This window comes from Collimonas sp. OK607, assembly GCF_900111995.1.
GTDB lineage: Bacteria > Pseudomonadota > Gammaproteobacteria > Burkholderiales > Burkholderiaceae_D > Collimonas.
This window is the reverse complement of sequence record NZ_FOKF01000018.1, coordinates 1-57,671: the sequence shown is the minus strand read 5'-3', so window position 1 is coordinate 57,671 and position 57,671 is coordinate 1. Positions and strand designations below refer to the sequence as shown.

Sequence of the window (57,671 nt, the reverse complement as noted above, 5' to 3'; positions counted from 1 at the left end):
CGGCAACGGCGCCGCCGCCACCAATTCGATGTATTCGCCACGAACCGGCGAGTACACGCCATAGTGAGGATGAATGCGCCCGCCTTCACCTAACGCAGCAATCTCAACGCCCTTCTTGCGCCATTCGTGCGCACCGATCAGCCCCAGCAATTCGCGCAGCGACGCCACGAACGGTTCGGTCGGCGCGCCGTAGGCTTCGTTGCAAGCCACATGCACATCGGGCGCGCGCCGCAGGGGGATGCTGTAGTCGGCGTTAAACGGCAGCAGCAGCATGCCCAGAGTGCGGGCGCGTTGCGATTGCGCCTGACGATGCAGATTGAAGGCGTCGGTCGGTGAAGTTGGTTGCTTGCGTGGCTTGCCGCGCTTTTCCGCCTTCGGTTCGGCGCGGCGCGCGAGCGCCTGCAACAACTGGCGCGCATTCTGGAAATCTCCGCGCCACAGCATGCCGGTACCTTCACAGGCCAGGCGATAGGCCGTATCGGCAGTCATCCGGTCGTCGGCAATCACCACCCGCTTGGGCGCGGCATTGCCGTTTTCCGAGCGCCAGCGCGCCGAGCGCGGCTGATCTTCTTCGATCCAATGGATCATCGGCTGTTCGCCTGCCGTCGTAGTCATAGGGCGCCCGCAGGACGTTCGGCCGAAGGCAATCCGACAGTGGGGGAATTCAAACGCATCAAACGCATGGAAGGGTCTCGATCAGTGTGGGTAGGTAGGAAGCAGGTCATGACGCATTACCAATGCATCATCTGCGCTGCCCGTTTGCCATCGCAGCAAACGGGCGTCTTCGATAGATCCGAAGTATACCTCTTGACCACCGCAGTGAGCCGTTTCTTTGTTTCTTGCCAGCAGGACAACTCAGGCCGTCCTGCGTTAAAACGTTTCCCAGTCATCGGCGTTAGACGCTGCCAATTTGGCCGCAGGCGCTTTCCACGGCGCCTGCGGCCCCTTGGCGGCGGCTGCCTTACCGACGTTAGCGGCGGCGCGCACCTTGTTTGTGCCGACCGTTTTCAGAACCGGGGGTGAGGCGCGCTTTGCAGGCGACGCAGGCGCTCGCCTGGCGGCGAACGATGGCTCGGTGCGCCGGGCCGCTGCCGGCGCATTGTTGTTACTACTGCTACTACTGCTGCTACCGCTATGCTGCGACTCCGCCACCTGGAACACCGATACCGCGTCGTGCAAACGTTGCGCCTGCCCTTCCAGCGAATTGGCGGCAGCCGCCACCTGCTCCACCAGCGCAGCATTCTGTTGCGTGACCTTGTCCATCTGCATGACGGCTTGATTGACCTGCTCGATGCCGCTGCTTTGCTCTTCCGAGGCGACGGTTACTTCCGCCATGATGTCGGTCACACGCTTGACCGCCTGCACGATTTCATCCATGGTCTGGCCGGCACGGGCCACCAGTTCGGAGCCGCCATCAACCTTGTCGACCGAATCCCCTATCAATTCCTTGATTTCCTTGGCTGCCTGGGCGCTGCGCTGCGCCAGATTACGCACTTCAGCTGCCACCACCGCGAAACCACGGCCTTGCTCGCCGGCCCGGGCCGCCTCCACTGCCGCATTCAACGCCAGGATATTAGTCTGGAAGGCGATGCCGTCGATGACGCCGATAATGTCGGCAATGCGTTTAGAGCTATCGGTAATGCCCTGCATGGTGTGTACCACCTGTCCGACCACCTCGCCGCCCTTGGCCGCGATGCTGGAAGCGCTCTGCGCCAGTTGGCCGGCCTGCCTGGCGTTATCGGCATTTTGCCGCACCGTGGCAGTCAGTTGCTCCATGCTGGCGGCGGTTTCCTGCAGCGAAGCCGCCTGCTGCTCGGTACGTGCCGACAAATCGCTGTTACCGGCGGAAATCTCTTTGATCGAATCGCCGATATTGTGCGAACCTTCGCGAATCTCGGTGATGGCTGCCGCCAGTTGCTGCTGCATCTGCCGCATCGCATGCAGCAAGCTGGTTTTATCCCGGGCATCGACCAGCACCGTCAAATCCAGCTCGCCGGCGGCGATTCTGGTGGCGATAGCCGCTGCGTAGCCGGGCTCTCCTCCGAGGCTGCGTGTCACACTGCGGATGATCAGCAACATGGTCGCCGATACTGTCACGCCGATGATGACCATGATCAACAGCAGCTTGAGCAGATTGTCATAAAACGCCGCTTGCACATCGTTCACAAACACGCCCGATACCAGGTACCAGTCCCAAGGCGCAAAATAATTTACCTGGCTGATTTTCTCGGCGCGGGTATCGGCGGTGCCGGGCAGGCGCCCCATGTAATGCACGATGCCTTGCTGTTGCTGCTTGCCCAGCTTGACCATCTCCACGTAATACAACTTGCCGTCGGTATCCTTGCGGTCGCTGACGTTCTTGTTGACGATGTCCTTGCTGGTCGGGTGCATCAATACCACCGGCTGCGAATCGAAGATGAACACGTAGTTACCGTCCGCATAGCGCATGCTGCTGACGCGCCGCAAAGCCTGGCTTTGCGCATCCGCCAGGCTGAGCTTGTTGGCGGCAACGTCATCGGCATAGCCTTTGACAATGCCGGCCGCCGTTTCCACCACGCTCTTCAGCCCTGCCTCGCGCTCGCGCATCATCGTGTCGCTGGTATTTAAAGCGGACCAGCCGGCCAGCAACAACAAACCCAGCCACATGACCGCCAGCACCAGCCACAACTTCAATTTCAGACTCAGATTTTTCATGCCTGCACACTTTCTTGTAAAAATTAATCTAGGCAGCCATACGCCGCGCTGTCGCCCTTGCGGACAATTGCACAGGCCGCGGCGTGACATCCATTGCGCGCCGGGCCGGCTCGCCATGGCTAGCCGGGCTGCTATCGGTTTTGAACACGCCGACCATCTGCGCCAGATGGATGGCCTGCTCTTGCAATGACGCCGCGGCGGCGGCAGCTTGTTCCACCAGGGCGGCATTTTGCTGGGTCACTTCATCCATTTGCGTGATCGCGTGATTGACCTGTTCGATACCCGCGCTTTGCTCCTGGCTGGCGGTGGCGATTTCGCCGATGATGTCGGTTACGCGTTTAACGCTGGTCACCACTTCACCCATGGTCACGCCAGCTTGCTCCACCAGTTTGCTGCCACTGCCGACCTGGCTGACGGATTCATCGATCAGCACTTTGATTTCCTTGGCTGCCGCGGCCGAACGTTGCGCCAGACTGCGCACCTCCGAGGCCACCACGGCAAAGCCGCGGCCCTGCTCGCCGGCACGCGCCGCTTCTACCGCAGCATTCAAAGCGAGAATATTGGTCTGGAAGGCGATACCGTCAATCACGCCGATGATGTCGACGATTTTCTTCGATGAACTGCGGATATTGCCCATGGTATCGACCACCTGCGACACCACCGCGCTGCTGTCGCTTGCCACTTGCGAAGCGCTGACCGCCAACTGATTGGCTTGTCGCGCGTTGTCGGCATTTTGCTTGACGGTCGAGGTGAGCTGCTCCATTGCCGAAGCGGTTTCTTCCAGCGATCCGGCTTGTTGTTCCGTGCGGCTGGACAAATCCAGGTTGCCGCCGGCGATCTGGCTGGAGGCGGTGGCAATCGTGTCAGCGGAATTTTTGATATTGGAAATCGTATGCAGCAGCGATGTGCGCATGCATTTCATTGCATACACCAGGCTGCGTGTATCGCCCGGACGGGTCGCTATATCCAGGCTGAGGTCGCCGTCGGCAATACGGTTGGCGATGTCGGCCGCATTGCCAGGATCGCCGCCTATCGCATTCAGCATGCTGCGGTTCGAATAGCCGATCAGTGCACCTAGCGCCAGCGCCACTACCAGCAATATGGCGCCGCCCTGGTAAAGTGAGTGCATGAAGGCCAGATTCAGATCATCCACATAAATGCCGGTAGTGGTGATCCAGTCCCATGGCTGGTAGCCGAGTGCGAACGATATCTTCGGCACTGCCTCGGCAGCGCCGACTTTCGGCCAGACATACTCGATGAAACCGCCGCCAGGCTGGCTGCCGGCCTTGGAGATCAAGGCAAATACCAGATTGCCCTCGAGATCCTTGAAATCGCTCATCTTGCGCCCCTCCATCTCGGGCTTCATCGGATGCATGATCATTACTTCATTCGATGAAATAATCGAAACATAGCCATCTTTGCCGAAGCGCATTACCTTCAACCGCGCCAGCGCCTGCTGTTGTGCCTCGCTCTTGCTGAGCGCGCCGCTGGCGGCCATGGCGCCGTATTCCTTGATTATGCTCATGGCGATGTCAGAGACATTCATCAAATCATTTTTACGCTCCTCCAGCCGGATCTGCCGCGCTTGATAAGCGTTGAATACGGAGATCGAAAATAGTGCGACCAGGCTGACCAGCAGCGGTAGCCAGAGTTTTTGCGTAAAAGACAATTTATTCATTAATGGGTCCCCGATTTGCCTAAGCAATTATTAGTAGCGTGCAGCGATCATGCGTCGGCACGGAAAGCGATCGTCTTCCAAGCTTTCCTTTGCATTAACGGCGGCGTTGTTGTTTAGCTGAAGGGGGAGGAACAAAAATTTTGCGCAATCGCGCCGAAGCCGACTCAGCTTAGCCAAAAATTCGTGCGCATTAGATCTGACTGGTTTATTGTGTCCACTTAGAAATTAGTTGATGATTAGCCGATGACGGCGCAGTTATCAATTCACCAATTGAATCGCATTTCAAGCCGCGGACCAAAAAGAACGCAGCGATCATCGATTTCCGACAGGAGAAATAACACGTGAAGCAATGGACTATTCGGCAAAGAATGCTGGTGAGTTTTGGTGTCATTCTGGCGCTGATGGGATTCATGGCTGGCATCACCTACCTGAAGCTGGCAGCGATCGAACATGAAACCGTCAGTTTCCAGACCGACTCCATACCCGGTCTAGAGTTGAGCACCGGCATCCGCTCGAACTGGTCTCAGAGTTATCTGCTGGCGTTGCAGGTGATAGCCTTGGATAACCCGGAGCAACGAAAAAAAGATCTGACGGCAATGCACGCCTACTCGGAAACAATGGATAAGCTGGTAGCGGACTACGAAAAGACCATTTTCGAGAATGAGGACAGAGCCAATTTCATCGCCTTCAAAGCTACGCGGGTGCAATACGACCGGATTATGTCCGAGGTGTTGAAACTGGATGAGTTGCAAAAGAATGCGCAAGCTCGCAGCCTGCTGATGGAACAACTGGAACCGGCCTGGCAGCAAGGACGCAGAGTCGCCACGCAATTGCGCGACTTTAACCAGCAATCCGAAGTCCGCTCGGTAGATAAAATCGAGGCTGCGGTGCTGGTCGCCAAGAGCACTTTGCTGGCAGCGCTGGTGATTGCCCTGGCGGCAGCGCTGATTTGCGGCGTCTTCCTGCTGCGTGCTATCACGCGCCCGATGGCAAACCTGATTGCTGCCCTGGAAGTGATTCGTTCCGGCGACCTGTCGCAACGTCTCAACCTCAATCGCCATGATGAATTTCAAGCATTGGAAACTGGTCTGAACCGCATGTCCGACGAACTGACCGGCCTGGTCGGGCAAGCGCAGAAATCGGCAATTCAGGTCACCACCTCGGTAGTGGAGATTGCCGCTACCGCCAAGCAGCAGCAAGCCACAGCCAACGAAACCGCCGCCACTACCACCGAAATCGGCGCCACTTCCCGTGAAATCTATTCCACATCGCGCGAACTGGTGAACACCATGAATGAAGTTTCATCTGGCGCCGAGGAAGCTGCCAGACTGGTCGGCACCGGCCAGACTGGCCTGACGCAAATGGAAGACACCATGCATCACGTGATGAATGCGGCCGGTTCGGTCAACGCCAAGCTGGCCATCCTCAACGAAAAAGCCAGCAATATCAATCAAGTCGTGACGACCATCACCAAGGTCGCCGGGCAAACCAACCTGCTCTCGCTGAACGCCGCCATCGAGGCCGAAAAAGCTGGCGAATACGGTCGCGGATTTTCCGTGGTGGCGACCGAAATTCGCCGCCTGGCCGACCAGACCGCAGTTGCCACTTACGACATCGAACAGATGGTGAAAGAGATTCAGTCTGCCGTATCGGCCGGTGTGATGGGAATGGATAAATTTTCCGAAGAAGTACGGCGCGGCATCGCCGATGTGCAGAATGTCGGCGTCCAGCTATCGCAGATCATCCAGCAGGTGCAGGCGTTGACGCCGCGTTTTCAATCTGTCAACGAAGGGGTGCAGGCACAAGCCATTGGCGCCGAACAGATTAGCCAGGCGTTGGGGCAATTAAGCGAAGCCGCACATCAAAGCGTAGAATCGCTGCGCCAGTCAAGCCAGGCGATTGACGAGTTGACGCTCACTGCAAACGGCTTGCGCAACGGCGTCTCGCGCTTCAAGTTGAAGCTCGGCTGAGGCTGATGCGGAAATGTGCAGATAAAATAAACCATGCTTTTTTTATTGTTCCAGATCGACAAAGATTATTACGCACTTGATACCCGTCAGGTGGCAGTAGTGCTGTCGTTGGTCAACCTGAAACAAATGCCGGCGACAGCGCCTTGGGTCGCCGGCGTATTCACCTATCGCGGCCAGTCAGTGCCGGTGATCGATCTCAGCCTGCTGGCGCTGGGGCGCCCGGCTCTGCGCCGCCTCAGCACTCGCATGGTACTGGTGCATTACCCTGTGCCTGGCGGGGGTAACCGCCTGCTCGGACTGGTATTGGAAAAAGCCAGCGAAATCATGCGCCGTGAACCCTCCGAATTTCGCGATAGCGGCCTCGATCACGGTAATGCGCCTTATCTGGGCCCGGTTACCGACGATGCGCGCGGCCTGATTCAAGCGGTCCGGATACAAGACTTGCTGCCGCCCGACGTGCGTGCACAACTGTTTCCGGCCGAGGCGCCATGATGCCGCTGGAAAAATTTGAAATCCTGCTGAAACGCACCATGGGCCTGGATATCCAATCCATAGGCCGGCCCATGCTGGAGCGCGCGTTACAGGAAAGATGCGGCAGTTGCGGTATCGATGATCTGGATGCCTACTGGCTGTTGCTACAGGTCTCGGAACGGGAACAGTTGCAATTGATCGAGTCGGTAATCGTACCGGAAACCTGGTTTTTCCGGCATCGCGAAGCCTTTATCGAAATGACGCAGCTGCTACCGCAACGGCCGCTCAGCGCCGGCCAGCCCTTGCGTATCCTGAGCCTGCCCTGCTCCACCGGTGAAGAACCGTATTCGGTTGCGATGGCGCTGCTGGACGCCGGCCTGCCGCCGCAGCACTTCCGTATCGACGCCATCGACATCAGTCCGCAATCGCTTGATATCGCCCGCCAGGCTGTATATGGCAAGAATTCGTTTCGCGGTGACTTCTTGACGTTTCGAGATACATATTTTGCGCTCAGTGACCAAGGCTATGCACTGTCGGAAACGGTCCGGCAACAAGTGCGTTTTATGCAAAGCAATCTGTTTGCTGCCGATCTGCTGGCCGGGCAAGTCCCCTACGACATTATCTTTTGCCGCAATCTGTTGATCTATTTCGATCGCGCCACCCAGCATCATGCCGTCACCATCCTGCTCCAGCGGTTGGCGCCTGAAGGTCTGCTATTTGTCGGTCCTGCGGAAAGCGCTCTGATGATGCAACACGCGCTGACACAGATCAAGGCGCCAATGGCCTTCGCTTTCCGGCAAGGTGCTCCTGCACACGAATTAGCAAAACCGGCGGCGCTGCCGGCTACCGCCGTCTTCACTCGTCAACCGCCAATGTCACTATTGCGACCGAGGTCGAGGCCCGCTGCAGAGCGCACCATTCAGGAAAAACAGGAAAAAATCAAAGCAAGCGCAGATACGGCGCCGGCATTATTACCGCAAACAACCCTGGCAACGGCGCAACTACTGGCGGATCAAGGCAAACTGAGCGAAGCCGCCAACCTGTGCGAACAACTGATACAGCGTCATGGTGCATCAGCCGCGCTCTACTATCTGATGGGTGTGGTCCATGATGCGGCCGACCGTAAACAGGCCGCCACCGACTGCTATCGAAAAGTCCTGTATCTGGAACCCGCCCATGCTGAAGCCATGACACATCTGGCGGCATTGCTGCAAGTGCAAGGAGATTTCGCCGGCGCCAGATTATTGCAGCAACGCGTACGGCGTTCGACAGAATCATGAGTACATCCCTTCATTATCAAGCCGACACCGCCATGACGCAGATCGACGATTGCTGGAACCGGATCGGCGTACGCGGCGATGCTTCGTGCGAGCAGTTGATACTGCATATCGATTGTCGCAACTGCCCGGTGCATGCGCGCGCCGCGGCCGAGCTGCTGGACCGCTTGCAAATAGATGAGATTGGCGACAACCTCTCTGAGAAGGCCGAAGAACAAGCAGAAAAACAGCCGCAAAGCGCCGCAAACCTGCGCTCCTTGCTGCTGTTTCGCATCGGCGAAGAATGGTTGGCGCTGCCGACTTCGCTGCTGGAAGAAATCACCGAACAGCGCGCCATACATCGCCTGCCTCACCGACAAAACGCCATCGTGTTGGGCATTACCAATATTCGCGGCGCGCTGGTGACTTGCGTTTCTCTGGCGGCGATGCTCGGCATCGGCAACGGCGATGAACACAACGAGCGCAACGAACGCCAGGAACTATTGCGGCGCATGCTGATAGTTCGGCACAACGGCCAGACTACCGCCTTTACAGCGGATGAAGTGCACGGCACTCTGCGCGTCGCCGATTCCGCCCGGCAAGCGGTGCCCACCACGCTGACGCGCGCAGCCGGCCATTTCACTCATGCAATCATCCACTGGAATGGGCATAGCGTAGGTTTGCTGGAGCAGGAACTGCTGTTTAACACGCTAGATCGGAGCCTGGCATGAACGTCGACGACATACGCGACGCTTCCATGCTTGATCTGTTTCGCCTGGAGGTAGAAACCCAGGCTCAGGTCATGAGCAGCGGCCTGTTAGCCATCGAACGCTCGGCTTCACCGGAACAATTGGAAGCCTGCATGCGGGCGGCCCATTCGATCAAGGGCGCGGCGCGGATTATCGGCATCCAGGCGGGCGTCGATGTCACCCATGTAATGGAAGACTGCTTCGTTTCTGCACAGCAGGGAAAAGTGCAACTGGGGCCACGCCGCATCGACCAGCTATTGCAGGGCGTCGATCTGCTGCAAAGGATAGCCATCAGCGCCGAGGACGTCGAATTATGGCAGGCAGGTAGCGGCCGCAAGGAAATCGAGACGTTCCTGCGAGGCCTTGAAGACAGTTTGCGGCCGGCTGACGATCATTCCCGTGAACCGGAAACAACTGTAGCTGCGGCAGTAGATCTGGACGATGCCGGCGATATCCCGCAAAGTGGCAATCAGGGCAAGAACAAAGAACAGTCAGACCGCATGTTACGTGTCACCGCTGCGCATTTGAACCAGCTGGTCAGCCTGTCCGGTGAATCGTTGGTGGAATCGCGCTGGCTGCAGGCATTCAACGGATCGTTGCTGCGCCTTAAACGATTGCAGCAGAGTACCGCGCAATCGCTGGAAATCTTGCATGACACGCTGCGCGAGAACAATCTTGTTGGCGCGCAACTCAAGGCATTGCAAGATGTCCGCCAGAATGTCGAGGCCAACCAGAAAATGCTGGCAGAACGCCTGACCGAACTGGAGCTGTTCGAGCGGCGCAACAGCAGTCGCGCCCAGCGTTTGTACGATCAGGCGCTGGCTTGCCGCATGCGGCCGTTTGCCGATCGGGTGGTGGGCTACGATCGCATAGTGCGCGATCTCGGACGCACTTTAGGTAAACAGGCAAGGTTGGAGATCCACGGCGAAACCACGCAGGTCGATCGCGACATCCTGGAGCAACTGGACGCACCGCTGGTGCATCTGTTGCGCAATGCGCTGGACCATGGCATCGAACAGCCACAGCAGCGACGCGCCGCGGGCAAGAACGATGAAGGCCTGATTACATTGACTGCGCGCCACCATGCCGGTCTGTTGCAAATCACGATCAGCGACGACGGTAACGGCATGAACCTGGAGCAATTGCGCACTTCCCTGGTGCGGCGCGGCCTGGTCGACAGCGCAACTGCAAGCCGCCTGAGTGACGCTGAACTGCTGCACTTCCTGTTATTGCCAGGCTTCAGCATGCGCGACACCGTCACGGAAATTTCCGGGCGCGGCGTCGGCCTGGACGTGGTCCACAACATGCTCAAACGCATGCGCGGCACGATCCAGATTTTCAGCGATGCAGGCCAAGGCATGCGTTTTCAATTGCAACTGCCTTTGACGTTGTCGCTGGTGCGCAGCTTGCTGGTCAACATCGGCGGCGAGGCCTACGCCTTCCCTCTGGCTTACGTCAACCGCACCATGATATTGGAGAAGGATCAGATCGAATCGCTGGAAGGCCGTCAACACTTTACGTTTGAAAAGCGCCAGATCGGCCTGATCGCCGCCAGCCAGATTTTACAGAGCGGGGATGCCGCGACCGATGACAGGATTGACGACAGGATTGCGCTGGTGGTAATCGGCGATCAGACACAGACCTATGGCCTGCAAGTCGACCGTTTGCTGGGCGAGCACATGCTGGTGGTGCAACCGCTGGATACACGCCTAGGCAAGATCAAGGATGTGGCGGCAGCTGCGTTGATGGAAGACGGCGCGCCGGTATTGATACTGGACGTTGCCGACATGCTGAATTCAGCCGAAAAGCTGATTGCGCATGGCCAGCTCGACAAAATTCAGAACAACGCCAGCCAGCAGCAGGCCAGGGCCAGCAAACGGGTGCTGGTGGTCGACGATTCGCTTACCGTGCGCGAGCTGGAACGCAAGCTGCTAAGTAGCCGCGGCTATACGGTGCGGGTTGCGGTGGACGGAATGGACGGCTGGAACGTATTGCGCAGCGAGCCATTCGACCTGGTAGTGACCGATATCGACATGCCACGCATGGATGGCATTGAACTGGTCACTCTGATCAAGAAAAACCTGCAGCTGAGAGCTATTCCGGTGATGATCGTATCTTACAAGGACAGGCAGGAAGACCGTCAGCGCGGCCTCGAAGCCGGCGCCGATTATTATCTGGCCAAAGCCAGTTTCCACGACGAGACCTTGCTGCAAGCGGTGGCAGACCTGATCGGAGAGCCCCATTCATGAAAATAGGTATCGTCAACGATGCGCCGATTGCAGTAGAAGCGCTACGCCGCACTCTGCTGCAGCGCCCTGGCCATGAGATCATCTGGATTGCAGAGGAAGGCAAGCGCGCCATCGAATTGTGTGCATGGCAGACGCCAGACCTGATATTGATGGATTTGATCATGCCGGTGCTCGACGGTGTCAGCGCCACTCGCCATATCATGGCGCATACGCCGTGCGCGATCCTGATCGTCACCGGCGATGTCGGCGCCAATGTTTCAGCGGTATATGACGCAATGGCCCACGGCGCGATCGATGCGATCGATACCCCGAGCACCTTGAGCGGTTATCCACGCAACGATGTCAACTCTTTGCTGTCCAAGATCGACTCTATCGAAAAGCTGCTCAGTCAGCGGCAGTCAACGCCTGAGCATAGCGTGCCGGCGCCGGCGGCAGAATCGGCCGTGGCTACGAACACTGCCGCCACCCCCGTCTACAGTAAAAATCCGGTTTTGTCCCCGCCAGATTCAAAATACCTGATTGCCATCGGCGCATCTGCCGGCGGCCCGGCGGCGCTGGCAGTCCTGCTTTCGCAGCTGCCGACGGATTTTCCGGCGGCTTTGGTGGTGGTGCAACACGTGGACGCACAATTCGCCTCCGGCATGGCGGACTGGCTCGGCAGCCAGTCCGCCATGCCGGTACGGCTGGCAAAGGCGGGCGATAGTCCGACGCCAGGTTGCGTACTGCTGGCCGGAACCGACGATCATCTGCGCTTGACCCGGCCGTTCCAGCTGGGATATACCGAGCAGCCCAGCGGCTATCCCTACCGACCGTCGATCGATGTGTTCTTCCAGAGTGTCGTCGAATTATGGGCCGGCAAAGCGGTGGGCATCCTGCTTACGGGTATGGGACGAGACGGCGCCATAGGGTTGAAAGCCATGCGCGACAAAGGCTATTACACCATCGCCCAGGATCAGAAATCCAGCGCGGTTTACGGTATGCCGAAAGCGGCAGCATCGCTAAACGCCGCCGACGCCATCCTGCCAGTCAATCAAATTGCCGGCAAGCTGGTCAGTATTATAAATAAACGATAGCCATAATCAGTACAGATACGGAGTGAGTCATGCCTAAAGAATTAAATCTCGACATCAATCAGTCACCGGACGATTATCCGGTCATGGTGCTGCTGGTGGATGACCAGGCCATGGTGGGTGAAGCCGTCAGGCGCGCACTGGCGAATCAGGTTAACATCGATTTCCACTACTGCGCCCATCCAGACGAGGCGATCGAAGCCGCCCAGAGAACCCGCCCCACAGTCATCTTGCAGGACCTGGTGATGCCAGGCATTGACGGTTTGACCCTGGTGAGCAAGTACCGCGCCAACCCGGCCACCCGCAACGTCCCTATCATCGTGCTGTCCACCCGCGAAGATCCGACGGTCAAAAGCGCCGCGTTTACCGCCGGCGCCAACGACTATCTGGTCAAGCTGCCCGACACGATAGAGCTGGTGGCGCGGATTCGCTATCACTCACGCTCTTATGTGAACCTGTTGCAACGTGATGAGGCCTATCGCGCGCTGCGGCAAAGCCAGCAGCAGCTGCTGGAAACCAATCTGGAACTGCAGCGCCTGACCAATTCGGATGGTTTGACCGGTCTCGCCAACCGGCGTTATTTCGACGAATACTTCAGCGCCGAATGGCGGCGTGCGGAACGCGAGCAAAGTACATTATCGTTGCTTATGATCGACGTCGATGATTTCAAGCTGTATAACGACACCTACGGCCACCTGGCCGGTGATACCGCGCTCAAGCAAGTGGCAGAAGGTATCGGCCATTTTGCACGGCGCCCGACCGATCTCGCGGCACGCATAGGCGGTGAGGAATTTATATTGGTGCTGCCGTCCATGTCACGTGAAAATATGGAAATTCAGGCCGACAACCTGCGCGCGGCGGTGCACGCGCTGAACGTCCCCCATAAATCTTCCAACAACGATGCCAGGGTCACCATCAGCGTTGGCGGTGCCAGCATGGTGCCGCAACGCGGCAGTTCCCAGGAAAAACTGGTCGAATTGGCCGATCAGGCGCTGTATCGCGCCAAACGCACTGGCAAGAATCGGGTCGAGATTGCCTAGGGTGGACACCTGTACCCGCGCGTGAATTCACGCCATGTATATGCCTATTTCGATGCTGCGCGGTCCCGTATTCCGGTTATCGCGGTGCTACGTGGACGCTGCATGCCCACCCTGCGTGCCTGGCGCGCCGCCAGCAAGCGCGCGCGTCGTTTGCGAGCCCAGATGATCACGCCGGTAACACTCAGCAACGCCACCGCAACGCCCATCAGTGAAATCAGGATGCGCCCGGTCAAACCGAGGATGCGGCCCGAATGCAAGGGAAACTGCGCCTGCATGAAGATATCGCCAGCGCTGCCGGTACCGGGGATTTTTGCGCCGGCAGCATGGCCGTCGCCAGCGTCGTAATACAGCCAGCTGTTGCCCAGGCCGACATCGCCATGGTCATTGCCGGCTTCGAAAAACCCGACGCCGTACAAACCGAAGGCGGAAGAATAGAACACGCCGCCGACCGGCACCGTCCAGCCGCGGCGCTGACCGTCCTCGCGGGCCAGTTGCGCCACCTGCTCACGGCTGACGCCGGGTTCGGCCTTGGCGGCGAGCGCCGGCGCGATCGGCTTACGGCTGTCAAACGGATCCGGCGTCAGCGTCGAAAAGGTTTGCACAATTGGCCGCATGACCGGGTTGTAGAGATTCATGGAAACCGAGGTTACCGCCAGGATCAGCAGCAGTATCCAAAGCCAGACGCCGCCTGAGCGATGCAAATCGAAATTCAATTTATGACCACCCTGGCGCCACCGGAACGCGAACGATTTGCGCCAGCTGCGCCAGTTCGGAAAAGACAGCCATAAGGCGATGAAACAGTCGAGCGCCCAGACGATGCCAATGATGCCCATCAGCCAGGTGCCAAGTTCAATCCCGCCGACCTCGGGCAGATGCATGGTGTAGTGCAGCTTGTACAAGAATGGCAGGAGGTTCTCGCGGCTTAGGGAGATGGCGCCCCACATACGCTTGCCTTGTATTTCAGCGCTGACCGGATCGACCGCTATCTGGTTGAAGCCAAGATCGTAAGGTTGTTTGGTGGCAGGATCGATACGCCCTTCCACCATCATGGTGCTGGTATGTCCCGGCTCGCTTGCCGTCATCACATAGGTTACCCGCATGCGTGGGTCCTGCGCCTCCGCCCGGTTTGCCAGTTCCAGGCCTGGCAGGGTCTTGCCCGCGGCCGGCTGGTCGGCGCTGCGGGCATGGAACAGCTGCGGGTTGAGCCAGGCATCGAGTTCGTGATCCCAGGAAATGACGGCGCCGGTGGCGCCAGCGATAAACAGGAACACCGCTGCCGCAAGTCCGAACCAGCGGTGCAGGATCACCATGAAAGGACGTATCGTCATGATCGGTTTCAGTATTTCCAGTTAATCGCAACGCTGCCGTTAACGGGCGCGCCGTAATAGCCTTGCGAGAAGTAAAGGCTGGAGATGTATTTCTTGTTGGTGACGTTGTTGAGATTGGCAATCACGCTGACCTGCTTGCTGATGTCGTAACGCGCCATCAGGTTGAGCAGCGCATAGCCATGCTGCACCGTGGTGACCGTTTGCGTCCCTGTGAGCGCATCGGTGCGGCTGGTATTGCCCTGCCAGTTGAGGCTGGCGCCGACTTTCAGCTTTTCCAACTGTGGCACCTGGTAGCTCGCCGCCGCCCGCAAGGTTTGTTTCGGGACGTAATTCTTGACCGAATTACCGTCCTGGTCCTTGATAGTCATCACGGTGTAGCCGAGGCTGCCCTGCAAGCCCTTGGCCAGTTCGCCGGACAGCTCCAGCTCCAGTCCTTCCGAATGTGCCTCAATACCGCGGTAATACGCCTTGGCGCCAACGTAGCCAGCCTGTTCCGCCGAATTGCTTTGCTCTACCCTGAACACGGCTGCCGATGCATTCAGCTTGCGATTGAAAAACTCGCTCTTCAAGCCCAGCTCATAGCTCTTGCCTTCGACCGGCTTGAGCGTTGCACCGGTAATGTCGGTCTGTTACTGCGGGTTGAAAATCTCGGTGTAGCTGGCGTAGGCCGATACATTCCGGTTTAAATCGTAGACCAGGCCGGCATACGGCGTGGTGGAGCTGGCGCGGGTCTGGTGGTTGACGCCGTAGGCGATACCGGTGGTGCTGGCGTCGGTATAGTTGGCGCCGAGCAGCAGCTTGAGATTGTCGGCCAGGTTGAGACGGGTGGCGCCGTACAAGGTTTTGCGCTTGTCGGTATAGGCGCTGCCGTCGATCGAGGCATCGAAACTCGGCTCCGGGTAACCGCCGTCGAATGCGCCTGTGGCTGTCAGCGGAGTTCCTATTCCCTGTCCGTAATGCGAGATGTCGTCCAGCGTCGAACGCGACCAGCTGGCGCCGATAGTCACGTCATGCTGGCGTCCGCCCAGCGAATATTTGCCGTTGACATAGCTGTCGATGACGGTTTGCTTGTTGTCTGAACTGTAGAGCGACGGATAGCTGAACAAGCCGTCGCCGGTGACCCGGTCGGGGGTACCGTAGACATAGAACAGCTTGCCGTCGGTACTCAATTTGTTGTAACTCAGGGTGGTTTTCCATTGCCAGTCGTTGCTGAAACGATGATTCAGTTCGGCGAAAGCGCGCTGCTCTTCCGAGTTCCAGGACGACCAGTTGGCCGAGGTGCTGGTGCCGACGCCATAATGGGTCGGTGAACCGTCAGTGTAGTACAGCGGCAAGGCGCCCCATATCGCGCCTTTACCGTCATTTTTTTGATAGCTGTAGCCCACGGTCAGCAACGTGTCGTTGCTCAGGTTGGCTTCGATCACGCCATAGAATATATTCTTGCCGGGTTGGTAGCGGTCCAGGTAGGAATCACCGTCTTCGTGCGCCACCACTACGCGCGCCGCTACGGTCTTGGCGTCGTTGAGCGCACCGGAAACATCGGCATCGATGCGACGCGTGTTCCATGAACCGTAGCTGATGCCGGTGGAAGCCTGGAAATCATAAGTCGGACGCTTGCGTACGAAATTCACGGTGGCCGACGGATTGCCGGTGGAGGAAGTCAGGCCGTTGGCGCCGCGCACCACTTCGACGCGGTCGTACAGGGCGGTATCCAGATCGCCATTCTGCAGGCCGAAGGTAAGCGGAACGCCGACGCCATCGAACTGGAAATTGGTAATGTCGAAGCCGCGCGCCGTGTAATAGGTGCGATTGGTTTCGACTTTTTCGACAGTGACGCCAGTGGTGCCGGCCAGTACCTGATCGACATTGTCGAGCTGGAAATCATCCATTTTGGCGCGCGTGATCACCGATACCGACTGCGGCGTTTCGCGCAGCGACATGTCCATCTTGGTTGCGGCATTGCTCTTGCGCACGGTGTAGCTGACGGTTTTTTCGGTCGGCGTTTGCTGATCGCTGCCCCCGGTGACAACCACTTCCGGCAACGCCGCTTCATTGCTGGCGGCCGCCAACTGCGGCGCAGCGGCCGATAACGCCATAGCCACCGCCATGCTCATCACCCGTAATGACGGTTGAACAAGTGAAGTACGTGAAACCGGATCTGCCGCTGGGCGTATCGCAGCGCTAGGAGTTGTCATCTGTTATCCCTGAGTCGATTGATTGATTGTTTTTATGGTTTGAATGGCGTTTAAAGCAGGCGGTATTTCTCTAAAACATTAATAATAATGAGAATGATTCCGATTATCAATTAAATATTTTGAAATTTTATGAGCGCGCGATTGCAATCTCATTCAAGATTTGAATCAATACGAGGGGGAAACTGAGGGATTGGGAGGTGGATAGCCGAGCGGTATCCTAGGTTGAAAACAGATGCGGTATCCGGAGCGGTATCCGGAACACGCAAGCCATGCATCCGGACAGGTCTTCAGGTCGATGCAGCCTCAGGCATGCACGTGATGCTCTTCCGGCGCGCTGTAGTTGCAGCCATCCGCCGTGTGGGCGCAAGGGTGTATCTCAAACTGCAGCGTGGTGTGATACACCGCGAATTGCGACGCCAGGATCTCTTTCAGCGCCGGCAGCAATTGCTCTGTCGAATAAGCCGGGTCGTACACCACATGCGCGGTAAGGCTGGCCTTACCGCTGGTGACCGCCCATAAATGGAAGTCATGCACGCTCAGGATTCCCGGCACTGCGCGCAGCGCGGCTTGTACCTTTTCAATATCCATGCCTTCCGGCACCCCTTCCAGCAGGATATTGATGCTCTCCTTCAGTAATATCCAGGTGCGCGGCAACACCCAGAATCCGATCAATACGGCGATCACCGAATCGACCCATGTCCAGCCGGTATAGCGGATCACCAACGCACCGATAATCACGCCGACCGAACCCAGCATGTCGCTCCAGACTTCCAGATACGCGCCCTTGACGTTCAGGCTGGCATCCTTGCCGCCGCTGAGCAGGCGCATGCTGATCAGGTTCACGATCAGGCCGAAGACGGCAATGACAAGCATCCCTGTCGACTGGATTTCAGCGGGACTGCGGAAGCGCTGGTAAGCCTCGTACAAAATATACATCGCCACCATGAACAGCAATACTGCGTTGAACGCGGCAGCCAGGATTTCAAAACGATGATAGCCGAAGGTGCGTTTGGCGTCGGGCGCTTTCCTGGCGATGCGGATCGCCACCAGTGCGATTGCCAGGGCCATGGTATCGGTCAGCATGTGCGCCGCATCCGAGATCAGCGCCAGGCTGCCGGTGATCAGGCCGCCGATGACTTCGACTATCAGGAAGAGCGTGGTAAGTCCTAATGCGATCCAGATATATTTCTCGTTCTGGCTGGTCGGTAAGGCGTGCGAATGGCCTGCGCTCATGCTTGTCCTTGGAGTGTGGCGTGTAGATAATGTACCGCTTTTTTACGATTGCATGCTCTCATTAAAAACCCTGTAGCTACTATAAGGTCAAGCAAATACATAAAAATTTCCTCAAGGATGAAAGCGGACTACACTAATGTTTGCTTTCGCCCCCCCGATAACCAGAACAAAGGAAAACAAATGACTACCCTGCTAAAAAACATAAGGCCATCGTTGTTCGCTTCTGTTGCACTGGCTTTGCTGCTTGGAGCATGCTCGACGATGTCGATGAATTCGGGCCACACCAGCAAGGTTACCCTCGACGGAGGCCATGAAGTACCGCCGACCGGCTCGGCGGCAACCGGCAGCGGCACTATCGTGATTACAGCCGACAAATCGGTTAGCGGCAGCGTCACTACCACTGGCATAGAAGGAAAAATGGCGCACATCCATGAAGCCGCAATGGGTAAGAACGGTCCGGTATTGGTACCTTTGACCAAGACTGGCGACAATACCTGGTCGGTACCGGCCGGCGCCAAGTTAACCGACGCCCAATATGCCAGCTACATGGCCGGCAACCTGTATATCAACGTCCACAGCGCTGCCAATCCTGGCGGTGAAATTCGCGGCCAGCTGCTGCCCTGACCTGCACTTGCGAAGCCGCCATGCGCCCCTCCCCTTGCCTCTGGCAAGCCAGCCATGGCGGCCGATTGACGGTATTACCCCTTGAATAAACCTATGCATCCTGCAATCCGGATTTTTGGCGCGTTTTTCCTGGCCATCGCGCTTGCCAGCGGCGTTCTGTATGCTATCGACCATTCACTCAATACCGGCAGCAGCAAGAATCCTGAGCGCCAGGCAAAAACCGCTGGCGCGGCACCGTTCGCGACAAATCCTGCACCATCTACGCCTGTCGCCGCGACATTGGCAGCGGGCGCCCCACCACCACCAGCGTCATCGACAACCTCGACAACCTCTAACCGACCATTGCTGGAGAACGTCGGCGTCATTGCCAAATGCACCATCGACGGCAAGATCGTCTATACCGACAAGGGTTGTCCTCAAGGCAGTAAAGCCAAACCTGTACAGATTACAGATAACGCCATCATCCCCGGCGTCGACCAGGCAACGATCGAACGCACGCTACGCCAACCGCCGCCACAGCTAACGCAGGCTGCACCGTCAGCTGCCATTATCGAACCGGCCATAGGCACCATCACCACCGAGGCCGGTGTCGATTGCCTGGCACTTGGACGACGCGTCGAATGGCTTAACGCCATGGGCCACCGCCGGCAGCCGCCGCATATCCGCGACCGCATGCAACACGAGCGCGACGATCTGCAAACCAGAAGGTTCTGGGCGCATTGCTAGTGCATAATCCCGGCCCATGACGCAAACCGAAACCCGAACCGGAAAATATCAATGTTGCATGGTGATGGCAGGCGGTGGTTTTCGCTTTGGCTATTATCTAGGCATGTACGCGGCAGCAGTCGAGACTCATAACAAACCTGATTTGCTGCTAGCCAGTTGTGGCGGCTCCATCGCTGCCGCCGTGATCCAGGCGTTGCCGGACGATGCGCAGCGCAAAGCGTGGATCAGCTCCCCGGCGATGTATCAATTCCTCTGCGGCTTGCAATCAACGCCTAAGGCGGCCATCGGCCGCTCCTTTATCCATGCGGTCAAACGCCGTCTTACGGTAAAGCGCGCAACCAGGATTCCAGATCTGTTCAGCGACTATTTTTTCGATATCCCGGCAGAGTTGCCCTTGCCGCCACTCCAGCCGCAATCAATCGATCCGGTCGCGGTGGCGATTATCGGCGGAAGAATATTGTTTTCGAAAGCGGAGATCGGACAACGCCGGGCCGGCCGCAAATTATTTGCCGAGACCGTATTTTGCAATCCGCGCACAGCGGCACTACTTGACGGCATGCGATCCCCCATGAGCGAGCCGCTGTGGGGCGACAATGCGATCGCGCCGCAATTGCTGACAGACGTGCATATGCCTATCGGCGATGCTGTGCGGATTTCCATTTCAGATATGTTCTATTTTCGCTGCCACTCGCATCAGGCCAGCCATTACACCGGCGGCGTGGTCGATCTGTTCCCTATCGAGCTGGCAAATAAACTGGCGCAACGCGTAGTGATGGAACTGAAAGCGCCGTTTAACCAGGCAACCGCCATCCCTGCCTGGCGCGCGGTACTGGGCGTCGACGGCAACCAGCGATTGCGCCATGTCCACCGCCAGCATGCCGACGTCTGGATCGATTCTTCGGATGTGGAAAGTATATTCCACAAGAGCGGCATGCAGCAAAAACTATCCTGGCCGAAAAATCGCTTGCGCCTGCTCATGCCAACGCGCTATGAAAGTTATGTGGAGCACGTCGAAGCGCAATGGCAATATGGCTATCAGCGCGGACTGGAAGCCTTTGGCAAACCGCACGCCAATTATAAACAGCACATGCGTCATGCGACCAGGTACAACAAACCTTGATCAGGTCCGAGTTAATTCTCGATCCTTAATTCTCCATCCATCCCTGAAGCGCCACGCGGCGCGGCAAGCCGTCCAGGTCGCCGCGTACCAGAACCTGTGCGCGCATGACAATATAGGCAGGCATGCCAGGCTGGGCCAACAAAGGTTGAATCTTGCTTAGCGCGGCGATCAATTGCGGCGTCAGCTTGTCCAGCACCGGCCGCACATCTCGCCCCAGATCAGGAGCGTCGGCAAAACTGCCCACACCTTGCTGACGCCATTGCGCATGCAAACCTAGCTGCAAGGCTTTACTTGCCTCGAACTGGGCCTGGAAGAAACGTCTTACAAAAGCCGCATCCAAGCCTTCAGCCCGAGCAGTGACAGCGTCCAGTATAAGTTGCTCACGTGGCGGATCGCTGATGGCGCCACCGGAGTTCCATTTCGCTTTGGCCACCATCAGCGCAACTGCCAGGCGTTGATCTATCAGCGTCAGCAGCTGATCGACCTGCCCGGCGTCCGCAGCAGAGGGACCGCACTGGACACCAGGCGTTGACGGCATGCTTTGGCAAGCCGCCAGGATAAACAGCAGGAACCAGCAGGACAGGAATCTGCCCAAGTACAGGGATTTTGAGAATTTCATGGATTCTTTCTATGGCAACGCGAAACATAGCATTCATTCACGCGTTCACAACCCGTTTCGATAAACTAAACGTACACTATCCACTTTGCATTTTATAAAAATTTACATGCTGTCAACACTAAAACTCATCACTGCCGATCCGAACTCCGACAATATCGACCATTTGGTGGCCTTGATAAAGACCTTGCGCCCCAGTAAACCGGAGCAAGGCGGACAGGCGACCGAGAATGTACGAGTGTTGGTGCAGTTGCTGCATGGTGAACCGGCCCAGGCCAGCGCCCTGCGTCACTACGTGCTGCGGTTGTTTTCGACGCGCCGCCAGATCAGTTTGTATACCGATACCGGCATCTTGCCGAACGCCGGCTTTTTTACCGAACTTTTTCAGCGCCTCTCATTTCGCATCCTGCCACCAGCGCTGGATGACAATTATTTGCGCGATTGCCTTGATCGCCTGCTGCCGATCGAAACCGACTATCTGTGGATCAATGCAGTACCGGCTGCAGACTGGCTGAGCCTGTATGACCTGCTAAGCCAGGCTGCTCCCTATACCGACGCTGAAAACAATGCGGCCAGCGATGCCATCGATCGCCATAAAACCGTGGGCGAATTGCTGGAAGCGATCCAGACTCTATCCTATCGCATCAGCGCCATGGGACTGGAGCCCGCGCTGCTTCGGCTCTACCCCAGCATTGACGAATTCGAATCGCCGTTCCTGATGCAGAACGTCGAACTGCACCTGTACCTGAACAGCTATCGCCACCATCTGGCAGCGAGCGAATCGGCTGCCGATCCGGGCCAGTTGCAGCCGCTGGAAGATGCCCGCCATCTGGCGGTGATGCTGGACCAATGCGAGACCATCGTCCTCAAAATCCGTAAAAACGCCTTGCGCATGGGGAGTAGCGTATCCCTGACCTATCTGCTGGTCAGGCTGGAGCAAAGCATCACGCGCCTGCGCAAGCTGTTGAGTCTGGTCGATGTCGGCGAAACCAAGGCCGAAACTGTCGAAGATACGCAGGATCAAAACACGACAGACGCCAGTCAGGTCGCCAAACGCAACCAGGCATTGGCGCTGGGCCAGGAACTCATCGAAGGGCATAACCGCAAATATGCGGTGCGCGAACTGTTCGCCGACAATATCAACCTGCTGGCACGCAATGTCACCGAAAACGCCAGCCGCACCGGCGAACACTATATTGCCGAGGACCGTCAGGAATATGGCGCGATGTTCCGCTCCGCTTCCGGCGCCGGGCTGATCATCGGCTTCATGTCGCTGATCAAGATACTGGCATCTTATGTGCGCGCCGCGCCGCTGGTGGAAGCGTTTTTATTCAGCATGAATTATTCGGTGGGATTCATGCTGATCCATGTGCTGCATTTCACGGTCGCCACCAAGCAACCGGCGATGACCGCATCGCGCATCGCTTCCGGCCTGCAAAGCCGCGACGGCCGCAATATCGATCTCGACAGCCTGGTGGAGCTGATCGTCAAAGTGATCCGTACGCAATTCATCGCGGTGGCGGGCAATTTGCTACTGGCTTTTCCGGTAGCCTACCTGATCGCCCTCGCCTATCACTCGCTGTCAGGTCATCATCTGGTATCGCCCGACAAGGCGGCTCACCTGCTGCACGATATCAATCCGTTCGCCAGCCTGGCGCTGTTCCATGCGGCGATCGCCGGCGTCTGCCTGTTCCTGGCCGGCCTGATCTCGGGTTACTACGATAACAAGGCGCTCCACACACACATGGGAAAGCGCGTGGCGCGCGCTCGCTGGTTGCGCAAGTTGCTCGGCCAGCAACGGCTGGACCGGTTCGGCGAATACCTTGAACGCAACCTGGGCGGTCTGATGGGTAATTTCTACTTCGGCATACTGCTCGGCACGATAGGCACCATCGGCTTCATGCTCGGCTTGCCTATCGATATCCGCCACATTACGTTTTCGGCCACCAACTTTGCCACCGCACTGGTCGGCCTGGATAACCAGATGGGCTGGCGGACAGCGGCGGTCTCCGTCATTGGCGTACTCGGGATCGGTACGGTTAACCTCTGGGTCAGCTTTTCATTGGCCTTGTTCGTGGCCATGCGCGCGCGCCAGATCCGGTTCCGTCAGGGAGTGACATTGGCCAGAGCGGTCTTCACACGTTTCAGGAGCGGCCCCAAGGATTTTTTCATTCCACCCAGGAGAGTCGCTCCGCTGGAACAGGACAAGCCGGCCGCTTAAGTGCTGGAAAGAACGTGTAACGAATAGAATATTACAAGCAAAATTCGAGCAAAATACTAAAGCCAGCCGGCGCACGATGGAAAACATGTTGAACGCTCAGTTACGTGAATTTTTTCTCAGGTACGCCGTGGCGCTACTGTGTATCTTGACAGCAGCTTGCTCGACTTTGCCCGACGTCAGCAACTTGAGCGCGTCTGTGCTGCAGGCAACCGCAACCGGCACTGGCCAGGCTAATGACCAGGCTAATGGGAAGGACGGTGCCGCATCCAGGCTCGACAACCTGGCGGCAATGGAGGCAGCGGCTACCGGTAGCCCGCTAGTCAAAGGCAACAAGGTAACCTTGCTATTCGACGGACCGGAAACCTTGACTGCGATGATTGCTGCCATCAGGCAGGCCAAAAGCACGATCAATTTTGAAACGTATATTTTCGACCAGGACCGGCTCGGCCAGCAGTTTGCGGATCTGCTGATAGAAAAGCAACGCGAAGGGGTGCAAGTCAACGTCATCTACGACAGTGTCGGCAGCATCGACACGCCCACCTATTTTTTCGATCGCATGCGCGCGGCCGGCATCAGGCTGATCGAATTCAATCCGGTCAATCCGCTTAAACGCTTTGGTCGCTGGCAGCTGAATCATCGCGACCATCGCAAGATCCTGGTGGTAGACGGCAAGATCGGTTTCACCGGCGGCGTCAACATCAGCGCTGCCTACGCCAACAGCTCGCTGTTTCGCGCCGGCCGCCGCGCCAATAGCGGCGCCGGCGCTATTGGCTGGCGCGATACCCATGTGCAGATAGAAGGCCCTGCTGTCGCCTCGCTGCAATTGCTGTTCTTGCAAACCTGGGCCACGCAATACGCTGAAGATTTACCGGACCTGGATTATTTCCCGAAACTGACCGAAGCCGGCAACAAAACGGTGCACGTGCTGAGCAGCCAGCCGGACAGCGATTACAGCCTCTACAAAGCCTATATCCTGGCGATCCAGCAAGCCCGCAAAAGCATCCACATCACCACGCCTTACTTCACCCCCGACCGCCAGCTGGTGGGCGCATTGGTCGCCGCCGCCCGGCGCGGAGTGGATGTCACTCTTATCATGCCGGGGGTATCCGATATCGGGCTGATGTTCCATGCCGGCCAATCGTTTTATACGCAACTGCTGAACGCCGGCGTCCGCATTTATCAGCTGCAGATAGCGGTGCTGCACGCCAAAACCGCGGTCATCGACGGCAGCTGGTCTACGGTCGGCTCCGCCAACATGGACATCCGCAGTTTCCTCCACAACTATGAAGCAAACGTGGTTGTCATCGACGAGCAGTTTGGGCGCCACATGGAAAGAGCCTTCCGCGAAGACATCCGCGGCTCCAGGCAAATCACGCTAGAGCAATGGCAGCAGCGGCCATTTTCGGACCGCATCAAGGAATGGGCTGCGCGCTCGCTCGGTTATTGGCTATGAATGTTCACTTCACGGCGTCGGCGTGGGTATGCGCCCACGCCAGCATCACGTCCATGAAACGCTGCAAAGTCGGCCGCACCCGCGCCGCCCGTTGCTCGTCGAAAGCAAATGGCAGTTGTTCTTCCATATAACTGATTTGCGTCTGCTCCAGCTGTACCGCGTGGATATTCTGTTCCGGCTTGCCATAGTGCCGCGTGATATGGCCACCCTTGAAACGGCCATTCACCGCATGGCTGTAACCCGCCTCGGCGGCCTCGGCAGCAACTGCCTGCAATTGCTGCGTCAGTTCCGGCGCACATGAACTGCCGGCGCCGGTGCCCAGATTCAAGTCAGGCAAACGGCCTTCGAAGAACCGCGGCACTACGGATGCGATGGAGTGCGCATCCCACAGCATCGCTACGCCATGCTCGGCGCGCAGCCGCTGTAATTCTTGCTCCAGTTGCTGGTGATAGGGCCGCCAGTATTCGGTGACGCGGCGTTGGATTTCGGCCTCATTGGGATTTTTACCGGCTTGATACAGCGGTTCCTTGTGGAAGGTATCCACCGGACAGAGTCCGGTCGTATCCTGCCCCGGGTAGAGATTGACGTTATCTTCGGGGCGATTCAGATCGATCACGTAACGCGAGTGGGTCGCCACCAAAGTCGACGCACCGAGCTGTTCCAGGAAGTTATATAACTGCGGCATGTGCCAGTCAGTGTCAGCAATATCCAATGCCGCGGCGCTCATGTTGGCGCGAATATCCGGCGGAATGTACTCACCCGCATGCGGCATCGACACCAGCAGCGGCAATCTGCCGCGATGAAACAGAAATTTTTCCATAGGGAAATCCATCATCAATCCTTTCAACCCACCTGATATGACATTTTAGTCCAGCAATCTCTTCATGGTACGCGCATAGGACAAGGCGCTCTGCTCCTGCCGGCTATGCTTGTGGTCCCGGATGACCCAATGGCCGCCGACCATGACATCGCGCACCGGCGTTTGCCCGTGATTGCAAAACACAAAGCTGTCGAGCAATTGTTCGCCATGTTTGCTGCTCAGGTCCGCGTGCTGCGGATCCAGCGCCAGCAAATCGGCGCGCTGCCCGACCACCAGGCCAGCCACCTGGCGACCGCTCGCGGTAGCGCCGCCGCGCAGGGCTTGCCGATACATGTACCCGCCCGCCGATGTGCTCTCGCTGCCGACCAGCATATTCCGCTGGCGATGCAGCAGGCGCTGGCTGTACTCGTACAAACGCAATTCTTCGCTGACGCTGGTACTGACATGGCTGTCAGAGCCTATGCCCCACGTGCCTTGTGCGGCGGCATAGGCAACGCCATTGAAAATACCGTCGCCCAGATTGGCTTCGGTAGTCGGACAAATGCCGGCAACAGCGCCGCTGCGCGCTAGTTTTTCCGTTTCAGCCGTTGTCATCTGGGTAGCGTGCACCAGGCACCAGTGGCGATCCACCTCGACATTATCCAGCAACCAGGCCACCGGCCGTGCACCTAAGGCCGCGACACAATCTTCGACTTCCTTGTTTTGTTCTGCAATGTGGATGTGCACCGGTGCTTGCGCATCCCATTGTCTGAGTTGCGTCAGCAGTTCCTGCAGCGATTGCGGCGACACTGCGCGCAACGAATGCGGTGCGACACCGTAGCGCAAGCCGGCATGTTGCGGATGCGATGCTTGCAAGGTTTTCAAGGCGCTCATGATCCATTCCGGCGAATTGATGAAGCAGGCCTGCCCGGCATGCGGCGCTTGTGCGCCGAAACCGCTGTACTGATACATCACCGGCAGCAAAGTCAGCCCGATGCCGACTTCCTGCGCCGCCTCAATCAGGCAAACCATGTTTTCCACCGGATTGGCATACGGCTTGCCGTCGCTGCCGTGATGCAAATAGTGGAATTCGCAGACCGAGGTATAACCAGCTTGCAGCATCTCGATATACAGTTGCACCGCAATCGCCTTCAGATCGACCGGCGACAACTTGCCGGCAAACTTGTACATCAAGGTGCGCCAGCTCCAGAAATTATCATTCAGGTCGGAGCGATATTCCGTCAGTCCGGCCATCGCACGCTGAAACGCATGCGAATGCAGATTTGCGATGCCCGGCAACACCGGGCCGACGGCCCTGGGAGCCAGCGCGATTTCCGCGGCATCGGGACTGACGCGCGTCAGGATGCCCTTGTCGTCCCATTCCAGCAGTACATTGTTGCGCCAGCCGTCAGGCAACAGGGCGCGATCGGCGATTAATTGTTTCATGCTATCTCCTTCATGCAATTTCCCTGCGCGAAACCGGGCTGAACCGACCGCCGCGGATTATCGCATTACAGGGATTGAGTCCCGACCAATAGGCCAGCTCCGCCAACGATTCCACCGACCAGACCACAAAATCGGCCGCGCGCCCTATCGCCAGCAAACCATGGCAGTCGGCTTTGCCAAGCGCCAGCGCAGCGTTGGCAGTGACTCCCATCAAGGCCTCCGCCGTGGTCATCCGGAATAAAGTGCAAGACATGTTCAGCATCAGCAGCAAAGAAGTGCTGGGCGAAGTACCGGGATTGCTATCGGTAGAGATCGCGATCGGTATCCGGTAGCGCCGCAGCAACTCCAGCGGCGGTTGTTTTGTTTCGCGGATGAAATAATACGCACCCGGCAGCAACACGGCGACGGTGCCGCTTTTTTGCATCGCCATGACGTCCGCTTCGGTCAGGTGCTCCAGATGATCGACCGAGAGCGCCTTGAAACGCGTCGCCAGTTGGGTGGCGCCGATATTCGAGAGTTGGTCGGCATGCATTTTCACCGGCAGGCCAAGCTTGCCGGCGGCGATAAATACCTGCTCGCTTTGCGCCACCGAAAAACCGATGTTTTCGCAGAATACGTCGACCGCATCAATCAATCCTTCGGCATGCAACGCCGGCAGCATTTCCTCGCAGACCAGCTTGATGTAGTCGTCAGCACGGCCCTGGTACTCCGGCGGTAACGCATGTGCGCCCAGAAAAGTGGTGTAGACGGTAACCGGGTAGGACTCTCCCAGACGCCGTGCTACCTGCAGCATCTTGCGCTCGGTTGGCAGATCCAGGCCGTAGCCGGATTTGATCTCTATCGTGGTCACGCCTTCAGCCAGCAAGGCTTCCAGGCGTTGTGCCGATTGTTGAAACAGGCTGTCCTCGTCAGCCAGGCGGGTGGCGCGCACGGTTGATACGATGCCACCACCGCTGCGCGCAATTTCTTCATAGCTGGCGCCTGCCAGCCGCAATGCGAATTCGTCGGCGCGATTGCCGCCATACACCAGATGTGTGTGGCAATCAATCAGGCCAGGGGTAATCCAGCGATTGCCGGCATCGTGCCTGACCAGTCCCGCATCGCCGAACCCGGCAGGTAATTCTGCTTCGCTGCCGATCCAGGCGATCACGCCATCACGTACGACGATGGCGCCGTCCGCGATGACTTGAGCGGAATTGCCGGCTGGCGCAATCCTGGCGTTGTGCCAGATGCCATCGGCCGATCGGATTTGCCGGGTTTTCCGGATTTCCGTATGTTGATCCTGCGACATGTCGGCTTCCCTATAAGAGATTGATGCTGACACTGATCACGATACTGCCAGCCTGTAACGAACGCAATGACACCCCGCCTGCTTTATCCTCGTTGACCAAGGTTTGACGTTGCTCCAAAGTTATCCGTTCACCGCTCTCTGTCAGTACATCCCAGCGTCCCTGCAGGCAAAACAGCAGATCGCAGCCACTTGGCAGATCCTGATTCGCTTGCCAGATTTCAACTGCGCCGACAGCCGCACCGCGCCGTAACATCAGGTTGAAATCCAGGCAGGCGCCGCCTTCGAGCTGCGCGCTGACCTGCTCCTCGCCGCGAAAACGATGTGGCTGCAATCGCGTCAGCGAGGCGTGGTCGCCGCTGGCAGAAAGTAATTGCATGCCGTCGCCTTCCAGCAAGGTAATTACCCGATCGACGCCGGGAAAACTGGAAAAGGCGCCGGATCGCGTAACGTCGGCAATACTCACTCGCCATGAAAAATCATCGAATGAGGCCGCCGGCGGATAACTGTGCAGCTCGCGTGTAATCCCTCCGCCGTTTTTCCATGGCACGGCTTGCAGCTGTTCGAAGCTGATCAGCCGCATGCTAGCGTCCGTACAAATCGTCAAACAAAGCCTCGCAGCTAGCGCTGACCGCGCCCTGCAATACCAGCTGCTTGGCGGCTTCGATATCCGGTGCGAAGAAACGATCCTTATCGTAGAACGCGACCTGCTTGCGCAAGCGTTGCTGGACTTCATTCAGCAACGGCGAAGTTGTCAACGGCAGATGGCAATCCACGCCCTGCGCTGCCGCCAGCAATTCAATCGCGACGATGGTAGCGGTGTTGTGCGCCATTTCATGCAGGCGGCGGCCGGCAAACGTCGCCATGCTGACGTGATCTTCCTGATTGGCTGAAGTCGGCAGGCTGTCAACGCTGGCAGGATGCGCCAGCGATTTGTTTTCGGATGCCAGGGCGGCAGCAGTCACGTGGGCGATCATGAAGCCGGAATTGAGGCCGGACGACTGCACCAGGAACGGCGGCAAACCAGACAAGGAAGAATCGATCAGCAACGCAATCCGACGTTCCGACAGCGCACCGATCTCGGCAATCGCCAGCGCCAGCGTGTCCGCTGCAAAAGCCACCGGTTCAGCATGGAAATTGCCGCCGGAAATGACTTCATCACGTTCCGCATAAATCAACGGATTATCGGTCACCGCATTCGCCTCGATCAGCAAAGTGCGCGCCGCGTTACCGATCAGGTCGACGCAAGCGCCCATCACCTGCGGCTGGCAGCGCAAGCTGTAGGGATCTTGCACCCGCTCGTCGTTGACCAGGTGCGATTGGCGGATCGCGCTGCCGCTCAACAGCTGGCGATAAATTTTAGCGGTGGCGATTTGCCCCGGCTGGCCGCGCACTTCATGCACGCGTGGATCGAATGGTGCATCGCTGCCGCGGGCGGCGTCGACTGCCAGTGCACCGGTCACGGTCGCTGCTTCCAGCACGCGCTCCGCCAGGAACAGGCCGTTCAACGTCAATGCCGTGGAAACCTGGGTGCCGTTGATTAACGCCAGCCCTTCCTTGGCCGCCAGCACGATAGGTGTGATGCCGGCCTTTGCCAGCGCTTCTTTGGCATCGATCAATTTGCCGTCGACCCGTACCTGGCCTTCGCCCAGTATTGCCAGCGTCATGTGCGACAGCGGCGCCAGATCGCCGGATGCTCCGACCGAGCCTTTGACCGGGATGCACGGCATGATGCCGGCGTTGTAGATCGCCAGCAAAGTGTCGATCACCTTCGCGCGGATACCTGAGAAACCACGCGCCAGGCTGCCGATTTTCATTGCCAGGATCAGGCGCACACCGGCGTCGTCGATCAGGTCGCCGGTACCGACCGAGTGCGACAGGATCAGGTTGCGTTGCAATAACTCCAATTGTTCGTCCGGAATCCGAGTCTTGGCCAGCTTGCCGAAACCGGTGTTGATGCCATAGGCGGCATCGCCACGTTCAACGATCCTGGCGACGGTGGCGGCTGACGCATTGATCGCGTCATAGGCGGCTGGCGGCAACTGCAGCGGTACGGCTTCGGCCCAGATGCGGCGGATCTCTGCCAGAGACATTTTTCCTGGTTGCAGAGTCAACGGTGTGTTCATGGTTATTTCTTTCACAATAATGCTAAACGAATTCAATTCTATGGATAAATCCTGACGATCATCCGTGGCTCGCTATTTTCTCAGCGATTGATCATCGGCAAATTCAAATTATGACGCTTGGCGCATTCGATCGCTGCCTCGTAACCGGCATCGGCATGGCGCATGACGCCAGAAGCGCAATCGTTGACCAGTACCCGCGCCAGGCGCTTGGCGGCAGCTTCGGTGCCGTCAGCAACAATCACCATGCCGGCGTGCTGCGAATAACCCATGCCGACGCCACCGCCATGATGCAACGAAACCCAGGTGGCGCCACCGGAAGTATTCAGCAAGGCATTCAGCAAGGGCCAGTCGGAAACGGCGTCGGTACCGTCTTTCATGCTTTCGGTTTCACGATTCGGGCTGGCCACCGAGCCGGTATCCAGGTGATCGCGGCCGATCACCACCGGTGCTTTCAATTCGCCGGTGCGCACCATTTCATTGAATGCAAGGCCGGCGATATGGCGTTCGCCCAGGCCCAGCCAGCAAATCCGCGCCGGCAAGCCCTGGAAGGAAATGCGTTCGCGCGCCATGTCCAGCCAGCGGTGCACATGTTTGTTTTCCGGGAACAGTTCCTTGATCTTGGCATCGGTTTTGTAGATATCTTCGGGATCGCCGGACAAAGCGACCCAACGGAACGGCCCCTTGCCTTCGCAAAACAACGGCCGGATATAGGCCGGTACAAAACCTGGAAAATCGAAAGCGTTCTTGACGCCATGGTCAAACGCCACCTGACGGATGTTGTTGCCGTAATCGACGGTCTTGATACCCATTGCATGGAAATCCAGCATCGCTTGCACATGCAAAGCGCAGGATTGCGCAGCATCGGCTGTCAATTTGGCTTGTAGTGCCGGCTCGTTTTGCGCCTGCACCCATTGCTCGACGCTCCAGCCGATCGGCAGGTAGCCGTTGATCAAGTCATGCGCCGAGGTCTGGTCGGTCACCAGGTCTGGCTTGATGCCGCCAGCCTTGGCGCGCTTGACCAGCTCCGGCAAGACTTCGGCGGCATTGCCGAGCAGGCCGATGGAAATCGCTTCCTTGCGTTCGGTATGATATTTGATCAGTTCCAGCGCGTGGTCCAGATCCTTGGCCTGCTTGTCGAGGTAGCGCGTGCGCAGGCGGAAATCGATGCTGGACTGCTTGCATTCTATGGTCAGCGATGCCGCGCCGGCCAGGGTTGCTGCCAGCGGTTGCGCGCCGCCCATGCCACCCAGGCCGGCGGTCAGAATCCAGCGCCCTGAAAGATCACCACCGAAATGCTGGCGCCCTGCTTCGGCAAAGGTTTCAAACGTGCCTTGCACGATGCCTTGGCTGCCGATGTAGATCCAGCTGCCGGCAGTCATCTGGCCGTACATGAACAGGCCCTTGCGGTCGAGTTCGTTGAAGTGCTCCCAATTGGCCCATTTCGGCACCAGGTTGGAGTTGGCCAGCAGCACCCGCGGCGCATCGGCATGGGTCTGGAATACGCCGACCGGCTTACCAGACTGAATCAGCAAGGTTTCATCTTCATTCAGATTGGTCAGCGCCTCGACAATCTTGTCGAAACAGGCCCAGTCGCGCGCGGCCCGGCCAATCCCGCCGTATACCACCAGGTCGTTCGGCCGCTCGGCCACTTCCGGGTCGAGATTGTTCATCAACATGCGCAGCGGCGCTTCGGTCAGCCAGCTCTTGGCTGTCAGGGTGGTACCGCGTGGCGCCCGGATGGTGCGGCTGGGGTCGCGGCGCGGATCGGTATTGGTCGATGTGCTCATGTTGGTTAGTCTCCGGAAAAGTGCCTGCAAATAAACGTCAAGTTGTATAGTCCAGTAAGATATAATGCCTATACAACTTAGTCAACAGAATTTATGCGAATCTTGTGGACATGTGGCACGGTCGATAGAAATATTGAAAAATAGCCATTGACTTCAAGTCCACTTGAGCATGCATACTTAGCTTCTCATCAACTGATTTGGCTTATCAACAACTGATGTAGTATCCGTGATGAATTTTCTTTAGTAGGAGCCTGCACATGCATGGCGTATCAACCAACAAAGCAATACCGGCATTTCAACAAGTCAAAGACCATGTCTTGCAACAAATCCGCAATGGCGACTGGAAACCGGGCGACCTGATACCATCGGAACGCGAGCTGATGCTGCAATTCAGCCTGTCGCGGATGACAGTCAACCGTGCCCTGCGCGAACTGACCGACAACCAGTTGCTGGTACGGATCCAGGGTTCCGGCACATATGTCGCACCGGGGAAATACCAGTCGACGCTGGTGGAGATCCACAGTATCGACGACGAGCTGATCGCCCGCGGCCATCGTTATCGCAGCCAGGTGCTGACTCTGGAGGCCAGCTCCGCGCCGGCCGCATTGAAAGCGCTAGGCCTGGCGAACGGCCCGGTGTTTCATTCCGTGATTGTGCATTTTGCCGATGACATCCCGATCCAGCTGGAAGACCGCTACACCAATCCGCAGCTGTTTCCCGACTATCTGCAGCAGGATTTTCATCGGATCACGCCGAATCACTACATGGTGCAAATTGCACCGCTGGACAAAGCTGAATACAGCATCGAATCCAAGATGCCGGATGCCGCAGTACGCAAGCAGTTGCAGATGGAAGCCGGCGAACCGTGTCTGCTGCTTGCGCGCCGGACCTGGGTGCGGCAGGCGGTGGCGACTTCGGTCACGTTATGGCATCCCGGATCAAGGTATCAGTTTACGGGCGGATTCTGATTTGCAGTATCTGCCGCAACACACATCGGCGAACCAGTCGGCGCAGTAAAATTTCAAGCAGCAAGCAATAAATAACAAGCAAATGGCAAGCAAGATCGAAACAGGATTCAACCACTCATGTCAGTAACCACTACCGCACCCGACACTTCCTCTGCCAGCTGGGCAGACCTGCTGTCAGGACGCAATGCTATACGCTCCATCACGCTGGCCGGCGGCATTGGCATGCACGCCACCAATGTATATATCGTCACCACCATCCTGCCATCGGTAGTCAAGGATATCGGCGGCCTGGAATACTATGCCTGGGCTACTTCATTGTTTGTTGTGGCCTCCATAATTGCCGCCGGCGTGGCTTCACGGCTGGTCGAATGGATCGGCTACCGCCCCGCCTGCCTGTCGGCATTGCTGGTGTTTTCGCTGGGTTCCGCCGGCTGCGCGCTGGCGCCGCATATGGTGTGGCTGCTGGCAGCGCGCACCGTGCAAGGCTTTGGCGGCGGGGTTCTGGTGGCGCTGTCGTATGCCATGATCCGGGTCGTGTTTGCGCCGCCATTGTGGTCGCGGGCGATGGCGCTGATGTCGGGCATGTGGGGGATTTCAACACTATCAGGGCCGGCCATCGGCGGCATGTTTGCGCAGGCCGGCAGCTGGCGCGGTGCGTTCTGGGCGCTGTTGCCGGCAGCTGTCGTGCTAGCGTTCCTGGTGCAATTCACACTGAAGATGCCGGCAGAAACACGCTCTGAGGAAAAACCGGACAGCATTCCTATCGTGAAGATATTGCTGCTGGCAGCGGCGGTATTGTCGGTCTCGGCGGCCAGCCTGTTCAGTAGCGCCATATTGAATGTCGGCGGCATCGTGTTCGGCATTGCCTTGATCGCATTGATTGCCTGGATGGAGCAGCGCGGTGGCACGCGTTTGCTGCCGAACGGCGCATTTTCTTTGCGGAGCCGCATCGGCGCCCTGTATGCCACCATGATCCTGATGATCCTGGGGCTAACCACTGAAATCTACGTGCCGTATTTCTTGCAAGTGATCCAAGCGCATTCACCGCTGCTGGCCGGCTATCTGACCGGCATCATGTCTTGCGGCTGGACTCTGGCGGCCCTGCTGTTTTCAAGTTACAGCGGCGCCCGTGCGAAGTTTGTCATGAAAGCCGGGCCGTTGGTAGTGATCGCGGCACTGCTGGCCCTGTCGTTCATGCTGCCGTCAAGCGCGGTGATGAACGACTACGGCCTGCTGCCTCTGTGCATCGCACTGGTGCTGGTCGGCTTCGGCATAGGCATGGGCATGCCGCATCTGATGGCGAAGGTATTAAGCAGCACGCATCCGGACGAAGGCAGCCTGGCGGCCTACTCTCTCACCACCGTGCAACTGTTTGCCACTGCCATCGGCGCAGCCCTGGCCGGCATGGTGACATCGCTTGCCGGGCTGGCCGATCCGGGCGGCTTGCCGGGGGCAGAAAATGCGGCACAATGGTTATTCATCTGCTTCGCAGTGGCGCCGGTACTTGCATTCTTCACGGTGCGGCAAGCGTTGCGCTTGAATGCACCGGTTGCTGCGGCCGTGCCTGCGGCGCCCGCAGTGTCCGACCTCGCCCGCAACGAGCAATTACAGGAACCCCAGTCATGAGCAGTACGCCTCCGAAAGCACCGGTCTCCCAACTCAAGGCCAGTACCGAAACCGTCACCAGCGTGCATTACTGGACCGAGAAACTGCTCTCGTTCCGCAGTACGCGCCCGGCCGGCTACCAGTTCACACCAGGTCAGTTTGCCCGGCTGGGCGTGGTGGCCGGCGATGAAACACTATGGCGTGCCTACTCGGTCACCTCGGCGGTTACCGAAGACGAACTGGAATACTTCCTGGTGCAAGTCCCCGGCGGCCTGTTCACCGAACAACTGAAAGACCTGAAGCCAGGCTATCCGATCCTGGTTGAAAAATTCAGCTATGGCTTCATGACCGCGGACCGCTTTGTGGATGGCGAGGATTTGTGGATGCTGGCCACTGGAACCGGTCTTGGCCCGTTTATCTCGATCCTGCAAGACCCGGCGGTATGGAAAAAATTCCGCAACCTGATTCTGGTGCACTGTGTAAGAAATGCCGACGAACTTGCCTATCAGGAGCTGCTCTCCAAACTGCACCTGCGGCCGGAACTGGCGGCTGGCGGCGCGCGCCTGCAACTGCTGCGCTCCACCACACGCGATAAGCAATCACCTGATCCAGGTAATCTGCAAGGCCGCATCACGACCCTGCTGACCAGCGGCGAACTGGAAGCGGCGGCGGGCCTGCCTATCACGGTAGAAACCTCGCGCATCATGATGTGCGGTAATCCGGAAATGATTACCGCAACCCGGGATATTCTCTATCAGCGCGGCTTGCGCCCTTGCCGGCGGGCGGTGCCGGGGCAATTCGTGACAGAAGATTATTGGTGAACGATATTATTTGACAAAGATCGGCACCGACAGGCGATTGCCTTTTGTGTCGACGACGCTGGACATCTCGTGCACTACGCGGGCCTGCACGTTATCAGGCAGGCGGATATAGTCCAGGCTGTTCGCCAACTCGTCGCCTTCCATGAAGGCCCAGGTAAAAAATTGTATTACCGCGGCAGTGCGTTCCGGCTGGCTGGTGACACGCGGCACATAGATGTATGTGGCGCCGGTGATCGGCCAGCTTCCAGATCCGGCTTTATCGGTCAGCATTTCCTCGAAATTCCCGGTATTTTTCCAGCCGCTGTTTGACAACGCCGACTTGAATGACATTGCATTCGGATGGACGTATTGTCCGTCGTGGTTCTTGAGTTGCGCATAGTTCAGGTTGCTCTCGACCACGTACGCATATTCTGCATAACCAATCGCACCCGGTGTTTTCTTCAACGTCGCCACCAGATCATTCGTGCCTTTGATGGCCTTTACATTGGCATGCCAGGCAATAGTGAAATTGGTGCCGTACTGCGTTTTCCATTCCGGATTGACGCGGCTGAGGTAGTCGGTGAGCGTAAAGGTTGTGCCGGATCCGTCGGCGCGCGCCAGCGGCTGGATGCGTAAATTAGGCAGCGCCAGCTTTGGATTTTCTTTGGTGATGGCAGCGTCGTTCCATTTTTCTATCTTGCCGGAATAAATGCCGACAATGATATCTGCGTTCAGATGCAACTCGCCATCCTTGACGCCTGGTAAATTCACAACCGGCACCACCCCGGAAATCACGGTAGGGAAATCCAGCAAATTGAATTTCTTGAGATCGGCAGTCGACATGGGTGCGTCGCTGGCGCCGAAATCGCTGGCATTTTCCTTGATTTTCTTGATGCCACCGGATGAACCGATTGCTTCGTAGACCAGCTTGTTGCCGGTTTTCTTGGTATAGGCTTGTTGCCATTTCGCATATAGCGGCGCTGCTGCGGTAGAACCGGCGCCAGTGATATCGACAGCTTGGGCCGCGCTAAAACCGAGCACGCAGGAAAAAAGAACGACGTATTTCAACATTTTCGACCTATGGAGTAATTATTTTGGCAGGCGAGCGGCATTTTGAGCCGTCATCACAGCCAACTGCCTGATTTGGCAAAATTGGCGGGTGCAATTGTGCCATCAACCGTGGCTTTGTTGGCGAATGTCGGATAACGCCAGCAAAAAAGCAACACGGCAGAAAATCACCACGGCCAAGCCGATTCGATAAGAACCGCCATCCACGACAATTGCCTGCCCGGTAATAAACGCAGCGTCATCGCTTGCCAAGAACAGAATCGTACCTGCAAATGTCTTTGGGCTCTCCTAGCTGCTTGATTGCCTGCTGCTCCCAAGTGGCGCGTTTCTGGCCTTCCGCTTGAGATACGGAAGCCTGCGTATTCGTCAGACCGGGCAACATGGAATTTGCGGTGATGCCGTCTTGCGCAACATCGTTCGCCAAGCCTCGCATGAAGCCGATGATGCCCATCTTCGATGTTAAATAGATTCGGCTTTGGCCGCCGCGGCCATTTCTGGTTAATCCCAGGCCGGAGCGAGGTGGGCAGGATTGACAACCCTGCTTCCCGGACTACGAAGCATCGTTATCGTCTGCATATCCTCTTGGGAAAGTTCGAAATCGAAGACGCGAACGTTGTCGACGATTCTTTCGAATTTCTCCGTGCGAGTAAGTGCGACGACGTCCGGTTGCTGGATCAACCATCTCAAAACGATTTGTGCAATTGTTCGCTTATTGCGCGCGGCTATTTCCTTCAGGACGGGGCTCTCAAAGACACGTCCGACCGCCATGCCGCAATAGGCCATCAGGCTCGTCTGGTTGACATGGGCTGCCTTGAGCAGCAGGCTCTGGTCCAGGAACGGGTGGTACTCCACCTGGTTTGTTACGATCGGGTGCCGCGAAAATTTGATCGCAGATTGCATCATGTCGACATTGAAGTTGCTGACGCCTATATGACGAACCTTTCCCGCATCTACAGCCTGGTTCAGACCTTCGATTTGCTCGGCAATGGAAACGCTTCCACGCGGCCAATGCACCAGCAGGAGATCGATATAGTCGGATTTGAGATCGCGCAAACTTTGATCGACCGATGCGGAAAACCGGTCTGCGGGGTAGCTGTCGACCCATACCTTGGTCGTCACGAAGATGTCGTGACGAGAAACTCCGGAGGTGCGGATAGCGGCGCCGACATCGGCTTCATTCTGGTAGATCTGGGCCGTATCGATATGCCGGAAACCGTGACGCAGCGCGGCTACCAGGATTTCCTCAAGGCGTGGGCCTGACATGCCATAAGTGCCAAACCCGAGGCGTGGAAGATGCGCCTCGCCAACAACGAGGGCCTCGGACGCAACAGGCGAATAGTGTGAAGTGGTGAGCATGATCCCTCCTCGATTCTCTCATTCCAATTGATGATGGAATGATCTCTCGTGAGGGCGGAAGGCACCAGTCAGAATTTTTCGATGTTATCCATCGGCGCCCGCGATGGATGCAAAACGGATGACTACCGCTTAGACCCGGAACGGCTTTTACCTGACGTTTTACCTGTCGGAATTGTGCTTGCCGGGGACGGTATTTGCTTCAAGCGTTCGATGAACCAGCGCCCGGCAGGACCAGGGGGTGATGAGGCTTGCCAGATTGCGGACATTTGCAAAACCAATCCCTCGGGAGGCACATCTTCGATCCGCAATACGGATAGGCGGCCATTTTCTATATCGTCGCGCACGATATGCAGCGGCATACCGCCCCACCCCAGGCCGTTCAAGAGGAAATGGTGCTTGGCGAAGAGATCGGCAAGCCGCCAGGTCAAAGGCGACATCACGCCAAACTCACGGCCTTTTGACAGATCCGAACGGTCCGTCAAAACAATTTGCGTGTGTCTCGCCAAGACATCTTTGGGAATCTTCCCCCTGTATGAAGCCAAGGGATGGTCACTGGCGCAGACCATGAGAAAAATCACGCCGGCAAGGTGTTCATATGCCATCTCCGACGGAATATGCGGCAACGAACCCACGATCCCCACGCTGCAGCGCTCATCCAGGACGGGCTGCAATGCCCCGCCTAAAGCTTCAACATAGACGCGCAACGCGACACCGGGATATTGCTGCCTGAACTCCTTTGCGACTTGCGTCACCGCTGCAATCGGATACATGACATCCACGACGACGGATAGCTCCGGCTCCAATCCGGTCGCTATGCCTTTCGCGCGGGCCTTCAGGAGATCGACGTTGGTCACGATATTTCGTGCGTCGGCAAGCAGGACAACACCTGCGGGCGTAAGTTTTGGATAGCGGCCGGACCTGTCAAACAGCTCTACGCCAATCTGTTCTTCAAGATTGCTGATGGTTTGGCTGATGACCGATTGCGCTCTATACAGTTTGCGCGAGGCAGCGGAGAAGCTGCCCTCGTCGACAGCTGTGATAAAAGTCCGCAATTGATCAAACGATACGCCGTCAAGCATGGTGAATGAATATCGCCGCAGTCGATGGAGAAATCGATCATATCCGCTTTCCTCCGGATGGACAATCGCGATCCGCTAGCCTACTTTTCCTCGCCCTCTTGCGCCGAAGACTGCCAGGAACTCTCCGCCAGCGCCACGGCAAGGAAGTCGAGCAAGGCCCTGACAGCGGGAATCATCCCGCGCCGCGACGGAAATACGGCATGGATGATGCCCGCGCGCGCGCTTAACTGCGGCAGCAGCCTGACCAGCGTGCCGGCTACCATTTCTTCCGCCACCGCAAGCGCGGGCATATAGGCGACGCCTATGCTTTGCAATGCGGCGGTGCGCAGCGTGAGCAGGTCGTCCGTGTGCAGGCGCGGCGTGTGCACGAGCTCTTCGGCGTTGCCATCCTTGTCTTGAAAACGCCAGGTGATCTTATCGCCGGCATAACCCATGGCAACGACGGGCATCTTTGCCACGTTCGCCAGTTGTGCAGGCATGCCATGCCGAAGCACGAACCTTGGGCTGGCGACCAGGATAAATTTCGACGGGCCGAAGGCACGCATGGCGAGGTCAGAATCTTCAAGAGGCGGCACCCTGACGCGGATGGCGAGATCCACACCTTCATCGACGACGTCGACGCGGCGATTGGTCACATCGAGCGCGATGCGTACCTGCGGTTCGGCAGCCAGGAACCTGGCAAGGATGTCGGCCAGGCCACCCTGAAGAAGGCCGACCGGGCAGCTCATGCGTATTAATCCCTGCGGCGACGATAGCGTTTGATGCACGGCGTCTTTGGCCGACTGCGCCTCCGCAATCAAGGCCACGCAATGTCCATAAAAGGTCTTGCCGATCTCGGTCAGGGAAAGCTTGCGCGTGGTGCGGTTAAGCAAGCGCACCCCCAACTCCGCTTCCAGCGTGCTTATGCGCCGGCTCAGCTTGGAGGTCTGCATGCCGAGCGCCTCGGCTGCAGCGGTATAGCTACCGGCATCGACGACCTTGGCGAAAAAGACAAGATTGTTCAGGTCATTGATCGGGGCCATGCCCTCCTCCATTGGTTGATTTCCGTTTATTTTTCTATTTTCGACAAATATCCATTCTATTTCAATCCATTAATCCAGGTTTGTTGCTGAACTATGATGGCCTCATCAGTTCGCAAGGTGCAACGGACACTACGCATCAAGCGCACACGTACTTGAAGATTTATGGAGAGCAACATGCTGCAAATTCGGAATCTGGATTCACTCGCCGGTAGCGACTTGACCTGGCTGAAGGCCAAACACCATTTCGCGCTGCACGGGCACAACAATGCTGCCCACGAGCCGTTAGGGAGCCTGGTCGTCTTGAACGACGACGAAGTGGCGCCGGGCACTGGATTTCCCATGCATGGCCATCGCGACATGGAAATCGTGACCTACGTCAGGGAAGGTTTGCTCGAACACACAGACACAACCGGCGGACGCGGCCAGATTGCCGCAGGCAACGTCCAGGCATTTTCCGCAGGCAGCGGCATCCGACACTCGGAAACCAATCCCGGCAGCGGGCCGTTGAAGCTTTTCCAGATCTGGCTGCGTCCGCGTCGCCTCGGCATCGCGCCGCGCTGGTCGGCAAAGCCGTTTCCCAAGGCCGAACGGGCCAATCGCTGGGTAGTGCTGGCAAGCGGCCTGCCCGGCGATACGGAGGCGATTGCTATCGAAGCGGACGCACGCGTGCTTGGCGCGACGGTCACGCGCGGCCAGTCCATCGGGTATGAAATCGGCGCTTCCCGCTACGGCTACCTGGTGGTCGCGCGCGGCGCGGTTTCGGTCAACGGATTGCGCCTCGATGCACGCGACGGCATCGCGGCCAAAGATGTTTCAAAGATCGTCGTCGCAGCAATCGACGATGCCGAAGTTGTTCTTGTCGATGCAGCTTGATTTTCTATTTTTAATTTTTCGTTTTTATTTTTTTTGTTTTTACTCTTATTTATTCTTATTAAGGAGCACATCATGTCCACACCCAACAAATACTTGCCTTTGATCGGCCGTATCCTCATCGGCGCCCCCTTCATCATGAGCGGCATCGGAAAACTGACTTCCTATACTGCTACCGCCGGCTACATCGCCAGCGTCGGCTTGCCCCTGGCCGGATTGGGCGTTGCCATCGCGGTGCTGATGGAGGCCGGCGGCGGCACCTTGCTCCTGCTGGGATACCGCACGCGCCTGGTTGCCCCCGCGATGGCCTTGTTCACGTTGGCGACAGCGATTTTCTTCCATCACAACTTTGCAGATCAGAACCAGATGATCCACTTCCTCAAGAACATCATGTTGATGGGTGGCTTGCTCAACATCGCCTACTTCGGCGCCGGCCCGGTCAGTCTCGACAGCGCGGCGGGCAGGAAAGCCTCGGCGCCGGCGGGGCAACACGCCTGATATTGCGCAATAGGACTAAGGGCAAGGTCAAGGCAGGCCGGTGGATACTTGTTAGCGGGGTTAATGCGGCCTAAACTAGGCTGATATTACGAAATATGATTCCGATGGAAACCGGCCTCCGCAACGCCTTACTGCAGCACCTTACCCAGACCGTGAGATGAAAGACCAGGTTAAGTACAACAGAAGCGCTGAAACACCCGGCCTCATACTAAGCGAAGCGCACTTCTCAGAGTTCAGTTTCGCTCCTCACTACCACCTCGACTATCACATCGCCCTCGTGACAGAAGGTGTGCAACGTCAAGAGTTTCGCGGCGAATCGTTGATTTTGACTCCCGGCACTATCCAGTTGATGCCACCGGGCGAGGTACATGACGGCGCAGTCGCAACGAACCAGTCGTACACACTCAAGACTTTCCGCCTTTCACCCGACCTGCTGAGCAGACTGGCCGCTGATGTTACGGGAAAAGACAGGTTTCCAACGCTTTCAGCTCTGGTAATCGAAGATCCCGCCTTGGCCAGGCATTTAGCGAGGATGCATGAGTCGTTCGTTTCCGGGCAAGACGATTCACCGCTGCAGCATGAGTCCCGTTTACTAACCCTATTCGAAAACTTGTTCGGACGCGCCCGAATTCTATCTCCCTCTTCAACTAGCGGCACGTTGTCAGTTTCTCAGCTCCGCCGTATCCGAGATTATTGCGAGGCACAATTGGCTCAGAAAATAACACTGGACGAGTTGGCAAAGGTCATTGGTCTCGGCCGCTTTCAGTTCCTAAAATTTTTCAAGCGAACTGTGGGCATGACACCGCACGCCTGGCTGCTTCGCATGCGGCTCGAACGCGCGTGCGCCCTGCTAAATCGACCAGACAGATGCCTCACACAAGTGGCTCAGGAGATTGGATTCTACGATCAGAGCCACTTTAACCGAGCCTTTCGGCAAGCTTTTGGAGTGGCGCCTTCCCAATACTGACTATGGAATCATTCACTCGACACCCCGGGTGTCCAATACCCCCAACCGTCCATGGACGAGTGTATTACGCTATGTAACCCAAGGTGAGTCGAGCCACACAAAGATCAATTTTTTACAAGCGTCACGCCGCCTCGACGAATAAACTATGCTACTGCGCGGTGTCTCTACACTTGGCTGACGATTCGCCGGCGTTGAAGGGGGAGCTGCAGCAGAGCGCTTCGCAATACGAATAACCTACCGGTAACCGACTTATGAGCAACTACAGTTTTCTTGACGACTACAGCGAGGGCGCACATCCACAGATTTTGCAAGCGCTCACGGCAACCAACTCGGTCCAACAGGCGCCCTACGGGGACGATGCCTATTCACTCGAGGCGAAGGCAAGAATTAGAAGTCACCTTGCCAACACAGACTGCGCAATATTTTTTGTTGCCAGCGGGACCTTGGCAAACATTGTTACGATCGGAAGTTTTCTTCGTCCGCATGAGGCGGTTATCGCTGCGGCTTCCGGACATATAGTGGTGCGCGAAACCGGCGCTATCGAGGCGATCGGGCATAAGATAATTACTGTCCCTCCAGTCGATGGCAAGCTCACGCCCTATAGCATACGCACCGCATTAGAAGCTAATGCGCATTTTCCTCACATGGCGAAGCCGCGCTTGGTATACATCTCGAATGCAACGGAGATCGGCACCATTTACTCTAAGGCGGAACTTCAAGCGATCTCAGACTTGTGCAGGGAGCGGGACCTGATTTTATTCATGGATGGCGCGCGCCTTGGCGCCGCCCTTGCCGGGCACAAAAACGACTTGACGTTGGCTGACATTGCACTGTTGACAGACGCGTTCTGGATCGGAGGTACCAAGGTAGGCGCGCTTCTTGGAGAGGCAATCGTGATACCTGATCCGTCGCTGGCTAAAGACTTTGCTTTCCATATCAAGCAGCGCGGCGGGTTATTGGCCAAGGGACGGATTCTTGGTCTTCAGTTTCACGAGCTATTCGGACCGACTAATTTGTTTTTCAATTTGGCCAGGCACTCCACTGCAATGGCTGACAAATTAGCGGCAGGAATAGCAAAAGGAGGATACGAGCTGGCGGCTGATACCGAGACCAACCAGGTTTTCCCCATCTTGCCGAATGCGCTGATCGAGTCGCTCAACAAATTCTTCGCATTCTACGTGTGGGAAAAGCGGGACGAACACAGGTCAGTTATCAGGCTGGTGACTTCCTGGGCGACAGAAGAGGCGCAAGTTGACCGCCTGGTCGAAGCCATCAGCAGCTGGACTGCAAGCGCTGCAAACCTCCAACCAACAATGCCTTTGAGCTAGGACCGCCCTGTCCTCTAGAGTAATCTGCCCGCCAAAAGCGCATGGCGGGCCTCTGCTTGCGAAATTAACTCTACCCGCGCAGCCATCTGTGAATACGCCCACCGGCTACCCTTAAAGAGGTATGCCTTCCGGCGATGGAAAGAGTGCGGCGATCGCTGACACTACTATCAAAGGCTTTGTGCTGACCAGCTCGCCTGTACACGAGCTGTTGGCGGCCGTAAGGACGCTTGCGCGCGGCGGCAGGTACCTCTGTCCTGCGGTGGCGCATCAGCTAGCCCAGGCTGCGGAACGCGATATGTTGACCAGCCGGTCAAGCCTGATTCATTGAAGTCTGCATAGACTTTCCGTCAAACCGCTTCCAGGATCTACCTGGACGTCATACTCAGTGCTTATCAAAGTAGCCCAGCTGACTCGATAAAATTTAGTCCGGCAGCTTCTTGCCGCAGCCTGACTTGTCCAGGGCCGGGCGCACCTATGTCGCCAGGCACCGTTTCATAGCGCATTACGGCGGGAGCGCCGGGTTCATAAGTTCGGACGCGGTGATAAGTCATGGTGTTCTCCATTGTAGAATTAAGGAAGTCAGCAGCGTTGCCTTAGTGGCGTACGCCGTTTGGAAATAGAACTGACTAATTTGCGAGTTTGATCAGGTTCACTGCAGGTAACGGGCCACCGGGAAACTGTTGCAGCTTTCCGCCTACAGCTAAGGATCCCAAATCGATGCTGGCAAATCCCAGTCGATCTATGAATTGTTCGACTGTGGATTTGGCTGCGGCATCATCGCCCGATAAAAATACAATGCGCTTGCCACCGGCTTGCTTCGGATCGCTCGCCAGCACTGCAGAAAGCAAGGTATTGAACGATTTCACGAGTCTGGCTCCGGGTAACATATCGGTCACCACCTCGCTGGAATTTCGCCCGCCAAGTTCGGCCAGTTGAAAGCCAGGTTGAATCACGGGGTTGGTCGCATCGACGACAATGCGGCCGTCCCATGATGGCAAACCGGACAAGGCTGACGGCAGTTGCGCCCAGTTCACGCTCAACACTACGATGTCTGCCGCTGCGGCATCTCGAACGCTGCCGGCGCGGGCATTTGGACCAAGGAGAGCGACGATGTCGGCCAGCGATTCAGGACCACGACTATTACTAAGTGTGACCTTCAGCCCGGCCCGGACGACCTGCTTTGCCATGGCCTGGCCAATAGCGCCGGCGCCAATGATGCCGATATGTTGAATGTTTTCTTTGTTGATTTGCGAATTGTTCGACATGATGATTCCTTTCGTTGATTGTCGTAGTGGGTACTGATCTCAGGCTGCGCTTGGCACGATTTTTGGCGCCTTGCGCGCATCAAGACTGAATGCGCCCGGGCCGAAAGTCATGATTTGAAGCAAGCCGCCAGCCATTGCAATGTTCTTGAGCAAATTGAACAACTGGTTCTGGTCACCGATTGCGTGATGGAAAACCAGGCCGGTGACTACAGAAAATACTGCCAGTACCGCGGCTGTGATGCGTGTCTGGAAACCGAACGCCAGCAACAGGCCGCCGCCGATCTCAACTGCTACAGCAAGTGCAAATCCCAAAGTGGGGAACGGCAATCCCATGGCGCCGATATAGCCGATGGTCATGGCGGGAGCGGCAATCTTGCCGGCGCCGCTGATGAGAAAAATCGCCGCCATCATGAGACGGCCGATGAGTGGAAAAGAAGATGAAGTGTTAGTTGCGTTTTGCATGTTAGCTCCTGATTAAGTAGAAAATTAGTAAAAAATTAGAACCTGAGTGATTAAAAAATTGCTGTGATATTTACTGCCGGGTTGCGGGATAAATCCTTGAAACTACAAACTGCGATTTGCTTCCAGTTGCGCTCTGATACGCTCGATCTCGGCTTCGCCACGCTCTAACGCATAACCATCCGTATGCACCGAGTAATATCCCAACACGAGATCGTGAGGATGCTTGACTGCCGAACCGAGAACGAATTCGGTATCGCCTTCCGCCACAAAATCCAAAGTAGCTGTTGACTCTTCGAATACCGCCAATTCCTCATTTAGCGCGACACCGGCCGTATGAAGCGTTCCGGCGTTGGTGGCAACCCAGCCTACTGTGTGCCCTTCCGGAGTCTGATAGCGCCAGCGTTCGCCATCTTGCAATTTGACATGCAGGTAATTAATGGATGCGCGAATGGCAATCGCGCTCACCGCATTTCCGTAGCGGCCGAGAATGACTCGTGCAGGGCCATGGCTTTGCACTTGCTCCGGCGCCAGGTACTGGCTTTGTGCAGGACCGTTTTCATCTTTTGGCGGCAATGCGATCCACAGTTGATAACCACGAACGTGGTCGCCGTCGGCAGCACCACCGCCATGCCAGACTCCGCCTCCGGCTTTCATCCATTCAACGCTCCCGGCGGAAAGCGTGCCGCTTTTTCCGGTCGTATCCTTGTAGTCCATATTGCCGGATTGAACGACAGTGATAGTTGCAATGCCGGAATGAGGATGCATGCCCGAAAGAGGCTTGCCGGTGGAACGAATATCGAAGTCGTCTAAAAAAACAAAAGGTTTGATTTTTTCACCGATGCCTGATGGGCTGGCAAGGCGGGTAAACCATTCCTGGCGCTTCCCTTTTGTGCGATAAACGATTTGCCGTACTTGTGACGTTGCTTGTGTGGGCAGGACAGCAGTATCGGTAACAATTGCATGCATGATTACGCTCCTTAACGAGTAAAATATTTCCGCAGTGACATTAGTTTTAATTCTCAAAACTGTGCCGCCTGCAGCCGTTGATGCTTTGGTTGTGGATGCTTGAGATGTCCTGAACCAATGACTGCATGGTAGGCACTAGACCGATATCGCGGAAGCCTATATATTTCGATATAACCAATCGCCAGGAGCGATACATGTTAGATGCGATGTCCATGGACCAATTGCGCACCTTTATTGCCGCGGCCGACGAAGGAAGCTTCTCGGCGGCAGGACGCAAGCTGCGGCGCGCGCAATCGGTTGTCAGCCAGACCTTGGCGAATCTTGAGCAGCAAGTAGGCTTCCCGCTGTTTGAAAGAACCGGCCGCTACCCACAATTGACAGAGGCCGGAAAAGCATTGCTGGCAGATGCCCGTGCCGCAGCTGACAGCATGGATGGATTCAAGGCGAGGGCACGCACATTAGCAGAAGGTCTGGAACCGGAACTATCTGTAGCGGTGGATGTGATGTATCCCATTACAGCGCTCACTGAAGCTGTTCGAGCCTTTCATGAGGCCTTCCCTTTCACGCCGCTGAGGCTGTATGTCGAGGCGCTTGGGGCAGTACTCCAGCCAGTGCTGGATGGTCGCAGCCGCATCGGCATCATCGGTTCTTTTCCGGATGTGCCTGGCAATTGCGAATCCGAGTATCTATTGAATGTTCCTGCAATTGCCGTGGTGTCTCCCTCGCATCCACTGGCAGGCCTGAGCGGCATGATTCCTCGCGCCACTGCCGCCGGTCATGTGCAGCTGGTGTTGACGGACCGCTCCAATCTCACTGAAGGCCGTAATTTTGGCGTCATGTCACCGCTGGTATGGCGACTTGCCGACCTGGGCGCCAAGCATGCCTTTTTGCGCGCCGGCCTGGGCTGGGGCATCATGCCGCAACACATGGTGGAAGAAGACATTGCACGCGGGACGCTCGTGACGATTGAATTGGAGGCCCATCCTACGATTGGCTCATCCTTTTCCATGCATGCCATATACCGCAAGGACATGCCACCTGGCCCTGCAGGAAGGTGGTTTGTAGGTCAGTTAAAGCAAAGATCCATTTAGCTACAGGTTCTCCAGATACAGGGTCCGAAGCAAATTAGTGTTGACAATTAGTGCTGACGTTTTATCCCTTGGCCTGAGCAGAATTCCGTGCAGGCCAAGCGGCATACAACTGACAAAAATTCATTCCCCCAGGCCGCCCATTCGGCCATGGATGTCTTTTCCAAAAGCGGCTTTGCCGCTCTCGTACAAACCACAATCAAAACGCTGTATCAACGATGCGGGCCACCTGCTCGTCCATATCGGAAACAAACGCATTTCTCCACTCGGATTACCCGTCAAGAAATCGGTAATCACCATTCACTTTTTTATATATCTAAATTAACGATGCATTGAATCGAAATATATAGGCTTCCGGGACGATGCCGTTGGATCTACGATGATTTCCAAGATCAGTCAGCTAGAGCGTAGCGACTTGATGAAACTTGAATCCTAGATAACGTCCAACTTCCAAAATCAATGTCATGCGCACCCTTACCATTTTTATTCTAGCCGGATTGACAATGGTTGGGCCGCTAGCAATCGATACTTACATACCAACCTTTTATGCGATCGGACACGATTTTGGCGCTGATCAAACATCAGTGCGACTGACCCTAAGCGTCTTTCTATTTGGCTTCGTTTTCATGATGTTGTTTTACGGCGCGTTGTCGGACGCCTTTGGCCGCCGCCCTGTGATCTTGTGGTCGCTTGCGGCTTATACGGCCGCATCCTTTGGGGCTGCGTTGGCACCGGGCCTTGAATCATTTTTGATATTCCGCGGGCTGGAGGGACTGGCCGCCGGAGCGGGATCTGTGATTAGTCGTACGATCATTCAGGAACAAGCCACCGGCGCCGACGCGCAGCGCGTGCCGGTGTACATCATGATGGTATTCGGTCTTTCCATGGCAATTGGGCCAATCATAGGTGAAGGGCTGCATGCAACACTGGGCTGGCGTTCAATATTTTGGGCGCTGGGTTTATTTGGCGCCTTGATGTTTTTAGCGTGCTACAGCCTGCTGCCAGAATCTCTTGCGGCCGGACCTCGCCGACGTTTCCATCTCAAAACATTGGTGACGGATTATCGACGGATGCTGAAGCATCCACAGTTCCTTTGGCTTGTCCTGTCTTTCGGCATTGCTTTCAATGGATTCGCGTTATATGCCAGGCTGGCAGCTAATATCGTGGCAACTTGTTTGCATTTACCCGAGGTGGTTTTTGCCGGGCTGTTCATCCCATTGGCTCGAGGGATCATGATCGCCGTTACATTCTCCACTCGCGCTGTAAATCGCATTTCGCCAGCCAGGTTGCTTCGAATCGGCTATTTTATTATGGTGCTGGCGTCAATGTTGAGCATCATATTCAATTACGTCACCGGAGCGATTGCTCTTTGGGCTCTATTGCCACTGATCTTTTATGCAATTGGGCTAGCCGTCGCAACGCTGGCAAACACGAACATGAAACTAGATTTCTTCCCTGACAACCGCAGCGTGGCGTCCTCATTGCAATCTGTCGTCCAGACATTGGTGTTTGCCATAGCCTCAGGCCTGGTCGCCCCTTTTCTCTTTGACAGTGTCATCAAGCTTGCTGGCGGCACGCTGGCGACATTCGGATTAGGTTTGTACTGTCTCGTATTGGGACGAAAAAATCGACCAACTGCAGTGCTAGCGGGATGATCAGCGCCACGCGCATCAGACATGCGTTGCCCCAATATTCCCGACCGACGTCGTGACGCCGGAGATAGCCCGAGAACTCTTCGCTCCATTCCTCGCTCGAGCCACTCTGGACTGAGTCTGGACTGAGATCTGCCCACGTTTTCTGTCGGCGAAGCGACAGAAAACGTGAACTGCAGAAGAACAACCGATTGCCTCATTTCCCAATCAAACTTCCAACCACTTCTGCCGCACCGCCGGATTCGCGCGCAATTCATCCGGCGTACCGGCAAACACAATCCGGCCATGCCCCATCACCAGCACCCGGTCGGATATCTCCAGCGTGATACCGAGTTTTTGCTCGACCAGCAACACGCCCAGCCCCCGCGTACGCAACGCCAGCAGATGCTGCGCCACCGACTGCACCATGTGCGGCGTCAAGCCTTCGGTCGGCTCATCTACCATGATCAGTTGCGGCTTTCCCATCAGGCTGCGGCACAGGCTGAGCATTTGCTGCTCGCCGCCGGATAGCAAACCTGCAGCGACATGCTTGCGTACCGCCAGCTGCGGCATCAACTGCCACATATCCTCGATTGCCACCCGCTCGCGCTGCTGCCCCACAAGCAAATTCTGTTGCACGGTCAGCGTCGGGAATACGGCCCGCTCTTCCGGTACATAAGCCAGGCCGCGCCTGGCAATCTGGAAGGTTTTCAAACCAATCAGTTCAGTGCCGTTGAAGCGCACCGAACCGCTGCTGCGCATCATTCCCATGAGCGCTTTCAGTGTTGAGGAACGGCCCGCGCCATTGCGCCCCAGCAGACTGACTATTTCACCCGGCCCGACATCAAGATCGACACCATGCAAGACATGGCTTTGATCGTAGAAGGCATTCAAGCCGCGTACTTCAAGCATGGCGCTCATGGCATCGGCTCCGCGTCGAGCTGCCCGAGATAGGCCGCTTGAACTGCCCGATTATTACGAATCGCAGCCGGCGTATCGCAAGCAATGATCCGTCCCTCGACCAGCACCGCAATCCTGTCCACCAGTCCGAACACCACCTCCATATCGTGCTCGATCATCAACAAGGTTTTACCGGTGCTGACACGACGGATCAGCTCGGTAGCGGCAGCGGATTCGTCCCGGCTCATGCCGGCGGTCGGCTCATCGAGCAAGATCAGGCCGGCATCGCCGGCAATCGTGATGCCGATTTCCAAGGCGCGCTGGGCGGCATAACTGAGGTCGCGGCCAGGCGTATCGCGCTGCGGTTCCAAACCGCATTGCTGCAATACTTCTTCAGTGCGCTGGCTAACCGCTCGCAGATTCGACAAACGACGCCAGAAGACCTGGCGATAGCCATGCGACGACAACACCGCAGCACGCAGGTTTTCCTGGACGCTCAGTTGCGGAAATATATTGGTAATCTGAAAGCTGCGCGTCAGGCCGAGGCGATTGATCTGGAACGGGCTCAGGCCGGTTATCTGCAGCCCATGCAAAAGAACCTCGCCGCTGCTAACCTCGGTGCGGCCGGATATCAGATTGAACAAGGTTGATTTTCCAGCGCCATTGGGACCGATCAACGCCAGCCTTTCACCTTGCCTCAATTGCAGATCCGCGCCACAGATAATCCGCGTGTCACCGAATTGCTTGTGCAGATCGCGTAGCTCCAGAATGTTCGGCGTTGCGTTTTCGCTCATATGCCCGCCGCCCGCTGATACAGTGTTTCAATTAACAGCACGGCGCCGCCCGCCAGCAGCAACAGGCCGGCCACACGCAACAGAAACGCCGCCGTCAGGCGCCGCCAGGTCGTCACTGCCGCCATCCAGACACCGGCGATACCGCCTGGTGCAAACAAGACGACAATTACAAACAGCAATCCGAGATACAACTGCCAGCCTCGCGTATAAGTCGACAGCAAAGCAGAAAACAGTACGCCGACCACCGCCCCTACCATCGGCCCGAAGAAATAGCCAATGCCGCCGATGTAGGCAAACAACAGGATCTGTGCCGAACGCAACAAGCTCAGGTTTTCAGCACTGACGATTTCAAAATTGATGGCGCTCAACGCGCCGCCGACGCCAGCGAAGAATGCCGACAAAATGAACATTACGTAACGTACCCGGCGCGGATCGTGACCGATGAACGCTGCCCGCTCCGGGTTGTCGCGCACGGCATTGGCAATACGCCCTAGCGGCGTAAGAGTCAATCCATACATGGCGGCAGCGCAAACGAAAAGCCAGAACGCGATCAGGTAATAGACCTGCAATTGCGATGCGAAGTCGATTCCGAAAACCGGCGCGCCAAGCACGCGGTCGGTGCTGATCCCGCTCTCACCGCCAAACCATCCCGGAAACATCAAGGCTGCAGCCGCCGCCAGCTCAACCAGCGCCAGGCTGATCATCGACAACGCCGTACCCGATTTGCGGGTAGTGATAAAGCCGAAAACGACGCCGCATAACATACCGGCGCAACCGCCAACCAGCGGCACCAACAGCAGCATTGCAGGACTGCCGCCGGCCAGCCGGTTCATCACATGCGCGGCGACAAAGGCGGCCAGGCCGGAATACACGGCATGGCCGAAGGACAGCATGCCGGTTTGCCCCAGCAGCATGTTGAAGGAAAGCGCGAGGATCGTCATGCTGCCGCATTGCGACAAGATAGACAGCGCCGCGCTTTGCGGAAACACCCACGGCGCCACCAGCAATATCAGCGCAAACGCCATCCAGATCCATTTGCGTTCCACCCTCATACTCATATTCATGCGGCCGGCCATCAATCGCGCACGCCAAACAAGCCGCGCGGACGCAGCAGCATGACCAGCACCAGCAGAAGATACGGCAATACAGGTGCAAGCTGGGCCAGCGTCAGCTGCAGCAACGGGGATACCGTTGCGTCAGGATTGACCTGCACACCCCAATACGCCAAACCGCTCGCTGCGGACACATCCAGCGCAACGGCAAAGGTCTGCAAAATCCCGATCAGCAACGAGGCGATGAACGCTCCGCGCAAAGAACCGAGGCCGCCGACCACCACCACCACGAAAATAATACTGCCGACCCCGGCCGCCATACCCGGCTCAGTGACAAAGGCATTGCCGCCCACCACCCCGGCTAATCCAGCCAAACCGCAGCCGGCGGCAAATACCCAGGTAAAGATACGCGGCACGTTATGCCCCAAGGCTTCGACCATCTGCGGATGCGTCAGCGCCGCCTGGATCAGCAAACCGATACGCGAACGCTTCAGCAACCAGGCGGCCGCCAGCAAAACCAGCAATGCAAGCAGCATCATGAAGCCACGGTAGATGGGAAACGTAGTTGCATAAAAAGTGAACAGCGGCCCATCTAGTTGTGCAGGGATCGCATACGGCAGCGCCGATCTGCCCCACGCCAGTTGCACCAGTTCGACTACCACGTAGGACAAGCCGAAAGTAAACAGCAATTCTGCGACCTGTCCGTGACGCCGCACATGGCGCAGGCCAAAACACTCAACCAGCGCGCCCAGCATGCCGACCAGCAGCGGCGCCAGCAACAGCGCCGGCCAGAATCCGAGCTTGGCGCTGATCGCATAGGCGAAATAAGCGCCCAGCATATAAAAACTCGCATGGGCAAAATTCAACACGCCCAGCATGCTGAAAATCAGCGTCAGCCCCGACGACAGCAGGAACAGCAGCAGGCCGTAACTGAGACCGTTCAGCAAGGTGATGAGGGTGAATTCCATTTAGTGTTCTTGGCGTTCTTGATTTTATTGATGTTACTGCGCGCGATGACGACAGCTAGTCCGGCATTTTACCGGTTCGTTCGGGAAGCGATGTCGTATTTTTACCAAGGTAATATTGACCAATTAATTAAACCCGGGTAATATTGACGCAACTACACAGCATATGGAAGCCATCCGAGATGAATGCCGCCAATCCACACCCCGTCATCGCCTTTGCCGGCGCCAACCGCATCGCCTCCGGGCAACTGGCGCTGGTAGCGCTCAAAGTAAAGGAGCTGATCGACAGGAACGACTCCGCCACCATACTGATCTTCGACGACCTCACCAGCGAACAGGTCGAAATCGACTTCCGCGGCAGCGCTGAACAAGTATTGCAACGCCTGTCCGCTAGCGAAGCCGGCGCCACGGCAATGGAAAAAGCCGCCGATGACCTGCAAACGGCACGTGGCCCCGGTCGGCCGAAACTGGGCGTCATCGGTCGCGAAGTGACTCTGCTGCCGCGTCACTGGGATTGGCTGAACCAGCAACCCGGCGGTGCATCCGTGGCGCTGCGCAAGTTGGTTGAAGAAGCTAAGCGCCGTAACGAAGAACGCGACCAGATGCGCCTGGCGCAAGAATCGGCGTATCGGTTCATGTCTGCAATGGCTGGCAATCAAGCCGACTTTGAAGAAGCTACACGTGCCTTTTTTGCCGGCGACCAGTTGCGCTTTGCGGAGTTGAGCGAGCCATGGCAAATCGACATTCGCGATCATGCACGGACCCTCGCAGCCCGGGCGTTCGGTGCGGCAGAGTAGAAAGCCCGCGCCGCCGCTCAAGGTAAGGATAGCGTAGCCGTGCGATACTTGAGGCTTCCCGTCATATTGCAATCAGGATCAACGCTTTCATGAACAACCGTTTGGCTTTCCCCGAGGCACCTGCACTCGATCATCTGCGTTTCTCTAACGCGTTCGCGAGTTTGCCCGCAGCCTTTTACACCAAGCTGATGCCGACGCCAATTCCAGCGCCGTACCTGGTTGCGGCCAGCGCGCAGGCGGCACAGCTGATCGGGCTGGCGCCGACGGCATTCGACAACGATGTTTTCATCCAGACGCTTGCCGGCAATCGCGGCGCCAACGACTCTCAGCCACTGGCGGCGGTGTATTCCGGCCATCAGTTCGGCGTCTGGGCCGGGCAATTGGGCGATGGCCGCGCCATTCTGCTGGGCGACGTGGCGGCTGCCGATGGCGGTCGGCTGGAGTTGCAACTCAAGGGCGCCGGCGCCACGCCTTATTCGCGCATGGGCGACGGCCGTGCCGTGCTGCGCTCGTCAATCCGTGAATACCTGTGCTCGGAAGCGATGGCGGCACTCGGCATCCCTACTTCGCGTGCGCTGGCGGTGATCGGCTCCGATCAGTTGGCGATGCGCGAACGGCCGGAAACTACGGCGGTGGTGACCCGCATGGCGCCTAGCTTTGTGCGCTTCGGCTCGTTCGAGCATTGGTATTACAACAATCAGCCGGAAGCGCTTAAAGCCTTGGCTGACCATGTGATCTCCGGCTTTTATCCTGAACTGCTGGCGGCAGAGAACCCTTATCAGGCGCTGCTGGCCGAAGTGACGCGCCGCACCGCGCACCTGATGGCGCAATGGCAGGCAGTCGGCTTCATGCACGGCGTGATGAACACCGACAATATGTCCATCCTCGGGCTAACCCTGGATTACGGCCCGTTCGGTTTCATGGAGGCTTACGATCCGCGCCATATCTGCAACCATACCGACCAGCAAGGCCGGTATGCCTACAACCAGCAGCCGCAGATCGGCCATTGGAACTGCTTTGCCCTGGGCCAGGCTTTGCTGCCGCTGATCGGCAGCGTCGAGGCGACCGAAGCCGCGCTCAGCAATTACCAGGCCCTGTACGGCGCAAAACTGGATGAATTGCTGCACGCCAAGCTGGGCCTGGTAACGCACCAGGCGGACGACGACAAGTTGCTGGACGCCATGTTTGCCCTGATGCAGGCCAGCCATGTCGATTTCACCCTGTTTTTCCGCCGGCTCGGCAATTTGCGTGTGGACGATGCCAACGCCGATGAATCTAGTCGTGATGCTGCCCTGCGCGATCTGTTCATAGACCGCGCGGCATTCGACGCATGGGCGTTACAATACCGGGCTCGCCTGAAAATGGAAAATAGCCAGGATAGCAATCGCAAGCTTGCAATGGATGCAACTAACCCCAAATATGTATTGCGAAACTATTTGGCGCAAACAGCAATCGAACACGCTCAGAATAAAGACTTCTCTGAAGTCCGGAAATTGCAGCAAATTCTTGAAAACCCGTTTGATGAACAACCGCAACATGCGCAGTACGCAGAATTGCCGCCGGATTGGGCACGCGGACTGGAAGTCAGTTGTTCGTCATAGATTGGAATTGAAACCATGAGCAGCAGCAAAGTCATTAAAACCGACGCAGAATGGCGCGCCGAACTGGAGCCGATGGAATATGAGGTGACCCGTCACGCCGCTACCGAACGGGCGTTCACCGGCCGCTTCTGGGATCATCACGAGCATGGCATCTATACCTGCGTATGCTGCAATACGCCCCTGTTCGAATCAGACGCCAAATTCGATTCCGGCTGCGGCTGGCCTAGTTATTTCAAGGCCATCAATCCCGATAATGTCGAAGAGCGCGTCGACCGTACTCATGGCATGATGCGCACTGAAATCCTGTGCAAGGTGTGCGACGCCCATCTGGGCCATGTATTCCCGGACGGACCGCCGCCAACCGGTTTGCGCTACTGCATCAATTCGGCATCGCTGCGTTTTGATCCGGCCGGCTGAAGCGCTCCGGCACAAACGCTGATTTACGATTCGGCCATTGGCCATTAGAAGATTCAGATTCAACCATTAATTAGTTATCCTGACTGAAAGCACACCAAACAAATGAAGTTCCTGTTCGACCTGTTCCCGGTAATCCTTTTCTTCGGCATCTTCAAATGGAGCGAAGGCAGCCCTGATGCGGCGCAAGCGCTGGTCAGCCAGTATTTATCGGGCTTTGTGTCTGGCGGCGTGGTTACCGCTACGCAAGCGCCGGTGCTATTGGCGACTGCGGTGGCGATCATCGCCACAGTGGCGCAAATCGGCTATCTGCTGCTGCGCCGGAAAAAAGTCGATGCGATGTTGTGGGTGTCTTTCATCATCATCTGCGTTTTCGGCGGCGCCACCATCTACTTCCATAATGAAACCTTCATCAAATGGAAGCCGACCGTCCTGTATTGGGCGTTTGCGACGGCATTGCTGGTTAGCCAACTACTACTCAAGAAAAACCTGATTCGCACCATGATGGAGAAACAGATCGCCCTGCCCGACCCGATCTGGCCGCGTGTAGGCTTTGCCTGGATCGCGTTCTTTATCGTGATGGGTTGCCTGAACCTGTACATCGCGTTTAATTTCCCTACCGCGACCTGGGTGAATTTCAAGCTGTTTGGCGGCATGGGGCTGATGTTTGCCTTCATTATCGGTCAAAGCATCTTGCTGTCGAAATACATCAAGGATCCGGAATGAACCAGCGCCTTGATACGATTCGTAACAAATTGACAGCTGCGCTTTCACCTTTGGAATGTATAGTTGAGGATGAATCGGCGCTGCATGTAGGACACGCCGGTGCCGCTTCAGGCGGCGGACACTACAAAGTGCGGATAGTTTGCGCAGTTTTTGAAGGGCAAAACCGCTTAAATCGGCATAGGCTGGTGTATGATTGCCTGGCTGAAATGATGCATGCAGAAATTCATGCACTGGCTATTACTGCACTAGCCCCATCTGAAACTAAAACTGCTTAAAACATAGCGACATAGCGATCTGAAAGAATAATCAATTGTCCGTTAAACACACTTCGGTTATTCTGCCTTTGCCTCGCATTAATTTATTAACAACCTCCCCAATCTAGGATTTGATAATGACATTTAAACCTTCACGTTTACTGGTGGTACTTTTTGCAGCTGCTACATTGCCAGTTATGGCCCAAAACCTTGCAGTCGTGAACGGTAAGGCAATTCCATCGTCGCGCGCCGACATGATGGTCAAGCAATTGTCGGCACAAGGCGGCCAGCCGGACACCCCGGAACTGCGCAGCATGGTCAAGGACGAACTGATCAACCGTGAAGTGTTGATTCAGGAAGCCGATAAACTGGGCCTGGGCAACAACGCCGACGTCAAGGCACAAGCCGACATCGCCCGTCAATCGATCCTGATCCGCGCCCTGGTTGCCGACTTCGTCAAGAAGAACCCGATCAAGGATGCAGACATCCAGGCTGAATACGACAAATTCAAGGCGACAGCCGGCGACAAGGAATATCACGCACGTCATATCCTGGTCGAAAACGAAGCCGATGCCAAAGCTATCATCACCAAGCTGAAAGCTGGCGGCAAGTTTGAAGATCTGGCCAAGCAATCGAAAGATCCAGGTTCGGCAGCTAACGGCGGCGATCTGGGCTGGGCAACGCCAGCTTCGTTCGTGAAGCCATTCTCCGATGCGCTGGTAGCACTGAAACCAGGTCAACTGACAGACACACCGATCAAGACCCAATTCGGTTACCACGTGATCAAGCTGGAAGAAGTACGCGCCGCCAAGATCCCTACCCTGGCTGAAGTCAAACCGCAAATCACCGAAGCACTGCAACAGAAGAAGCTGCAAGCTTACCAACAAGAACTGCGCGCCAAAGCCAAGATTCAATAAGATCTTCGCTTAAAACCGCAGTCAATAAAAAAGCGCTCCTCGGAGCTAATGCCGTTCAGTTAAGCAGGTTTTCGTAGAACGCGAGTAGCATAGCGCTGTGGTTTTGCCTTAACGGCCCGGTCGAATTTTCGATCGGGCC

General features: G+C 56.9%; 52 protein-coding genes and 1 pseudogene (1 of these 53 running past the window's edge). 27 read left to right on the top strand and 26 right to left on the bottom strand.

Annotated features, from left to right (window positions below):
• The 3 genes from BM029_RS13750 to BM029_RS13740 form a co-directional block, all read right to left on the bottom strand.
• Positions 1-615, bottom strand: the 5' portion of a protein-coding gene (locus tag BM029_RS13750; protein WP_092436896.1) for a methyltransferase. It extends 543 nt beyond the left edge of the window; the window shows 615 of its 1,158 coding nt (coding positions 1-615); its start codon is at positions 613-615; its stop codon lies off the left edge, out of view.
• A 255-nt stretch (positions 616-870) separates the two neighbouring features.
• The gene (locus BM029_RS13745; RefSeq protein ID WP_092436894.1) at positions 871-2,694 is read right to left on the bottom strand and encodes a methyl-accepting chemotaxis protein; all 1,824 of its coding nucleotides are present in this window, start codon (positions 2,692-2,694) and stop codon (positions 871-873) included.
• Positions 2,695-2,722: 28 nt separating this feature from the next.
• Positions 2,723-4,372: a methyl-accepting chemotaxis protein gene (locus tag BM029_RS13740; RefSeq protein ID WP_092436892.1), complete on the bottom strand. Its 1,650-nt coding sequence runs from the start codon at positions 4,370-4,372 to the stop codon at positions 2,723-2,725.
• A 341-nt stretch (positions 4,373-4,713) separates the two neighbouring features.
• On the opposite strand from BM029_RS13740, the gene BM029_RS13735 reads away from it, so the two are divergent.
• From BM029_RS13735 to BM029_RS13705, 7 genes are read left to right on the top strand one after another with little or no spacing between them, the layout of a single operon-like run.
• Positions 4,714-6,342 (top strand): methyl-accepting chemotaxis protein, encoded by a 1,629-nt coding sequence (locus BM029_RS13735; protein WP_092436890.1) that lies wholly within the window; start codon positions 4,714-4,716, stop codon positions 6,340-6,342.
• Between the two features lie 33 nt (positions 6,343-6,375).
• Positions 6,376-6,834, top strand: coding sequence for a chemotaxis protein CheW (locus BM029_RS13730; RefSeq protein WP_092436888.1), 459 nt, complete (start codon positions 6,376-6,378; stop codon positions 6,832-6,834).
• Complete coding sequence (locus tag BM029_RS13725; protein WP_211482478.1) at positions 6,831-8,093, top strand: CheR family methyltransferase; 1,263 nt, start codon at positions 6,831-6,833, stop codon at positions 8,091-8,093. Before BM029_RS13730 ends, BM029_RS13725 begins: the two co-directional genes overlap by 4 nt.
• Positions 8,090-8,800 carry a chemotaxis protein CheW gene (locus BM029_RS13720; RefSeq protein WP_092436884.1) on the top strand — a complete coding sequence of 237 codons (711 nt, stop codon included), beginning with the start codon at positions 8,090-8,092 and terminating at the stop codon, positions 8,798-8,800. Before BM029_RS13725 ends, BM029_RS13720 begins: the two co-directional genes overlap by 4 nt.
• Entirely contained in the window at positions 8,797-11,067 is a 2,271-nt protein-coding gene (locus BM029_RS13715; protein ID WP_092436882.1) for a hybrid sensor histidine kinase/response regulator, read from the top strand. The genes BM029_RS13720 and BM029_RS13715 overlap by 4 nt, the downstream gene beginning before the upstream one ends.
• Entirely contained in the window at positions 11,064-12,140 is a 1,077-nt protein-coding gene (locus tag BM029_RS13710; protein WP_092436880.1) for a chemotaxis response regulator protein-glutamate methylesterase, read from the top strand. The genes BM029_RS13715 and BM029_RS13710 overlap by 4 nt, the downstream gene beginning before the upstream one ends.
• Positions 12,141-12,169: 29 nt before the next feature.
• The gene (locus tag BM029_RS13705; RefSeq protein WP_092436879.1) at positions 12,170-13,177 is read left to right on the top strand and encodes a GGDEF domain-containing response regulator; all 1,008 of its coding nucleotides are present in this window, start codon (positions 12,170-12,172) and stop codon (positions 13,175-13,177) included.
• A 44-nt stretch (positions 13,178-13,221) separates the two neighbouring features.
• Here BM029_RS13705 and BM029_RS13700 read toward each other — a convergent pair whose 3' ends face one another.
• The 3 genes and pseudogenes from BM029_RS13700 to BM029_RS13690 all read right to left on the bottom strand — a co-directional run bounded on the left by BM029_RS13700 (position 13,222) and on the right by BM029_RS13690 (position 17,933).
• Positions 13,222-14,505, bottom strand: a complete 1,284-nt coding sequence (locus BM029_RS13700) for a PepSY-associated TM helix domain-containing protein (protein WP_092436877.1) — start codon at positions 14,503-14,505, stop codon at positions 13,222-13,224.
• Between the two features lie 8 nt (positions 14,506-14,513).
• Positions 14,514-16,445: pseudogene (locus BM029_RS13695) on the bottom strand (TonB-dependent siderophore receptor).
• Positions 16,446-17,003: 558 nt separating this feature from the next.
• Positions 17,004-17,933: a cation diffusion facilitator family transporter gene (locus BM029_RS13690; RefSeq protein ID WP_092436875.1), complete on the bottom strand. Its 930-nt coding sequence runs from the start codon at positions 17,931-17,933 to the stop codon at positions 17,004-17,006.
• Positions 17,934-18,113: 180 nt separating this feature from the next.
• Here BM029_RS13690 and BM029_RS13685 point away from each other — a divergent pair, with 180 nt between their 5' ends.
• The 3 genes from BM029_RS13685 to BM029_RS13675 all read left to right on the top strand — a co-directional run bounded on the left by BM029_RS13685 (position 18,114) and on the right by BM029_RS13675 (position 20,403).
• Entirely contained in the window at positions 18,114-18,557 is a 444-nt protein-coding gene (locus tag BM029_RS13685; protein ID WP_092436873.1) for a CHRD domain-containing protein, read from the top strand.
• Positions 18,558-18,650: 93 nt separating this feature from the next.
• The gene (locus tag BM029_RS13680) at positions 18,651-19,283 is read left to right on the top strand and encodes a hypothetical protein (protein WP_092436871.1); all 633 of its coding nucleotides are present in this window, start codon (positions 18,651-18,653) and stop codon (positions 19,281-19,283) included.
• A gap of 16 nt (positions 19,284-19,299) precedes the next feature.
• The gene (locus BM029_RS13675) at positions 19,300-20,403 is read left to right on the top strand and encodes a patatin-like phospholipase family protein (RefSeq protein ID WP_170851077.1); all 1,104 of its coding nucleotides are present in this window, start codon (positions 19,300-19,302) and stop codon (positions 20,401-20,403) included.
• Between the two features lie 25 nt (positions 20,404-20,428).
• On the opposite strand, the gene aroQ is transcribed toward BM029_RS13675, so the two are convergent.
• Positions 20,429-21,022, bottom strand: coding sequence for a gamma subclass chorismate mutase AroQ (aroQ, locus tag BM029_RS13670; protein WP_092436868.1), 594 nt, complete (start codon positions 21,020-21,022; stop codon positions 20,429-20,431).
• Positions 21,023-21,128: 106 nt separating this feature from the next.
• Between aroQ and BM029_RS13665 the strand changes: the two genes are divergently transcribed.
• Both BM029_RS13665 and cls read left to right on the top strand, forming a co-directional pair.
• Positions 21,129-23,240, top strand: a complete 2,112-nt coding sequence (locus BM029_RS13665; protein ID WP_092436867.1) for a site-specific recombinase — start codon at positions 21,129-21,131, stop codon at positions 23,238-23,240.
• An 85-nt stretch (positions 23,241-23,325) separates the two neighbouring features.
• Entirely contained in the window at positions 23,326-24,693 is a 1,368-nt protein-coding gene (cls, locus tag BM029_RS13660) for a cardiolipin synthase (RefSeq protein WP_244545043.1), read from the top strand.
• Positions 24,694-24,697: 4 nt separating this feature from the next.
• Here cls and hutG read toward each other — a convergent pair whose 3' ends face one another.
• The 6 genes from hutG to hutU all read right to left on the bottom strand — a co-directional run bounded on the left by hutG (position 24,698) and on the right by hutU (position 32,139).
• The gene (gene hutG / locus BM029_RS13655; protein ID WP_371329120.1) at positions 24,698-25,528 is read right to left on the bottom strand and encodes an N-formylglutamate deformylase; all 831 of its coding nucleotides are present in this window, start codon (positions 25,526-25,528) and stop codon (positions 24,698-24,700) included.
• Positions 25,529-25,558: 30 nt separating this feature from the next.
• On the bottom strand, positions 25,559-26,938 hold the full coding sequence (locus BM029_RS13650) for a formimidoylglutamate deiminase (RefSeq protein WP_092436862.1): 1,380 nt from the start codon (positions 26,936-26,938) through the stop codon (positions 25,559-25,561).
• A gap of 10 nt (positions 26,939-26,948) precedes the next feature.
• Positions 26,949-28,229 (bottom strand): imidazolonepropionase, encoded by a 1,281-nt coding sequence (gene hutI / locus BM029_RS13645; RefSeq protein WP_092436860.1) that lies wholly within the window; start codon positions 28,227-28,229, stop codon positions 26,949-26,951.
• 10 nt (positions 28,230-28,239) lie between these two features.
• A complete protein-coding gene (locus tag BM029_RS13640; RefSeq protein ID WP_092436858.1) occupies positions 28,240-28,809 on the bottom strand; it encodes a HutD/Ves family protein in 570 nt (189 codons plus the stop codon).
• 1 nt (position 28,810) lies between these two features.
• A complete protein-coding gene (gene hutH / locus BM029_RS13635; RefSeq protein ID WP_092436856.1) occupies positions 28,811-30,352 on the bottom strand; it encodes a histidine ammonia-lyase in 1,542 nt (513 codons plus the stop codon).
• Positions 30,353-30,432: 80 nt separating this feature from the next.
• A complete protein-coding gene (gene hutU / locus BM029_RS13630) occupies positions 30,433-32,139 on the bottom strand; it encodes a urocanate hydratase (RefSeq protein ID WP_092436853.1) in 1,707 nt (568 codons plus the stop codon).
• A gap of 257 nt (positions 32,140-32,396) precedes the next feature.
• On the opposite strand from hutU, the gene hutC reads away from it, so the two are divergent.
• The 3 genes from hutC to BM029_RS13615 all read left to right on the top strand — a co-directional run bounded on the left by hutC (position 32,397) and on the right by BM029_RS13615 (position 35,533).
• A complete protein-coding gene (hutC, locus tag BM029_RS13625; RefSeq protein WP_092436851.1) occupies positions 32,397-33,107 on the top strand; it encodes a histidine utilization repressor in 711 nt (236 codons plus the stop codon).
• A gap of 117 nt (positions 33,108-33,224) precedes the next feature.
• On the top strand, positions 33,225-34,733 hold the full coding sequence (locus BM029_RS13620; RefSeq protein ID WP_092436849.1) for an MFS transporter: 1,509 nt from the start codon (positions 33,225-33,227) through the stop codon (positions 34,731-34,733).
• Entirely contained in the window at positions 34,730-35,533 is an 804-nt protein-coding gene (locus BM029_RS13615) for a ferredoxin--NADP reductase (protein ID WP_092436847.1), read from the top strand. Before BM029_RS13620 ends, BM029_RS13615 begins: the two co-directional genes overlap by 4 nt.
• 6 nt (positions 35,534-35,539) lie before the next feature.
• On the opposite strand, the gene pstS is transcribed toward BM029_RS13615, so the two are convergent.
• The 6 genes from pstS to BM029_RS13585 all read right to left on the bottom strand — a co-directional run bounded on the left by pstS (position 35,540) and on the right by BM029_RS13585 (position 40,037).
• Positions 35,540-36,583, bottom strand: coding sequence for a phosphate ABC transporter substrate-binding protein PstS (gene pstS, locus BM029_RS13610; RefSeq protein WP_092436845.1), 1,044 nt, complete (start codon positions 36,581-36,583; stop codon positions 35,540-35,542).
• A 102-nt stretch (positions 36,584-36,685) separates the two neighbouring features.
• The gene (locus tag BM029_RS26615) at positions 36,686-36,832 is read right to left on the bottom strand and encodes a hypothetical protein (RefSeq protein WP_211482477.1); all 147 of its coding nucleotides are present in this window, start codon (positions 36,830-36,832) and stop codon (positions 36,686-36,688) included.
• Positions 36,819-37,049, bottom strand: coding sequence for an SDR family oxidoreductase (locus tag BM029_RS26610; protein ID WP_371329123.1), 231 nt, complete (start codon positions 37,047-37,049; stop codon positions 36,819-36,821). Before BM029_RS26610 ends, BM029_RS26615 begins: the two co-directional genes overlap by 14 nt.
• Before the next feature lie 29 nt (positions 37,050-37,078).
• Positions 37,079-37,936, bottom strand: coding sequence for an aldo/keto reductase (locus BM029_RS13595; RefSeq protein WP_092436841.1), 858 nt, complete (start codon positions 37,934-37,936; stop codon positions 37,079-37,081).
• Positions 37,937-38,058: 122 nt separating this feature from the next.
• Positions 38,059-39,015, bottom strand: coding sequence for a LysR family transcriptional regulator (locus tag BM029_RS13590; RefSeq protein ID WP_092436839.1), 957 nt, complete (start codon positions 39,013-39,015; stop codon positions 38,059-38,061).
• A gap of 80 nt (positions 39,016-39,095) precedes the next feature.
• Entirely contained in the window at positions 39,096-40,037 is a 942-nt protein-coding gene (locus tag BM029_RS13585; protein WP_092436973.1) for a LysR substrate-binding domain-containing protein, read from the bottom strand.
• A gap of 174 nt (positions 40,038-40,211) precedes the next feature.
• On the opposite strand from BM029_RS13585, the gene BM029_RS13580 reads away from it, so the two are divergent.
• The 4 genes from BM029_RS13580 to BM029_RS13565 all read left to right on the top strand — a co-directional run bounded on the left by BM029_RS13580 (position 40,212) and on the right by BM029_RS13565 (position 43,700).
• Positions 40,212-40,910: a pirin family protein gene (locus BM029_RS13580; RefSeq protein ID WP_092436838.1), complete on the top strand. Its 699-nt coding sequence runs from the start codon at positions 40,212-40,214 to the stop codon at positions 40,908-40,910.
• A gap of 72 nt (positions 40,911-40,982) precedes the next feature.
• A complete protein-coding gene (locus BM029_RS13575; protein ID WP_092436836.1) occupies positions 40,983-41,405 on the top strand; it encodes a DoxX family protein in 423 nt (140 codons plus the stop codon).
• 157 nt (positions 41,406-41,562) lie between these two features.
• The gene (locus tag BM029_RS13570; protein WP_092436835.1) at positions 41,563-42,372 is read left to right on the top strand and encodes an AraC family transcriptional regulator; all 810 of its coding nucleotides are present in this window, start codon (positions 41,563-41,565) and stop codon (positions 42,370-42,372) included.
• Between the two features lie 251 nt (positions 42,373-42,623).
• Entirely contained in the window at positions 42,624-43,700 is a 1,077-nt protein-coding gene (locus BM029_RS13565; protein WP_092436833.1) for a threonine aldolase family protein, read from the top strand.
• Between the two features lie 626 nt (positions 43,701-44,326).
• Here the strand turns inward: BM029_RS13565 and BM029_RS13555 are convergent.
• From BM029_RS13555 to BM029_RS13545, 3 genes are all read right to left on the bottom strand, one after another.
• On the bottom strand, positions 44,327-44,965 hold the full coding sequence (locus BM029_RS13555) for an NADPH-dependent F420 reductase (RefSeq protein WP_211482476.1): 639 nt from the start codon (positions 44,963-44,965) through the stop codon (positions 44,327-44,329).
• A 39-nt stretch (positions 44,966-45,004) separates the two neighbouring features.
• On the bottom strand, positions 45,005-45,427 hold the full coding sequence (locus BM029_RS13550) for a DoxX family protein (protein WP_092436829.1): 423 nt from the start codon (positions 45,425-45,427) through the stop codon (positions 45,005-45,007).
• A 102-nt stretch (positions 45,428-45,529) separates the two neighbouring features.
• The gene (locus BM029_RS13545; protein WP_092436827.1) at positions 45,530-46,393 is read right to left on the bottom strand and encodes a pirin family protein; all 864 of its coding nucleotides are present in this window, start codon (positions 46,391-46,393) and stop codon (positions 45,530-45,532) included.
• 194 nt (positions 46,394-46,587) lie between these two features.
• On the opposite strand from BM029_RS13545, the gene BM029_RS13540 reads away from it, so the two are divergent.
• Entirely contained in the window at positions 46,588-47,484 is an 897-nt protein-coding gene (locus BM029_RS13540; protein WP_092436825.1) for a LysR family transcriptional regulator, read from the top strand.
• A 461-nt stretch (positions 47,485-47,945) separates the two neighbouring features.
• Positions 47,946-49,136, top strand: a complete 1,191-nt coding sequence (locus tag BM029_RS13535; protein WP_244545041.1) for a multidrug effflux MFS transporter — start codon at positions 47,946-47,948, stop codon at positions 49,134-49,136.
• A 204-nt stretch (positions 49,137-49,340) separates the two neighbouring features.
• Here the strand turns inward: BM029_RS13535 and BM029_RS13530 are convergent, their stop codons facing one another.
• From BM029_RS13530 to BM029_RS13515, 4 genes are read right to left on the bottom strand one after another with little or no spacing between them, the layout of a single operon-like run.
• On the bottom strand, positions 49,341-50,024 hold the full coding sequence (locus BM029_RS13530; RefSeq protein WP_092436967.1) for an ABC transporter ATP-binding protein: 684 nt from the start codon (positions 50,022-50,024) through the stop codon (positions 49,341-49,343).
• A 5-nt stretch (positions 50,025-50,029) separates the two neighbouring features.
• Positions 50,030-50,806 (bottom strand): ABC transporter ATP-binding protein, encoded by a 777-nt coding sequence (locus tag BM029_RS13525; protein WP_092436823.1) that lies wholly within the window; start codon positions 50,804-50,806, stop codon positions 50,030-50,032.
• Positions 50,803-51,870: a branched-chain amino acid ABC transporter permease gene (locus BM029_RS13520; protein WP_371329119.1), complete on the bottom strand. Its 1,068-nt coding sequence runs from the start codon at positions 51,868-51,870 to the stop codon at positions 50,803-50,805. Before BM029_RS13520 ends, BM029_RS13525 begins: the two co-directional genes overlap by 4 nt.
• A gap of 11 nt (positions 51,871-51,881) precedes the next feature.
• Complete coding sequence (locus tag BM029_RS13515; protein WP_092436821.1) at positions 51,882-52,826, bottom strand: branched-chain amino acid ABC transporter permease; 945 nt, start codon at positions 52,824-52,826, stop codon at positions 51,882-51,884.
• A 179-nt stretch (positions 52,827-53,005) separates the two neighbouring features.
• Between BM029_RS13515 and BM029_RS13510 the strand changes: the two genes are divergently transcribed.
• The 6 genes from BM029_RS13510 to BM029_RS13485 all read left to right on the top strand — a co-directional run bounded on the left by BM029_RS13510 (position 53,006) and on the right by BM029_RS13485 (position 57,532).
• On the top strand, positions 53,006-53,620 hold the full coding sequence (locus BM029_RS13510; RefSeq protein ID WP_092436819.1) for a DUF2239 family protein: 615 nt from the start codon (positions 53,006-53,008) through the stop codon (positions 53,618-53,620).
• Between the two features lie 89 nt (positions 53,621-53,709).
• The gene (locus BM029_RS13505) at positions 53,710-55,221 is read left to right on the top strand and encodes a protein adenylyltransferase SelO (protein ID WP_092436817.1); all 1,512 of its coding nucleotides are present in this window, start codon (positions 53,710-53,712) and stop codon (positions 55,219-55,221) included.
• Positions 55,222-55,236: 15 nt separating this feature from the next.
• Positions 55,237-55,638, top strand: a complete 402-nt coding sequence (gene msrB / locus BM029_RS13500; protein WP_092411993.1) for a peptide-methionine (R)-S-oxide reductase MsrB — start codon at positions 55,237-55,239, stop codon at positions 55,636-55,638.
• A gap of 102 nt (positions 55,639-55,740) precedes the next feature.
• On the top strand, positions 55,741-56,361 hold the full coding sequence (locus BM029_RS13495) for a septation protein A (RefSeq protein WP_092436816.1): 621 nt from the start codon (positions 55,741-55,743) through the stop codon (positions 56,359-56,361).
• The gene (locus tag BM029_RS13490) at positions 56,358-56,636 is read left to right on the top strand and encodes a BolA family protein (RefSeq protein WP_092436814.1); all 279 of its coding nucleotides are present in this window, start codon (positions 56,358-56,360) and stop codon (positions 56,634-56,636) included. The genes BM029_RS13495 and BM029_RS13490 overlap by 4 nt, the downstream gene beginning before the upstream one ends.
• A 116-nt stretch (positions 56,637-56,752) precedes the next feature.
• Positions 56,753-57,532 (top strand): peptidylprolyl isomerase, encoded by a 780-nt coding sequence (locus tag BM029_RS13485; protein ID WP_092436812.1) that lies wholly within the window; start codon positions 56,753-56,755, stop codon positions 57,530-57,532.
• The last annotated feature ends 139 nt before the right edge of the window (positions 57,533-57,671 follow it).

Excerpts from the sequence above, each read along its gene's own strand:
- BM029_RS13680 (WP_092436871.1), top strand. The coding sequence starts at position 18,651 with ATGCATCCTGCAATCCGGATTTTTGGCGCGTTTTTCCTGGCCATCGCG.
- BM029_RS13540 (WP_092436825.1), top strand. The coding sequence starts at position 46,588 with ATGTTAGATGCGATGTCCATGGACCAATTGCGCACCTTTATTGCCGCG.
- BM029_RS13520 (WP_371329119.1), bottom strand. The coding sequence starts at position 51,870 with ATGAATATGAGTATGAGGGTGGAACGCAAATGGATCTGGATGGCGTTT.
- hutI (WP_092436860.1), bottom strand. The coding sequence starts at position 28,229 with ATGTCGCAGGATCAACATACGGAAATCCGGAAAACCCGGCAAATCCGA.
- BM029_RS13730 (WP_092436888.1), top strand. The coding sequence starts at position 6,376 with ATGCTTTTTTTATTGTTCCAGATCGACAAAGATTATTACGCACTTGAT.
- BM029_RS13580 (WP_092436838.1), top strand. The coding sequence starts at position 40,212 with ATGCTGCAAATTCGGAATCTGGATTCACTCGCCGGTAGCGACTTGACC.
- BM029_RS13585 (WP_092436973.1), bottom strand. The coding sequence starts at position 40,037 with ATGGCCCCGATCAATGACCTGAACAATCTTGTCTTTTTCGCCAAGGTC.
- BM029_RS13675 (WP_170851077.1), top strand. The coding sequence starts at position 19,300 with ATGACGCAAACCGAAACCCGAACCGGAAAATATCAATGTTGCATGGTG.
- BM029_RS13745 (WP_092436894.1), bottom strand. The coding sequence starts at position 2,694 with ATGAAAAATCTGAGTCTGAAATTGAAGTTGTGGCTGGTGCTGGCGGTC.
- BM029_RS13725 (WP_211482478.1), top strand. The coding sequence starts at position 6,831 with ATGATGCCGCTGGAAAAATTTGAAATCCTGCTGAAACGCACCATGGGC.
- BM029_RS13490 (WP_092436814.1), top strand. The coding sequence starts at position 56,358 with ATGAACCAGCGCCTTGATACGATTCGTAACAAATTGACAGCTGCGCTT.
- hutU (WP_092436853.1), bottom strand. The coding sequence starts at position 32,139 with ATGAGCACATCGACCAATACCGATCCGCGCCGCGACCCCAGCCGCACC.
- hutC (WP_092436851.1), top strand. The coding sequence starts at position 32,397 with ATGCATGGCGTATCAACCAACAAAGCAATACCGGCATTTCAACAAGTC.
- BM029_RS13525 (WP_092436823.1), bottom strand. The coding sequence starts at position 50,806 with ATGAGCGAAAACGCAACGCCGAACATTCTGGAGCTACGCGATCTGCAC.
- BM029_RS13665 (WP_092436867.1), top strand. The coding sequence starts at position 21,129 with ATGCTGTCAACACTAAAACTCATCACTGCCGATCCGAACTCCGACAAT.
- BM029_RS13715 (WP_092436882.1), top strand. The coding sequence starts at position 8,797 with ATGAACGTCGACGACATACGCGACGCTTCCATGCTTGATCTGTTTCGC.
- BM029_RS13515 (WP_092436821.1), bottom strand. The coding sequence starts at position 52,826 with ATGGAATTCACCCTCATCACCTTGCTGAACGGTCTCAGTTACGGCCTG.
- BM029_RS13595 (WP_092436841.1), bottom strand. The coding sequence starts at position 37,936 with ATGCTCACCACTTCACACTATTCGCCTGTTGCGTCCGAGGCCCTCGTT.
- cls (WP_244545043.1), top strand. The coding sequence starts at position 23,326 with ATGTTGAACGCTCAGTTACGTGAATTTTTTCTCAGGTACGCCGTGGCG.
- BM029_RS13570 (WP_092436835.1), top strand. The coding sequence starts at position 41,563 with ATGAAAGACCAGGTTAAGTACAACAGAAGCGCTGAAACACCCGGCCTC.
- BM029_RS13535 (WP_244545041.1), top strand. The coding sequence starts at position 47,946 with ATGCGCACCCTTACCATTTTTATTCTAGCCGGATTGACAATGGTTGGG.
- BM029_RS13700 (WP_092436877.1), bottom strand. The coding sequence starts at position 14,505 with ATGACGATACGTCCTTTCATGGTGATCCTGCACCGCTGGTTCGGACTT.
- aroQ (WP_092436868.1), bottom strand. The coding sequence starts at position 21,022 with ATGAAATTCTCAAAATCCCTGTACTTGGGCAGATTCCTGTCCTGCTGG.
- BM029_RS13555 (WP_211482476.1), bottom strand. The coding sequence starts at position 44,965 with ATGTCGAACAATTCGCAAATCAACAAAGAAAACATTCAACATATCGGC.
- BM029_RS13620 (WP_092436849.1), top strand. The coding sequence starts at position 33,225 with ATGTCAGTAACCACTACCGCACCCGACACTTCCTCTGCCAGCTGGGCA.
- BM029_RS13550 (WP_092436829.1), bottom strand. The coding sequence starts at position 45,427 with ATGCAAAACGCAACTAACACTTCATCTTCTTTTCCACTCATCGGCCGT.
- hutH (WP_092436856.1), bottom strand. The coding sequence starts at position 30,352 with ATGAACACACCGTTGACTCTGCAACCAGGAAAAATGTCTCTGGCAGAG.
- BM029_RS13545 (WP_092436827.1), bottom strand. The coding sequence starts at position 46,393 with ATGCATGCAATTGTTACCGATACTGCTGTCCTGCCCACACAAGCAACG.
- BM029_RS13720 (WP_092436884.1), top strand. The coding sequence starts at position 8,090 with ATGAGTACATCCCTTCATTATCAAGCCGACACCGCCATGACGCAGATC.
- BM029_RS13710 (WP_092436880.1), top strand. The coding sequence starts at position 11,064 with ATGAAAATAGGTATCGTCAACGATGCGCCGATTGCAGTAGAAGCGCTA.
- BM029_RS13650 (WP_092436862.1), bottom strand. The coding sequence starts at position 26,938 with ATGAAACAATTAATCGCCGATCGCGCCCTGTTGCCTGACGGCTGGCGC.
- hutG (WP_371329120.1), bottom strand. The coding sequence starts at position 25,528 with ATGATGGATTTCCCTATGGAAAAATTTCTGTTTCATCGCGGCAGATTG.
- BM029_RS13505 (WP_092436817.1), top strand. The coding sequence starts at position 53,710 with ATGAACAACCGTTTGGCTTTCCCCGAGGCACCTGCACTCGATCATCTG.
- BM029_RS13685 (WP_092436873.1), top strand. The coding sequence starts at position 18,114 with ATGACTACCCTGCTAAAAAACATAAGGCCATCGTTGTTCGCTTCTGTT.
- pstS (WP_092436845.1), bottom strand. The coding sequence starts at position 36,583 with ATGTTGAAATACGTCGTTCTTTTTTCCTGCGTGCTCGGTTTTAGCGCG.
- BM029_RS13705 (WP_092436879.1), top strand. The coding sequence starts at position 12,170 with ATGCCTAAAGAATTAAATCTCGACATCAATCAGTCACCGGACGATTAT.
- BM029_RS13690 (WP_092436875.1), bottom strand. The coding sequence starts at position 17,933 with ATGAGCGCAGGCCATTCGCACGCCTTACCGACCAGCCAGAACGAGAAA.
- BM029_RS13565 (WP_092436833.1), top strand. The coding sequence starts at position 42,624 with ATGAGCAACTACAGTTTTCTTGACGACTACAGCGAGGGCGCACATCCA.
- BM029_RS13740 (WP_092436892.1), bottom strand. The coding sequence starts at position 4,372 with ATGAATAAATTGTCTTTTACGCAAAAACTCTGGCTACCGCTGCTGGTC.
- BM029_RS13590 (WP_092436839.1), bottom strand. The coding sequence starts at position 39,015 with ATGCTTGACGGCGTATCGTTTGATCAATTGCGGACTTTTATCACAGCT.
- BM029_RS13530 (WP_092436967.1), bottom strand. The coding sequence starts at position 50,024 with ATGCTTGAAGTACGCGGCTTGAATGCCTTCTACGATCAAAGCCATGTC.
- BM029_RS13510 (WP_092436819.1), top strand. The coding sequence starts at position 53,006 with ATGAATGCCGCCAATCCACACCCCGTCATCGCCTTTGCCGGCGCCAAC.
- BM029_RS13485 (WP_092436812.1), top strand. The coding sequence starts at position 56,753 with ATGACATTTAAACCTTCACGTTTACTGGTGGTACTTTTTGCAGCTGCT.
- BM029_RS13575 (WP_092436836.1), top strand. The coding sequence starts at position 40,983 with ATGTCCACACCCAACAAATACTTGCCTTTGATCGGCCGTATCCTCATC.
- BM029_RS13495 (WP_092436816.1), top strand. The coding sequence starts at position 55,741 with ATGAAGTTCCTGTTCGACCTGTTCCCGGTAATCCTTTTCTTCGGCATC.
- msrB (WP_092411993.1), top strand. The coding sequence starts at position 55,237 with ATGAGCAGCAGCAAAGTCATTAAAACCGACGCAGAATGGCGCGCCGAA.
- BM029_RS13640 (WP_092436858.1), bottom strand. The coding sequence starts at position 28,809 with ATGCGGCTGATCAGCTTCGAACAGCTGCAAGCCGTGCCATGGAAAAAC.
- BM029_RS13615 (WP_092436847.1), top strand. The coding sequence starts at position 34,730 with ATGAGCAGTACGCCTCCGAAAGCACCGGTCTCCCAACTCAAGGCCAGT.